At 69.6% G+C, this 57,169-nt stretch carries 49 protein-coding genes (1 of these 49 cut by a window edge); 28 read left to right on the top strand and 21 right to left on the bottom strand.

Features of this window, described 5'->3' with window-relative positions:
- On the bottom strand, positions 1-556 hold the 5' portion of the coding sequence (locus QHF83_RS38050; protein ID WP_282422963.1) for a PEGA domain-containing protein. The gene continues 437 nt to the left of window position 1, outside the view; only the first 556 of its 993 coding nucleotides appear in the window; it begins with the start codon at positions 554-556; the stop codon falls past the left edge of the window.
- A 70-nt stretch (positions 557-626) separates the two neighbouring features.
- Positions 627-1,523 (bottom strand): hypothetical protein, encoded by an 897-nt coding sequence (locus tag QHF83_RS38045; protein WP_282422962.1) that lies wholly within the window; start codon positions 1,521-1,523, stop codon positions 627-629.
- Positions 1,524-1,606: 83 nt separating this feature from the next.
- On the opposite strand from QHF83_RS38045, the gene QHF83_RS38040 reads away from it, so the two are divergent.
- The 5 genes from QHF83_RS38040 to QHF83_RS38020 all read left to right on the top strand — a co-directional run bounded on the left by QHF83_RS38040 (position 1,607) and on the right by QHF83_RS38020 (position 8,460).
- Positions 1,607-3,004, top strand: a complete 1,398-nt coding sequence (locus QHF83_RS38040; RefSeq protein WP_282422961.1) for an MATE family efflux transporter — start codon at positions 1,607-1,609, stop codon at positions 3,002-3,004.
- Positions 3,005-3,127: 123 nt separating this feature from the next.
- Positions 3,128-4,390 (top strand): STAS domain-containing protein, encoded by a 1,263-nt coding sequence (locus QHF83_RS38035; RefSeq protein WP_282422960.1) that lies wholly within the window; start codon positions 3,128-3,130, stop codon positions 4,388-4,390.
- Positions 4,378-4,965 (top strand): nucleoside triphosphate pyrophosphatase, encoded by a 588-nt coding sequence (locus QHF83_RS38030; RefSeq protein ID WP_282422959.1) that lies wholly within the window; start codon positions 4,378-4,380, stop codon positions 4,963-4,965. Before QHF83_RS38035 ends, QHF83_RS38030 begins: the two co-directional genes overlap by 13 nt.
- Before the next feature lie 13 nt (positions 4,966-4,978).
- Entirely contained in the window at positions 4,979-6,277 is a 1,299-nt protein-coding gene (locus QHF83_RS38025) for an aspartate aminotransferase family protein (RefSeq protein WP_282422958.1), read from the top strand.
- Between the two features lie 131 nt (positions 6,278-6,408).
- The gene (locus QHF83_RS38020; protein WP_282422957.1) at positions 6,409-8,460 is read left to right on the top strand and encodes a hypothetical protein; all 2,052 of its coding nucleotides are present in this window, start codon (positions 6,409-6,411) and stop codon (positions 8,458-8,460) included.
- Here the strand turns inward: QHF83_RS38020 and QHF83_RS38015 are convergent.
- The 6 genes from QHF83_RS38015 to QHF83_RS37990 all read right to left on the bottom strand — a co-directional run bounded on the left by QHF83_RS38015 (position 8,418) and on the right by QHF83_RS37990 (position 14,235).
- Positions 8,418-9,350, bottom strand: a complete 933-nt coding sequence (locus QHF83_RS38015; protein ID WP_282422956.1) for a GNAT family N-acetyltransferase — start codon at positions 9,348-9,350, stop codon at positions 8,418-8,420. The two genes, QHF83_RS38020 and QHF83_RS38015, sit on opposite strands and share 43 nt — an antisense overlap.
- A 14-nt stretch (positions 9,351-9,364) precedes the next feature.
- On the bottom strand, positions 9,365-10,156 hold the full coding sequence (locus QHF83_RS38010) for a hypothetical protein (RefSeq protein WP_282422955.1): 792 nt from the start codon (positions 10,154-10,156) through the stop codon (positions 9,365-9,367).
- A gap of 77 nt (positions 10,157-10,233) precedes the next feature.
- Positions 10,234-11,859, bottom strand: coding sequence for an ABC-F family ATP-binding cassette domain-containing protein (locus tag QHF83_RS38005; protein WP_282422954.1), 1,626 nt, complete (start codon positions 11,857-11,859; stop codon positions 10,234-10,236).
- A gap of 87 nt (positions 11,860-11,946) precedes the next feature.
- Positions 11,947-12,369: an STAS/SEC14 domain-containing protein gene (locus QHF83_RS38000; protein ID WP_282422953.1), complete on the bottom strand. Its 423-nt coding sequence runs from the start codon at positions 12,367-12,369 to the stop codon at positions 11,947-11,949.
- A gap of 15 nt (positions 12,370-12,384) precedes the next feature.
- Entirely contained in the window at positions 12,385-13,047 is a 663-nt protein-coding gene (locus QHF83_RS37995; RefSeq protein WP_282422952.1) for a hypothetical protein, read from the bottom strand.
- Positions 13,048-13,155: 108 nt separating this feature from the next.
- Positions 13,156-14,235: an alpha/beta fold hydrolase gene (locus QHF83_RS37990; RefSeq protein ID WP_282422951.1), complete on the bottom strand. Its 1,080-nt coding sequence runs from the start codon at positions 14,233-14,235 to the stop codon at positions 13,156-13,158.
- A 186-nt stretch (positions 14,236-14,421) separates the two neighbouring features.
- Between QHF83_RS37990 and QHF83_RS37985 the strand changes: the two genes are divergently transcribed.
- Both QHF83_RS37985 and QHF83_RS37980 read left to right on the top strand, forming a co-directional pair.
- Positions 14,422-15,558, top strand: coding sequence for an alpha/beta fold hydrolase (locus QHF83_RS37985; protein ID WP_282422950.1), 1,137 nt, complete (start codon positions 14,422-14,424; stop codon positions 15,556-15,558).
- Between the two features lie 13 nt (positions 15,559-15,571).
- Positions 15,572-15,985 carry a VOC family protein gene (locus QHF83_RS37980; RefSeq protein WP_282422949.1) on the top strand — a complete coding sequence of 138 codons (414 nt, stop codon included), beginning with the start codon at positions 15,572-15,574 and terminating at the stop codon, positions 15,983-15,985.
- Between the two features lie 10 nt (positions 15,986-15,995).
- Here QHF83_RS37980 and QHF83_RS37975 read toward each other — a convergent pair whose 3' ends face one another.
- From QHF83_RS37975 to QHF83_RS37960, 4 genes are all read right to left on the bottom strand, one after another.
- Positions 15,996-16,958 carry an alpha/beta fold hydrolase gene (locus tag QHF83_RS37975; RefSeq protein ID WP_282422948.1) on the bottom strand — a complete coding sequence of 321 codons (963 nt, stop codon included), beginning with the start codon at positions 16,956-16,958 and terminating at the stop codon, positions 15,996-15,998.
- 167 nt (positions 16,959-17,125) lie between these two features.
- Positions 17,126-18,097, bottom strand: coding sequence for a HEAT repeat domain-containing protein (locus QHF83_RS37970; RefSeq protein ID WP_282422947.1), 972 nt, complete (start codon positions 18,095-18,097; stop codon positions 17,126-17,128).
- Positions 18,097-18,813, bottom strand: coding sequence for a VTT domain-containing protein (locus QHF83_RS37965; RefSeq protein WP_282422946.1), 717 nt, complete (start codon positions 18,811-18,813; stop codon positions 18,097-18,099). Before QHF83_RS37965 ends, QHF83_RS37970 begins: the two co-directional genes overlap by 1 nt.
- Positions 18,814-18,851: 38 nt before the next feature.
- Positions 18,852-20,147, bottom strand: coding sequence for a styrene monooxygenase/indole monooxygenase family protein (locus QHF83_RS37960; RefSeq protein WP_282422945.1), 1,296 nt, complete (start codon positions 20,145-20,147; stop codon positions 18,852-18,854).
- Between the two features lie 175 nt (positions 20,148-20,322).
- Between QHF83_RS37960 and QHF83_RS37955 the strand changes: the two genes are divergently transcribed.
- From QHF83_RS37955 to QHF83_RS37925, 7 genes are all read left to right on the top strand, one after another.
- Positions 20,323-21,033, top strand: a complete 711-nt coding sequence (locus tag QHF83_RS37955) for a hypothetical protein (RefSeq protein ID WP_282422944.1) — start codon at positions 20,323-20,325, stop codon at positions 21,031-21,033.
- An 84-nt stretch (positions 21,034-21,117) separates the two neighbouring features.
- A complete protein-coding gene (locus tag QHF83_RS37950) occupies positions 21,118-25,125 on the top strand; it encodes a DNA topoisomerase 3 (protein ID WP_282422943.1) in 4,008 nt (1,335 codons plus the stop codon).
- Positions 25,126-25,173: 48 nt separating this feature from the next.
- Entirely contained in the window at positions 25,174-26,658 is a 1,485-nt protein-coding gene (locus tag QHF83_RS37945) for a serine/threonine-protein kinase (protein ID WP_282422942.1), read from the top strand.
- Entirely contained in the window at positions 26,655-27,485 is an 831-nt protein-coding gene (locus QHF83_RS37940; RefSeq protein ID WP_282422941.1) for a hypothetical protein, read from the top strand. The genes QHF83_RS37945 and QHF83_RS37940 overlap by 4 nt, the downstream gene beginning before the upstream one ends.
- Positions 27,485-28,831 (top strand): LamG domain-containing protein, encoded by a 1,347-nt coding sequence (locus tag QHF83_RS37935; protein WP_282422940.1) that lies wholly within the window; start codon positions 27,485-27,487, stop codon positions 28,829-28,831. Before QHF83_RS37940 ends, QHF83_RS37935 begins: the two co-directional genes overlap by 1 nt.
- A 134-nt stretch (positions 28,832-28,965) precedes the next feature.
- Entirely contained in the window at positions 28,966-30,069 is a 1,104-nt protein-coding gene (locus QHF83_RS37930) for a hypothetical protein (protein ID WP_282422939.1), read from the top strand.
- Between the two features lie 4 nt (positions 30,070-30,073).
- Positions 30,074-30,871 (top strand): matrixin family metalloprotease, encoded by a 798-nt coding sequence (locus tag QHF83_RS37925; protein WP_282422938.1) that lies wholly within the window; start codon positions 30,074-30,076, stop codon positions 30,869-30,871.
- Here the strand turns inward: QHF83_RS37925 and QHF83_RS37920 are convergent.
- Both QHF83_RS37920 and QHF83_RS37915 read right to left on the bottom strand, forming a co-directional pair.
- Positions 30,831-31,385: an RNA polymerase sigma factor gene (locus QHF83_RS37920; RefSeq protein WP_282422937.1), complete on the bottom strand. Its 555-nt coding sequence runs from the start codon at positions 31,383-31,385 to the stop codon at positions 30,831-30,833. The two genes, QHF83_RS37925 and QHF83_RS37920, sit on opposite strands and share 41 nt — an antisense overlap.
- A gap of 35 nt (positions 31,386-31,420) precedes the next feature.
- Entirely contained in the window at positions 31,421-32,209 is a 789-nt protein-coding gene (locus QHF83_RS37915; RefSeq protein ID WP_282422936.1) for a hypothetical protein, read from the bottom strand.
- A gap of 148 nt (positions 32,210-32,357) precedes the next feature.
- On the opposite strand from QHF83_RS37915, the gene QHF83_RS37910 reads away from it, so the two are divergent.
- From QHF83_RS37910 to QHF83_RS37900, 3 genes are read left to right on the top strand one after another with little or no spacing between them, the layout of a single operon-like run.
- On the top strand, positions 32,358-33,371 hold the full coding sequence (locus tag QHF83_RS37910; protein WP_282422935.1) for a hypothetical protein: 1,014 nt from the start codon (positions 32,358-32,360) through the stop codon (positions 33,369-33,371).
- The gene (locus QHF83_RS37905; RefSeq protein WP_282422934.1) at positions 33,371-34,711 is read left to right on the top strand and encodes a serine/threonine-protein kinase; all 1,341 of its coding nucleotides are present in this window, start codon (positions 33,371-33,373) and stop codon (positions 34,709-34,711) included. Before QHF83_RS37910 ends, QHF83_RS37905 begins: the two co-directional genes overlap by 1 nt.
- Positions 34,711-35,700: a hypothetical protein gene (locus QHF83_RS37900; protein WP_282422933.1), complete on the top strand. Its 990-nt coding sequence runs from the start codon at positions 34,711-34,713 to the stop codon at positions 35,698-35,700. Before QHF83_RS37905 ends, QHF83_RS37900 begins: the two co-directional genes overlap by 1 nt.
- On the opposite strand, the gene QHF83_RS37895 is transcribed toward QHF83_RS37900, so the two are convergent.
- The 4 genes from QHF83_RS37895 to QHF83_RS37880 form a co-directional block, all read right to left on the bottom strand.
- Positions 35,701-36,564, bottom strand: coding sequence for a DUF4476 domain-containing protein (locus tag QHF83_RS37895; RefSeq protein ID WP_282422932.1), 864 nt, complete (start codon positions 36,562-36,564; stop codon positions 35,701-35,703).
- Between the two features lie 167 nt (positions 36,565-36,731).
- On the bottom strand, positions 36,732-37,595 hold the full coding sequence (locus tag QHF83_RS37890; protein ID WP_282422931.1) for a hypothetical protein: 864 nt from the start codon (positions 37,593-37,595) through the stop codon (positions 36,732-36,734).
- A 16-nt stretch (positions 37,596-37,611) separates the two neighbouring features.
- Complete coding sequence (locus tag QHF83_RS37885) at positions 37,612-38,985, bottom strand: metallophosphoesterase (protein WP_282422930.1); 1,374 nt, start codon at positions 38,983-38,985, stop codon at positions 37,612-37,614.
- 78 nt (positions 38,986-39,063) lie between these two features.
- Positions 39,064-40,047 (bottom strand): MopE-related protein, encoded by a 984-nt coding sequence (locus QHF83_RS37880; RefSeq protein ID WP_282422929.1) that lies wholly within the window; start codon positions 40,045-40,047, stop codon positions 39,064-39,066.
- A gap of 105 nt (positions 40,048-40,152) precedes the next feature.
- Here QHF83_RS37880 and QHF83_RS37875 point away from each other — a divergent pair, with 105 nt between their 5' ends.
- Positions 40,153-40,788 (top strand): hypothetical protein, encoded by a 636-nt coding sequence (locus tag QHF83_RS37875; RefSeq protein WP_282422928.1) that lies wholly within the window; start codon positions 40,153-40,155, stop codon positions 40,786-40,788.
- An 88-nt stretch (positions 40,789-40,876) separates the two neighbouring features.
- Entirely contained in the window at positions 40,877-42,205 is a 1,329-nt protein-coding gene (locus QHF83_RS37870) for a hypothetical protein (RefSeq protein WP_282422927.1), read from the top strand.
- Here the strand turns inward: QHF83_RS37870 and adhP are convergent.
- Positions 42,189-43,247: an alcohol dehydrogenase AdhP gene (adhP, locus tag QHF83_RS37865; protein ID WP_348980511.1), complete on the bottom strand. Its 1,059-nt coding sequence runs from the start codon at positions 43,245-43,247 to the stop codon at positions 42,189-42,191. The genes QHF83_RS37870 and adhP overlap by 17 nt on opposite strands.
- A 160-nt stretch (positions 43,248-43,407) precedes the next feature.
- Positions 43,408-44,454: an NAD-dependent epimerase/dehydratase family protein gene (locus QHF83_RS37860; RefSeq protein WP_282422925.1), complete on the bottom strand. Its 1,047-nt coding sequence runs from the start codon at positions 44,452-44,454 to the stop codon at positions 43,408-43,410.
- A 197-nt stretch (positions 44,455-44,651) separates the two neighbouring features.
- Between QHF83_RS37860 and QHF83_RS37855 the strand changes: the two genes are divergently transcribed.
- From QHF83_RS37855 to QHF83_RS37815, 9 genes are all read left to right on the top strand, one after another.
- Complete coding sequence (locus tag QHF83_RS37855) at positions 44,652-45,347, top strand: hypothetical protein (RefSeq protein ID WP_282422924.1); 696 nt, start codon at positions 44,652-44,654, stop codon at positions 45,345-45,347.
- A complete protein-coding gene (locus tag QHF83_RS37850) occupies positions 45,344-46,111 on the top strand; it encodes a hypothetical protein (protein WP_282422923.1) in 768 nt (255 codons plus the stop codon). The genes QHF83_RS37855 and QHF83_RS37850 overlap by 4 nt, the downstream gene beginning before the upstream one ends.
- Entirely contained in the window at positions 46,108-46,791 is a 684-nt protein-coding gene (locus QHF83_RS37845) for a hypothetical protein (protein WP_282422922.1), read from the top strand. The genes QHF83_RS37850 and QHF83_RS37845 overlap by 4 nt, the downstream gene beginning before the upstream one ends.
- Positions 46,788-47,471 (top strand): response regulator transcription factor, encoded by a 684-nt coding sequence (locus tag QHF83_RS37840; RefSeq protein WP_282422921.1) that lies wholly within the window; start codon positions 46,788-46,790, stop codon positions 47,469-47,471. The genes QHF83_RS37845 and QHF83_RS37840 overlap by 4 nt, the downstream gene beginning before the upstream one ends.
- Positions 47,464-48,951, top strand: a complete 1,488-nt coding sequence (locus QHF83_RS37835; protein ID WP_282422920.1) for an ATP-binding protein — start codon at positions 47,464-47,466, stop codon at positions 48,949-48,951. The genes QHF83_RS37840 and QHF83_RS37835 overlap by 8 nt, the downstream gene beginning before the upstream one ends.
- Before the next feature lie 42 nt (positions 48,952-48,993).
- The gene (locus QHF83_RS37830; RefSeq protein ID WP_282422919.1) at positions 48,994-49,806 is read left to right on the top strand and encodes an alpha/beta fold hydrolase; all 813 of its coding nucleotides are present in this window, start codon (positions 48,994-48,996) and stop codon (positions 49,804-49,806) included.
- A gap of 146 nt (positions 49,807-49,952) precedes the next feature.
- Positions 49,953-53,156, top strand: coding sequence for a DVUA0089 family protein (locus tag QHF83_RS37825; RefSeq protein WP_282422918.1), 3,204 nt, complete (start codon positions 49,953-49,955; stop codon positions 53,154-53,156).
- Between the two features lie 95 nt (positions 53,157-53,251).
- The gene (locus tag QHF83_RS37820; protein ID WP_282422917.1) at positions 53,252-54,586 is read left to right on the top strand and encodes a hypothetical protein; all 1,335 of its coding nucleotides are present in this window, start codon (positions 53,252-53,254) and stop codon (positions 54,584-54,586) included.
- Positions 54,587-54,991: 405 nt separating this feature from the next.
- Complete coding sequence (locus QHF83_RS37815) at positions 54,992-55,765, top strand: hypothetical protein (protein ID WP_282422916.1); 774 nt, start codon at positions 54,992-54,994, stop codon at positions 55,763-55,765.
- A 9-nt stretch (positions 55,766-55,774) separates the two neighbouring features.
- Here the strand turns inward: QHF83_RS37815 and QHF83_RS37810 are convergent.
- Positions 55,775-57,169 (bottom strand): alkaline phosphatase family protein (locus QHF83_RS37810; RefSeq protein ID WP_282422915.1); only part of this gene is annotated, 1,395 nt, incomplete at its 5' end.

Genomic DNA, 57,169 nt, shown 5'->3' with positions numbered 1-57,169 from the left:
TGACCGTCTTCTTCGCGCCGAAATATCCTTCCGCGTCGACCTCGATCTCGGCGGGCCCCGCGACGAGCTTCAGCGGCGCGGCGAGCGGCGATTTGCCGACGACCACGTTGCGCACGACGATCCGCGCGCCCTCGACGTTCGTGACGATGTCGAGCGTGGCGACGCGCTGCCGCAGCTCGGCGATGAGCGTGGGCAGCCGCGGCACGCGCGCCTTGAGGTCGGGCGGCGCCGCGGCGTCGAAGGCCGTGAGCTTGTCGAGCGCCTCGGGAAAACGGTTCAGCGCTTCGAGCGCGCGGCCCATGTTGTAGAGCAGCGCCGGGTTCTTCGTGATCGCGTAGGCCTCGCCGTACGCGGCGAGCGCGTCCTCGTACCGGAGCAGCTCCATGGCCTGATCGCCGGCCTTCTTGCGCTCAGCGGCGCGCGCTTGCGGATCGTCCGCGGGCGCGGCGGGCGCGGCCTCTGGCTCGGCGCGCAGCATCGACGGCGAGGACGAGAAGGCAGCGGAGAGCGCGACGACGAGCGTGGTTCGCAGAGCTCTTTGGCGAGGTGAACGCACGGGAAGATCCTCCGCGCTTCTGGCGCTCTCGCAGGATACGCCCGTGGCGCGGGGTGGGAAGAGGCTCGCCTTACCGGGAAAGCGTTTCGAGCTGCGAGACGATCACATCGACGAACCGCGCCGCCGACCCCTCGCTCCAGCGGAAATACAGGCTCGGCTCGGTCAGCTCGAGCTCGATGAGCTGGAGCGCGCCGCCTTCGCCTCGCACGAGATCGACCCGGGCGTAGAGGAGCGGCTTGCCCACGGCCGCGAACGCGGCGCGGGCCACGTGAAGTGCCTCGGCTTCGATCGGCGCCGCCGAGATGTGGCTCTGAAACTCCGGCTGCGAACGGAAATCGCCCGCGCATGGCACCTTCCGCACCGCGTGGCTCGGCTCGCCGCCGAAGAACACGATCGAGAGCTCGCCCTCCGACTCGATCGAGCCGAGGTACGGCTGCACCATCACCTCGCCCGAGACCACGAGCGACGCGGCGTGCGCCTCCGCCTCGTCGGGGTTCGTCCGCGCGTCGATCCGCTTCGCGCCCACCGAGCCCGCCGAGACCGCCGGCTTGATCACGACCTCGGACCAACCACGCGCCTCGATGCGCCGCGCGAGCCCCTCGGCGCGCTCGCCCTGCGCGAGCCAGATCGTCGGGATCACCGGCACGCCGGCCGCTTCGAGCGAGCGCAGGTAGGACTTGTGTGTGTTCGCGCGGATGACGTCGGCGCCGTTCCAGAGCGGCACGCGCGCGGCCGTCCGCTCGGCCCACGCGACGAACGCATCTCTGCGGCCGGGCCCGTCCCAGTAGTCCCACGGATTGCGGAGGAGCGCGAGATCGGCCTCGTCCCAGGGCGCTTTCGGGTCGTCCCAGACGAGGCAACGATGGGCGATCCCTCGCGCGTCGAGGGCCTCGCGGAAGAGCGCGTCGTCGACGTCGAGCTCGGGCAGACGGGCGCACGTCGCGATGGCCAAGCGGGGTTTCTGCATGCCGCTTTCTTGCCTCAAACGGGCGCGCGAAGCGAGCAGCGCGAGCGCGCAGCCCTTTCCGATGTCAAACCTCCGCCCCCCTCATGCTGGACGCCGCGCACATCACGCACACCGCGCACGGTCCCTCGCTCGGGAGGCTCCTCAATCTCGCGTGGCCGATCATCATCTCGCGCTCGGCGCAGGTCGTGGTCAGCGTGTCCGACGCCGCCATGGTTTCGCACCTCGGCAAGGAGAGCCTCGCCGCCACGACCACGGGCGGGCTCAACTTGATGGCCTTCTTCATCCTGCCGATGGGGGTGGTCTTCATCGTGTCGAGCTTCGCCTCGCAGCTCTACGGCCGCGGCGATCACGCCGGGGCGCGCCGGTACGGGTTCTATGGCCTCGCCGTGGCTGCGATGGCGCAGGTCCTCTACTTCGCGGGCGCCCTCGTCATGCCGCGCGCCGTCCATGCGATCGGCTACGAGCCCGCCGTCGCGACGCTCATGCAGCAATGGCTCACCGTCCGCCTCTGCACGGGCGGCGCGGCGATCGGGCTCGAGGCGCTCGGCAACTATTACGGCGGGCTCGGCAACCCGCGCCTGCCCATGGCCACGCAGGTCCTGTGCATGGTGCTCAACGTCGCGCTGAACTGGGTGTTCATCTCGGGGCACCTCGGCGCGCCCGCGCTCGGCGTGGTCGGCTCGGCACTGGGGAGCGCGCTCGCCACGTTGACGGCCTTCCTCGTGCTCCTCGGGTGTTTCCTCGCCGGCTACGGCGAGCACCCGAGCGCTCGCCAAGGCAAGGCCCAGCTCCGCCTCGCCGAACTCTGGCGCATGTTGCGCTTCGGCATCCCCTCGGGGCTCAACTGGTTCGTCGAGTTCGGCGCGTTCTCGTTGTTCATCAACCTCGTGATCAACGGGCTCGGCACGACCACGCTCGCCGCGTTCATGGCCTCGATGGAGGTGAACCAGGTCGCGGCCATGCCCGCGTTCGGCCTGACGAGCGCGGGAGCGATCCTCGCGGGGCAAGCGATCGGCGCGAAGGATCTCGATCAAGTGCCGAAGACGGTGAAGCTCACGGCCCTCGTGGCGTGTGGCTGGATGGGCTTCGTGGGCCTCGTCTACCTCGTGTTCGCGCGGTACTGCATGCTCCCCTTCGCGCCACCTGGGCCCGAGCGCGAGGCCTTCCTCGACATCACGGCTCGGATCCTCACGCTCTCGATCACGTGGCAGATCTTCGACGCGACGGTGATGACGCTGGCCGAGGGACTGCGCGCCGCGGGAGACACGGCCTTCACCGCCTGGGTCCGCGGGATCGTGGCGTGGTGTGTCTTCGTGCCGGGCTCTTTCATCTCGGTGCGGGTGCTCGGCGGTGGCATCGGGTGGGTCGTCTTCTGGCTGACGGGCTACATCGCGCTCATGGCCGTCATCCTGCTCTTGCGCTTCCGGAGCGGCGTGTGGCGCAGGCTCGATCTCACCGGGTCGGAGCTGCCGCCCATCTGAAGGGTCGTGCACGTATGAAAGGGACGATGGGCGCGCGTCGCAGATCCGCAACGCGCACACCGCCCCGGGCCGCTGGATCTCGCGTCCTCCGCCCCGTGCACGATTTTCGCTTGTCCATTCCGCATGAGCTCCGAGGTTCGCTCCCCGCCGGACGAGCATCCCCTCGCCGCGTTTCGCGCGGCGCTGATCGGGCGTCGTGACGTCCTGGTCGCACGTGAGTTGGAGCGACTGCGGCGCATCCTGCCCTGGCTCGCGCAAGCCCCCGAGGAGTTCCTCATCGCGCCCGTCACCGAGGACGTGCTCGCGTATGCAAACGCGCTCGCGGCCCCCGATTTCTCCGACCTCGAGGCGCGCGCGAGAGGGTGGTGCGAGAGTCAGGTCACGCTCGGCGGAGGCGTGCACCTCGTGCTCCAGCTCGTCGAGGGGTGCCGACAGGACTACCTCGACGTCGCGATGGACGCGGTCGTCGCAGGCGTGCCCGAGGCCCGGGCCGGCGTGCGTCGGCTCATGGAAGCGTTCACCGCGGTGCTCACGGCGGTCGACGCGTTTTTCCACGGCCCGGACGCGCGCGAGGCCGCCGACGCCACGTTGTTCCGTCACTTCGTGGATGCCTCGCCCGACCCGGTCGTGCTCGCGGGCGGCGAGGGGACGATGCTCCTCTACGCGAACACGGCCTTCCAGGAAACCTTCGGCGGCGAAGGAATCCCGGGTCGCATGATGTCGACGCTCGTCCCGGACGAGCAACGAAGCGCGCTCGCAGCGCTCGCGAACACGGCCCTTCGCGAGGGCCGCGCGCGCGGCGAGCTCCATCTGTTTCGTGCGAACGGCGAGCTCTTCGAAGCGGACGTCCTCTCGTTCATCGCGCCGGGCCGCAGCGATCGGATGCCCGCGCGTTTCTGGCTCCTGCGCGACAAGGGCCCGCTCGTCGCAGCGGAGCAGGCGCGTGTGCAGCTCCAGGAGGAGATCATCGCCTCGCAAGCGGCAGCGATCCGTGCGCTCTCGACGCCGCTCCTGCCGATCGCCGAGGGCGTGATCCTGATGCCGCTCGTGGGCGCGCTGAACGAGCAGCGCACCGAGCAGATGCTCGAGACCTTGCTCCAGGGCATCTCGCGGCGGGGCGCGCGCGTGGCGATCCTCGACATCACGGGCGTGAGCGACGTCGACTCGCACGTGGCGCACGGCATCCTGCGCGCGGCCCGCGCGGCGTCGCTCCTCGGCGCGCGTATGTTTCTGACGGGCATCCGCGGGCCCGTCGCGCAGTCGCTCCTCGCGCTCGACGCGAACTTCGGCGGCCTCGTCTCGTGCAGCACGCTCCAGGACGGAGTCGCTCGCGCGCTTCGCGGCGCCGGTGGCCAAGGGTATGCTTCCCGGCGATGGACCGGCTGATCCTCGCATCCACGTCTCGCTTCCGCCGCGCGCTGCTCGACCGCCTCGGCCTCCCCTACGAAGCTTCCGCGCCTCGTTTCGACGAGATCCCGCCCGAGGGTCTTTCGCCCCGGGACGTCGCCCGCGCGTTCGCCGAGGGCAAGGCGAAGAGCCTCGAAGCCGGGCCGGGGACGTGGGTCATTGGCGCCGATCAGGTGCCCGAATACGACGGCCGCATCCTGCGAAAAACCGAGAGCCAGGACGATTGCCGGGCCCAGCTCGCCGAGCTCTCCGGGCGCACGCACATGCTGCACACGGCCGTCGTGCTCTGGTCGGCCTCGGAGGGCCGGATGCTCGGCGACACGGTCACGGTGGAGCTCACGATGCGGCCGCTTTCGCCGGCGCAGATCGATCGATACGTCACGCTCGACGATCCGGTGGGCAGCGCGGGCGGGTATCTCTTCGAGAAGCGCGGCATCGGCCTCTTCGAATCCGTGCGTGGCGGGGACGAGTCGGCCATCGTGGGCCTGCCGTTGCTCTCGCTTTGCCGCCTCCTCCGCGAAGCCGGGATCGAGCCGCTCGATCTCGCAAGGTAACGAAATGCCCCCCATGGATCACGCCGAGATCCTGCGCAAAGGCGTCGAGGATTTCCGTCAATTCGTCAATCCGCTCGTCGCCGCGCGGGTCGCCATGACGGGCGAGCCGTATCGTATTGCCGGAACGCGCGACGGAAAACTCGTCGACGAGGGCGGACGGCTCATCGAGGATCTGCACGGCACGCAATCGCTCGGGCACCGCGTCGCGGCCGTGGCCGATGCCGTGCGGGATTGGCTCGCGACCGACGCGCCGTCCTGGTATCCGTCGCGGGTCAATCCTTACGCGGGGCGGCTCGGGCGGGCGCTCTTCGAGCGGACGGGCTACGACAACGCGTTTTTCGGGATGTCCGGCAGCGACGCGGTCGAGGCGTCGATGAAGCTCGCGCGCGCCGCCACGGGGCGCCCGCGCGTGCTCTCGCTGCTCGGCGCGTACCACGGCACCACGATGGGGAGCTGCGCGCTCATGAATCCCGGCATGTTCCGCGACCCCTTCGCGCCTCACCTCCCCGGCGTCTCGCCCGTCCCGCGCGAAGACGTGGACGCGCTCGCGCGCGCGCTCGAACCCGAGGACGTGGCCGCGATCATCGTGGAGCCGATCCAGCTCGAGGGCGGCGTGTTTCCTTTGTCGGACCGATACATAACGTCCCTCTGCGAGCTCACCGAAAAGCACGGCACGCTGCTCGTGGCGGACGAGGTGCAGACCGGTCTCGGGCGGCTCGGTCGATTCCTCGGCACCACGACGTGGCCACGCCGCCCGGACGTGATCGTGCTGGCGAAGGCGCTCGGCGGCGGCCTCTTGCCGTGCTCGGCCATGCTCACGAGCAAAAACACCTTTCTACGCGCCTATGGCAAGGACATGGCCACGGCGGAGGCGCACAACGTGACGTTCGGCGGCAATGCGATGTCCTGCGTCGCGGCGCTCGCGATGCTCGCCCAGCTCTCGCCCGAGGTCTTCGCCGTGGCCAAGGCGCGCGGTGACCATTTCCAGGCGGGGCTCCGCCGCGCGCTCGCGGATTCGCCGCTCGTCGTGGAGGTACGCGGCGCGGGGCTCATCGCGGGCGTCGAGCTCCGGGCGACGGACCACCCGTGGCTCTCGTTCGAGCATTTCGGCATGGACGAGCTCGACGGGCATTCGCCGATCGGCCTGCTCGTCTGCCATCGCATGTACAAGCGAGGCTACTATTGCTTCGTGTGCGGGCACCGCTGGAATACGCTCCGGCTCCAGCCTCGGCTCGATATCGAGGAGAACGAGCTCGACGCGTTCGTGACGGCGCTGCGGGAGGAAATCGATACGATCGCGGAGCTCGTGTAACGGAAAAGGCAGTCGAAACGGAAACGGCGGCCCCGGCGCCCTCTTTGCATTCCTCCCCCGTGAGGAAGCCCATGCGCACGCCGCCCACGCCAAGCCTTCCGCGATCACACGTATTCCGCATTCTGACCAGCGTGCTCTTGGCGCTCGCCGCGTGCACGAACCGCGGCTATGCAGATCTCCGCACGGACGGCACGCCGCCACGGCTCGCCGCGCCCTCCCCTGCCCCCGAGCTTCTGCGCTTCGACATCATGGCTGGATCCATCACCAACCACTTCTATCGCCGCGGCCCGATCGCGGCGCACTTCCTCACGACCTCCGGCCCCGTCCCCCGCCTCCTCGTCGCTTTTCCCGCGGGAAACGCCGGCATCGTCCTCGGCTTCGCGCCCCTCGCGCAGCCTGCGGCCTTCGAGCTCGAGCCTCTCACCGTGCTCGACGGCGTCGAAGAGCCCGATGGCATGCGCGGCGTCACGGCGCACCTCGTCGCACGTACGCCCGCCTTGCGCGTCCACCACGCCATGCTGGCCGGCATTCGGTTCCTGCGTGATGATATGGCCGGAGGCCTCGGCCCCGGGGCGCCCGCGCTCGCGCACGATGTCGATCCCGGACCGCCCTTCGCCCTGCGCCGCACCATGCTGGACGGCCGACGTATCGAGCTCCGCATCGAGCCCCGAGAGGGTTCCATCGTCACGCTCGAAAACGACGATATCGTCCTTCATGCGGGCCCCGACGGCGAGGTCCACTTCCGCGTCACGGCCCTCCACGACGAGACGCCGCTCGCGCCGTTTCCGGTCGAGGATCTTCTCAATACGCATGCGGCAAGCGACGCGCAGGCGCGCCGGGCCTTCGCTTTCCTGTCGTACCAGGAGAAGCTCCTCGCCGGCTCGTGGCGCTTCTTGACCTATTTTGGGCGCGACACATTGCTCGCGCTGCACATGCTCCTGCCCGCCCTCGAGCCCCCCGCGATCGAAGCGGGGCTCGGCTCCGTACTCGATCGGCTCGCGCCGGAGGGCGACGTCGCGCACGAGGAGGCCATCGGCGAGTATGCGGTGTGGCTCAATGCCATGGCGACCCCGCGGCCCGCGGATCTACGCGCCTCCGTCCTCGATTACAAGATGATCGACGACGACTTCCTCCTCGCGCCCATGGCCGCGGCCTATCTGCTCGACATGCCCGCGGGGAGCGCGCGTGCCCGAGGATTTCTCGCTCGCAAGACGCCTTCGGGTGCGCTTTATCGCGACGCGCTCCGGCAAAACCTCGCGCTGGTCCTCTCGCGCGCGGCCCCCTTCGCGGAAAACCCAGGCCCCGAGACGCTGGTCGCGCTGAAACCGGGCCTTCCCGTGGGCAACTGGCGCGATTCGAATCAGGGTCTCGGCGGTGGGCACATTCCATTCGACGTCAACGTGGCCCTCGTCCCGGCCGCCCTGCGCGCCGCCGCGCGCCTCTTCGCGAGCGACCTCCTCGGCCCGGACCCGGCCGCGGCCCGCGAGGCGCAGTCCCTCTCCGATGCATGGAAGGGAGTCGAGCGCTTTTTCAGGGTGGAGATCCCCGCGGAGGCGGCGCGCGCGCGCGTCAGCGAATACGCGGACTCCGTCGGTCTCGATGGCGCGGCAGCAGTCGCATCCATTGACGCCCCGATCCGCTTCTTCGCCCTCGCGCTCGACGCCGCGGGCAAACCGATCCCGGTCATGCATTCGGACACGGCGTTCGTCCTGCTCTTCGACGAGCCCTCGCCCGAGCTTCTCATGCTCGTGGCCCACGACCTCCTGCGCCCGTTCCCGGCCGGGCTTCGCACGGACGTCGGCATGCTGGTCGCGAATCCTGCGTATACCGGGGCTCCTGCCCTCGCCGCGATGTTCACGCGCGCCGATTATCACGGGACCGTGGTCTGGTCGTGGCAGCAAGCCGCAATGGCCGCGGGTCTGTCCCGACAGCTCTCGCGCAAGGACCTACCGGACGCCACACGCGAGGCGCTCCTCCTGGCCGAACGCGCGTTATGGGCGGGCATCGAGGCCACCCACGCGCGGCGCGCCGAGGAGCTGTGGAGCTGGGAGCCTCTGGGCGGCAAGGCCGTGCTCATCCCGTTTGGCCAAGCGCGCGGCCACGTGGATGAATCGAATGCACTTCAGCTCTGGAGCACCGTCTACCTGGCGCTCCGGCCCCCGTCCAGAACCGGCCCGCAATAGAGAATCATGCTCATGAGGGGCTTGTACCCCATGACCTCGTTGAGGTGCCGGATCGGTTCATTCCCCACGGCGTTCTCCGTCACCAGACGCCGGAAGCCGGCTCGCTTCGCGCCCGCCACTTGCGCTCGTTTGAGCGCGCCCGCGATCCCCCGCCCGCGCCATGCCCGCCGCACGCCGGTGAGGCTGTGGAATGCGACGCCGCCTCGGCCACGCTGGAGCACCGCATACCCGACCACCTCGGCGCCTTCCATCGCGATGAACGTGAGGTCGTGCGTATGGATGGGCCTGTCCATGTCCGTCGCGAGCCACTCCTCGAACGATCCCACCTCGTCCGCCCCGTCCGCGGGAATGTCGGGAATGGCCTCCCTCGCGACCTGGTACATGCCGGGCAAAAGGTCGGGCCGCTCCGCCCGTGTCACGAGTGTGATGCCCGCCGGCGGCTTCACCTCCGGCATGGGCAAGGAATCGAGCTCCAGCACGAGTTCGACCTCTCGCCCGATTTCCTCGTAGCCGCGCCGTTCGAGATAGACGCGGGCGTCGCGCTGACTCTCGTGGGCCTCGATCTGGAGCTCACGCAAACCGAGCCGTCGCGCGTGCTCCGAGAGCGCGTGATGCATGGCCGATCCCAGGCCCTGGCGGCGAAACTCGGGCCGCACCCACAGGCCCGCGACCCCGCACGGGTCTGCGTTTTCGCCTCCGGCAGGTCGAACGAAGGCCGCGCCCACGGGGCGCCCGTGAGCCCGTAGCACCCCATCCACGCGGCCCGGGTGAAGGCCGCGCAGATGGCGCGCATCCTCGAACGACGGGATACCCCAGACATCCGCGGCGTCGACGACCTCGACCCAGTCCCGAAGGGCCTCGTCGTCTTCAACGATTTCGAGCATCGGCATGGCAGGCTCAGTCCTCAGGGAATGGCCAGGGTCTGGTAGTCCACCTGGTCTTTGACGTTCGACTCGAGGACCCCCTGATTCACGCCCCCATCGTGGTAGGTGAACATGTTCGCATACCCAGCCAACACGAGGCGATTTTGATAACCGCTCAGTCGTGGCTGGCATTGTGTGCATGGGTCCTTCGTGCCGGCGATGTAAAACACCGATTCCGTCGTCAGCCTGGAGGCGATCCAGGCCAGCAAGTTCTGCTCGGCGTGGGATTTACCCAGAATGACGGTCGCGCTCGGAAACGTCAGATCGGACCTCGAGCCGACATGCGGCTTCGCCTCCCCCATGGCTCCCCGCGGATACTTTTTTGTTTCCTGATGGGCCTTGGTGCGGCCCTTGCCAATCGAGAGCGCCGCGTTCTTGTCCCCGACCGTGTTGTTGGCGGACACGGCGAGCGAAAGCGAGTCCCCGGTCGCATGCTTGTACCACATGGCCTGGACCTCCTGGATGGTGGAGTCGTCGACCTTCGCGAACAAGCGGAAGACCTCGCTCATCGTCTGCAGCTCCGTGATGGGGTTCGTTCCAGTAAAGGCCACGACCTGCGCTCGCGCTCGTTGCGCGACCCCGAGGCCCCGCGCGTCGAACGGCCGCGCCACCTGCGCCGGGTGAGGCGCGACCGCCTTCGTGACGGCGACCGGCACCACGCGCCGCTGCAAGACCTTCGCCGGATGAGGTGGCAGCGCGCCGGATCGCTCGTGTCGCTGGATTGTCGCCGCGTGGGGGAAACGCGCGCCGATCTTGCCGTCCCTGTCGCTCATCCTGCTCGCGAGGAGAGCACGAGCTCGAAGCGCGGGACAACGTTTTGGCTGACCACCCCACGAATGGGGAACGCCTGCTACCGCCGGAGCCCCGGCGCCTCGTGCCCGCTCGTGGCCACGTATTCGAGGTAACCGCCTCCGTACTTGTGCACGCCTTCCGGGGTCAATTCGAGCACGCGGTTCGAGAGCGCCGCGAGGAAATGGCGATCGTGGGACACGAACAGCATCGTCCCCTCGAAGTTGGAGAGCGCCTCCACCAGCATTTCCTTCGTGGCGATGTCGAGGTGGTTCGTCGGCTCGTCGAGGATGAGGAAATTCGGCGGATCGTAGAGCATCCGCGCGAGCACGAGCCGCGCCTTCTCCCCGCCGGAGAGCACGCGGACGGGTTTGTCCACGTCGTCGCCCGAAAACCCGAAGCAGCCCGCCAGCGTGCGCAGCGTGCCGAGCGACGCCTCGGGGAAGGAATGGAGGAGCGTCCCGACCACCGTGAGCTCCGGGTCGAGCACGTCCATCGCGTGCTGCGCGAAATACCCGAGCTTCACGCTCGCCCCGAGCGAAGCTCCGCCCGCGTCCGGCCCGAGCTCGCCAGCGATGATCTTGAGCAGCGTGGATTTGCCCGCGCCGTTCACGCCCATCACGCACCACCGCTCGCGCCGCCGCACCAGGAAATCGAGCCCGTCGTAAACCGTGCGGCTGCCATAACGCTTGACCACGCCGTCGAGCTTCGCGACGTCTTCGCCGGACCGCGGGGGCGCCCGGAAATCGAACATCTGCGGCCGCTTGCTCTTTTTCGGCGGCTCGAGCTTGTCGATCTTGTCGAGCTTCTTCACCCGGCTCTGCACCTGCGCAGCTTTCGCCGCGTGGGTCTTGAACCGCTCGATGAAGCGCATCTCCTTCGCGAGCATCGCCTGCTGCCGCTCGTATTGCGCCTCGGCCTGCTCGGCGGCGATCGCGCGTTGCCGCTCGTAAAAATCGTAATTGCCCGTGTACGTGGTGAGCTCGCCGCCGTCGATCTCCAGGATCTTCGTGCAGAGCCGGTTCATGAAGGCCCGATCGTGGGCCGTGATGACGAGCGCGCCCTCGTAGGACTTCAAGAAACCTTCGAGCCAGATGATCGACTCGATGTCGAGGTGGTTCGTCGGCTCGTCGAGCAAGAGCACGTCGGGCCGGAGCAGGAGGATCCGGGCCAGCGCCACGCGCATCTTCCAGCCGCCGGAGAGCGTGCCGACGTCACGATCCATGAGCTCGTTCGAGAAGCCGAGGCCCGCGAGGATTTCCCGCGCCCGCGCGTCGAGCGCATACCCGTCGAGCTCGCTCCATTTCGCCTGGGCCTGCCCGTATCGTTCGAGCAGCTCCTCCATCTCGTCGGCGCGATCGGGATCCGCGAGCGCCGCTTCGAGCTCGGCGAGCTCGGCCGCGATCTCGGAGACGGGGCCGACGCCGTCCATCGTCTCGGCGACGATGCTCTTGCCTTTCATCTCGCCGACGTCTTGCCGGAAATACCCCACCGTCACGCCACGATCGATGGCGATCTGCCCCTCGTCCGGCGCTTCCTCGCGGGTGATCATGCGGAAGAGCGTGGTCTTGCCCGAACCGTTCGGGCCGACGAGGCCGATCTTCTCGCCGCGGTTGACAGCGGCAGAGGCCTCGACGAAGAGGATCTGCTTGCCGTGGCGCTTGCCAATGGAGTCGAGCCGGATCATGCGGGGCGCCTATTTAGCGGACGGAAGGCGCTAGCGCATCCGAAAAAAACACGCCGTCCTCCGGAGGATGGAGGATCGGCAGAAAGCTCACGCGGGGGGCGGCACGCTCGGCGTCCAGGAACGCTGGCATTCTTCGAGGTAGGCCCGCGCCTCCGCGATTGTCTCGAAGAACCGCAGCGTCGTCGCGCCGCCCGTGAGCAGCTTGGTGGCACGCGCGATGAGCTCGATCAGAACCCGGATGGAATAAGGCGCGCCGACGACGGCCACGACGTGCGGCGGCAAGGGCTTCGGTCGGCCGAGCCCTTCGCCTTTCGCCATCCGCGACATGGCCGTGGCCTGCCGGACGTCGGCGAGCACGAAGATCCGGCCGAGCGCGAGGAGCCGCTCGTCGTGGACCCGAAAAATCGCGGACATCTCGCCGTCCTCCACATCGCCGCGGAACACCATCACGAGCAGGTCCTCCTGCTCGAAGCGGAGCACGTGGTTGCCGATGTGGATCTCCTCGTCCATCGATTCAATCGGAGATCAGGGCATCGGGCAGCGCGGATCGCCGTTCTGCACCATCTGGATCTGGTCGTCCGTGAGGGACAGCGGGTCGCAGCCGTGGCCCTTCTCGCAGACGAAATCAAACTCGGGCAGGGCCTTCGCATGGCAATCGAGGCAGTTGCCGCCGAACTGGTTCACGACGTCCTTGGAGCCGCGCTGCACGATCTTCGTGCCCATCTCCGAGACTTCCAGGAAGAAAAACTCCCAGTCGTTCGACTCCGCGGCGAACCCCGGCGCGCGCTTGACCATCGCCTCGAAGGGGACGAGCTGGATCACGGTGCCCACGGGGTAATCCGTCGTGCCGGGGGCATTGGCCGCGGCGAGCGTGGCGTCGAGATTGCCGAGCTTGTTCGTGACGCGGAAGGACCGGACCTTCTCCCAGCCGAGGATGCAATCGAAATCGGCCTCGGTCATGACGAGGTCGTTGCCGCCCGCGCCGCCCGTGCCGCCGTTGCCGCCGTTGCCGCCGCTACCGCCCGTGCCGCCCGTGCCGCCCGTGCCGCCGCTGCCGCCGCTGCCGCCCTCGCCCGCATTGCCCCCCGCGCCTCCACTGCCGCTGTTTTCGTCGCCGCACGCGGTAAAGGCCGCGCACGCAAGGACCAATCCGAGGATCGAAGCAAAACCGAGGCGGGAATGGATCATGTAGAAGCTCCTCCGTGAGGCCTACGCGTGCACCGCGTCGCCCGGATTCGCCTTCTCTACAGGCTTTCCCGCCCCTTCACAACGACAATCCTCGCGCGGCGAGGCCGCTCACGGAGTCTTCGCCGCGCGGCGCTTGTCGCGGAGCCAGGCGAGGCCCGCGTCGAAGACGACGTCGTGCCCGCCCTCGAAAAGTACGAGCGTGGCGTTCCCCGAGGTGCGCGTGAGGTACGACGGTGCGCCGGCGCGCTCGTAAATATCGTCGGAGGATGCCTTCGCGACGCGGCGGGTCGCCGTGGGGGTGAGGAGCTTCGCGAGCACGTCGTCGCCCACACGATCGGCCGGATCGGCGAGGTCGTTGAAGGCCGAGATCGAATGCCGCGGAGGCACGATGTCGTCGCGAATGCCCGTGGCCACGTAGACCGGCACGCCGGCCTGCTTCGCCCGCGAAAGGAGCGCGCTCGGGCTGCGACGCGCGCACTCGCGAAACGCCGGCGTGCCGGGGCGCGGCGCGCCGCTGCACACGCCCTCGATGAAACGCGCATAATGCCGCCTGGGAAAACCCTTCCGGTTGTACGTGTACCAATCGGGAATGTCGTACACCGGCGCCCACGCGACGACGCCCGCCCAGAGGTCCGGGTGTCGCCCGGCCATTGCCAGCGCGGTCATGCCGCCGCCGGAAAAACCTGCGAGATAGATACGCGTCTCGTCGACGTGGCCGCGCTGCTTCGCGTACGCGATGGCGTCGAGGATGTCCTGCGCGGCGAGGTCCGAGGCCGCGGCCTCGGGGCGGAGGTACGGGCCCCGGAAATCGGGGTGCACGAAGACCCAGTCGTTCTTCGCGGCGAACATGGCATACGGGATGCCGATGTTCTGCCGCCAGTCGGTGCTCCAGCTATGCAAGACCACGAGGAGCGGTCGCTTTCCGGCCGCGCCCGAGTCGAAGAACATGGCGCGCTGATCGGCGCCGTCGGCCGACGATTTGATCGTCACGGCCTCGACGCCGGGCACGCGCTCCTTCCATGCGCCGAGGCCCGAGGCGCCCTCGCCGCCTGGAAATCGGGAGGCGAGCGTGAACACGGGCTCCACGCGCTTCGCGCCGTCGGCACGCGCGGACCCCTCCGCGATCGAAAAAAGCGCCACGAGCGCCACGAGGGAAAGGAACCGAACACGATTCTGGTTGCAATTCATGCGGTCGTCTCTCGGAGCGCGGGTATAGCGGCTCCACCCAGCCGAGGCCATGCATCCGAAACGAATTGCGAGCGCCGTGCCTGTCCGCCCGTGCACGATCGATGACGAAATGAGGCACGGCGATTGCGTTCCCACGGGTGCAGGACGAACGTATCCAGGCGCGGAGGGCCGCGCAGGGAAGGTGCAATGCCGAGCCCCATCGTTTCCATGCTGGTGCTCCTCGCGGGGATCCTCCTGTCCGGGTGTCGGGAGACGCCCACGGCTCATGCAGAGACCCGCGCACCTCTGCCCACGTCTGCGCCTCCGCAAACGCTCGCGCCGGGCGAGCGCGCGCGAGAGCCGCTTTCGCTGATTCCGGAGTTTCCACGCGCGGCCGGCGGCCCGTTCCCGTTCGGCGCGCAGGATTTCTCGGTATGGCGCGCGCGGGTCCCGCGGATCGAGGAGGTCGAGATTTCTTCGTCCCTCGACGGGAACAAGCAACGGGCGCTATTTTACGATCCGGGCCGACCCGAGCCGCGGCCGCTGCTCGTGGCGCTCCATAGCTGGAGCGAGAATTACCTGCAGAACATCGGCATTCCGTACGGGATCTTCGCGGAGCGGAACGGCTGGGTGCTCATCCACCCCGATCACCGCGGCCCCTACCGGTCGCCCACGTCGGTAGCCTCCGAGCTCGCGCAAAGGGACGTGCTCGACGCCGTCGAATACGCGAAGCGGCGCGCCCGCATCGATCCGGCACGGATCTACCTCGTCGGGTATTCTGGCAGCGCGATGACCTCGCTCGTCCTCGCGGGTCGGCACCCGGAGGTCTGGGCGGGCGTCGTGTCCTGGGTGCCCATTTACGACCTCGTGGACTGGTACGGCTGGCTGCGCGCGAACGTGCCCGATCGCCATTACGCGCACGAGGTCGCCGCGGCCTGCGGCGGCGCGCCCCGGCCGGGCACGCCTGCCGAGGAGGAATGCCGGCGGCGGAGCCCGCGCTCCCACCTCAAAGGCGCGCGCGGGCGTGTGAACGTCTATCTCGGCGTGGGAATCTGGGACCAGCTCGTCCCCCCGGATCACGCACTCCGCGCCTTCAATGACCTCGCGGCGCCCGCGGATCGGGTCCGCGACGAGGACATCGGGCGGATCGCCAGCACGCGCAGCATCCCGGAGACCCTCGGCGCCCCGAAGGCGCGCCCGCTCTACGAGGCCGCGAAGGCGAAGGTGGTCTTCGAACGCACGAGCGAGCGCGCGACGGTCGTGGTGTTTCTGGGCGGACACGACGTGATTTACAACGCGGGGCTCTCGTGGCTTGGAAACCAGCGGAAAACCGTGCTTCCATGACCCCGACGAACCCATGACCACCTTGCTCGTCAACATCGACGTCGACGACCTCGACCGCGCGATACACTTCTACATGGGCGCCTTCGACCTCCACATCGGCCGCCGCTTCGGCGGCGCCGGCGTGGAGCTCGTGGGCGCGAATGCCGCGATTTATCTGCTCGTGAAGCAGGCGGGGGGCCTTCCCTTCCCCGGATCGACCTCGCCGCGGTCCTATGGCCGCCATTGGACGCCGGTCCACCTCGATTTCGTGGTGGAGGACCTCGACGGCGCGCTCGCGCGGGCCGAGGCCGCGGGGGCTGTCCGGGAAAGCGACATCGCCGCGCACGCCTGGGGCCGGATCGTCATGCTCGCCGATCCGTTCGGGCACGGGCTCTGTCTGCTTCAATTTTCCGAGAAGGGCTACGACGCGATCGCCACGAATCCCTGAGGCAGAGACCTCACTCGACCTCGGCGAGCCGCGCCCCCGCGAGCCTGCGCCAGAGCGAGGGGCGCGCCTCCTCGGGCGCGCGCGGCGGACGAGCGCCCGGGCGCACCCGCGGCGTGCGCTGGGGTTCGTCGAGGAACCGGAAAAGCTCGGACAGGATCTCCGGCACGGCCTCGCGGTGCGGGTAATGGCCCACGTTCTGGAAACGCCGCACGATCGCGCCGTCGAGGTAATGGTGCACCTGCTCGGCGTGCTTGACCGGGATCACCGGATCCTTATCGCCCCAGTACACCGCGAGCGGCGGCAGCTCGCGCAGCCGGTACGCGTGATCGAGCAGGTGCTCGCGTTGCCCCCGCAGATCGACCGCATTCCGCAGCGTCCGGAACAGGGCGCGCGCCGTGCCTGGGCGTGCATTCATCTCGATGAGGTGCTTGCGCTCCGTTTCGTCGAAATTGCCCCCGAGCACGCGCACGCCCGCGTTCGTGCCGATGCCCATGAGCATCGGCGCCGCGAGATCGAGCAATCCCATCGACGAGGCGAGGCGCAGCGGCGCGGCGACCTCGAGGCCGAGCCCGCCGGCGGCGACGAGCGCCAGGCGATGCACGCGCCCCGGCTGTTCGAGCAGCACGTGCATCGCGATGCCGCCGCCGAGGGAATGGCCGATGAGGTCGAAGTCCGAGAGCCCGAGCGATCGAATCCATTCGACGACGAGGCTCGCGTACCACGAGACGTCATACGAGGCGTCGTATCGGCTCGACTGCCCGTGCCCCGGCAGATCGAGGGCATAAAGCCGCCGATCTCGCGCGAGGGCCGGGGCGATCTTGTTCCAGGTCCGGCAGGTATCCGTGAGGCCGTGCACGAGGACGACAGGCCTCTGACGCTCGTGGGCGAGCCCTCCGTGCGGAGCCCACTCCTCCCAGAACACGTTGCCCCCCCGAAAGAGACGGCGATGGCTGTGGCAAGCGACGGACGTCATGGGCGAAGTGACAAGATAAAGCCTCGCGCCCCCTGCTGTCCACGATTTCGTCACTTTTTCGACGTCAAATCGTTGCGATGCAAACCGTCATTTGCACCCCGATGGCATGGAGCGAAACGAGATACGCAGCCCCGTGATCCAGCGTGCGGATCACGAGCACGCTCTCGTCAACCTTCGCTCGGGCCAAACCGCTCCGCGAACGCGCGCGCGAGCTTTCGTGATTTGCGGGCGGAGACGATCTCGCCGACCTTCGACGTGAGCCGCGTATCGTGCCGGTGGAGCGAGAGCGCCTGGATCGCGTGGATCGCACGGCTCTCCGGCGCCTCGGCGACGAGCTCCAGCAAATACGACAGAGCCTCGTCGGTGCGGAGCAGGGCCACGCCGAGCAGCACGGTCTTCTCGAGCTCCGGATCCGCGCGCGAGACGGCCTCCTGCAGCACCGAGAGCGCCTCCGGCAAGCGGGACTCGCCGAGCGCGAGCGCCGCCGTCTCGACCCCGGCTTCGAGCGCGGCCGCGACGACGGGCAAATACTGGCGCGGCTCGAGCGCGAGCATTCCGCGATAACACGCGCCGAGCACGTCGGGCTCGGGGTCGCCCACGATCACCCGCGCATGCAGCACGGCCGCGCAGACGACCTCGCACGTGTCGCGCAGCGCTTCGGCCGCGGCGACGCGGGCCTCGGGCGTTTCGTCGAACAAGAGCGGGGTCACTTCGAGCGCGGCCCGCGGAAAGTTCGTCCGGACGAGCGCATGCGCGGAGATGCCGCGGACGAGCCCGGCCGTATCCACGGGCGGGCCCACGGTGACTTCTATCTGCACGTATCGGAGGCCTTTTCGGTACGTGTCCCACGCGTCCGCTTCGAGCGTGACGAGGGCCTCGAGGACCTTCTGCTTCGCGTGGCAGCCCCGATCCGCCATCGCGGGCATGCCGAGGAGCCGCTCGAAGGCCGCGACGAGGTCGGGCACGAGCGCGCGGAGCTCGAGATCGGCCACGACCTTCGCCACCTCCCCCACGAGGAACGGGTTCGGATCGGCGAGGAATCCGCCGAGATCGGGCGCGGCGGCCGCTTTCGGCTCGGCGCGGGCGAGCGCGCGAATGCGCGCGAGTTTGTCGTCGAAGGTGTTTTTCCGGGCCGCCATCAGGGCTCCACCGCCTGCGAGGGCGCCGCGAGCGCCTTGTCCAGGGAGCGACGCGCGATGCGCGAGGTGACGACGAGCGCGCCGAGTGTCACGACGAACCCGAGCACGAGCGTGATCCAGCCGAGCGATCCCGGCGCCTTGGCCTCGCCCGAGAGCAGCGCGGCCGCGCTCTCCACGCTCGCGCCGACGTAGACGTGGAAGAGGGTGGCCGGCAAGAGGCCGAGGAACGAGCCCCCCGCGAAAGCACGGAGCGAGAGGGGCGTCGCCGAGAGCATGTACGTGCCGATGTTCTGCGGGAAGGCGAAGGTGACGCGCAGGAGGAAGGTGATCTTGAAGCCGTCGGCGCGGACGGCGCGCTCGACGGCGCGCCAGAAATGGGCCTCGCCCGCGCGCGCCGAGAGGAGCTTGCCGATGGAGGCGCGGCCGAAGAGGAAGCAGAGGCAGACGCCGAGCGTCACGGCCGGCCACGCGATCAAGATTCCCTTGCCGAAGCCGTACGCGTAGCCCGCGAGGCCCGACATGACCCAGAGGGGCGTGGTGATCGCGAGGGCAAAGACCTCGACGCCGAAGAACAGAAGCGCGCCGGCCGCGCCCGCCTCGCGCATGAAGCCGACGAGCGAGACGAGCGCGTTGCGCACGGCCGGCAGGCGCAAAAGCACGAGCGGAAGGGCGAGCAGCCCGAGGAGCAGGAGGACTCGTTCGAGGCGGCGCCGCATCGGGGGGCGCAGCCTACCACACCCCCGAGGTGTTCCGGCTAGGCCGACGCAGGCGCCGACGCAGGCGCGACCGTGGCGCCGAGTACGCGCCGGGTACGCGCGCCTCGGAACCCTTCGAGGAACGCAGAGGCGCCCTCGGGGCCGCGGAAGATCCGCCATTGCAAGGCGGGATCGTCGAAGTTCGAGGCGAACGCGTCCGCGATGCTCTGATCCCGCGAAGCCGCCGAGAAGATCGCCATCGTGTGCGGCGGAGGCGGCGAAAGGAAGGCGTTCGTCCAGTGCATCGAGGGGCCGACGAGGGACCACAGCCGCTCGTCCACGCCCTCGCAGAACCGTCGATCGAGGGGACGACCGAGCACGAGCGCCTGGACGATCGCCTCGCCGAGCGCCCACGCCCCGCGCGAGGCGGCGTTCGCGCCCTGCCAGAGCACGGGATCGTGCGTCGCGAAGGCATCCCCGACCGCGACGGCAAAGCGCCCCTCGCCGAGATCGACGTAGGCGCGGCGCGCCGTCGGGACGATCGCGGCCTGCATGCAATCGCCCGGGCTCGTGAGGTGAAAGGTCTGCCGATCGACGCGGTCATGGACGCTCGGCGCGTTCTCCTGCAACAAATCGAGCACGAGGCTCTCGACCACGTGCGGATCGTCGTCGCAAGGGACGCGCGTGACGGCGTCGAGGGCGCCGCCGGGGATGGCCTCGAACAGGAGGCAAGTGACCGGCCCCTCCGCCGTGAGGAGCTGGCTCTCGAAAATCTCGCCGTGCCCCGGGACGATCTGGAAGAGCAGGCCGAGCTCCTCGGGGAAATCGATGCCCCGAAAGAGGCCCGCGAAGAGCCGGCGCTGCGGCTCGAGCCAGGGAGAACGGTCGAAATCCCGCGGGAACATGGTACCGAGCTCGCCCCGGCCGCTCGCCACGACCACGAGGTCGTGCTTTCTGCCGAGGCGCTCGACGTCCGATCGAGCGAGCGCTCCGGTGCGGATGACGCGGCCGCCGCGCGCCTCGAAATCCTCGAGGAGCCGGGGCAGGTAGAGACGCATGTCGATGAGGAGCGCGGGCGGCACGATCCGGCCCCGCGAGGAGAGCTCCGGTAATCCTTTGACGCGGACGTCGACGTGAAAACATCCGAACGCGTCGTCATCCCAATGATTGGTGCCGAGCTCGCGATCCCGCCGGCGCGTCGACCCGAGGAGCGCCGCGGTGCTCGGCAGGCGCGAGGATCGGATCTCGTCGCCCGATCGATCTGTATAAAGGGTGCAGGAGACGCCGTGCCTGCGGAGGAACAATCCGAGTTGCAACCCCGCGATGCCGGCTCCCACGATGCCAATGCTGCTCATCGAAGCCCCTTTCCAAGCTGGATGGCTGCGCTCGAACGAGCCGAGCAGCGCCCCCAAAGCGTAACCCGTCGAGAACGGACGATATACCTATCGGCGTCGGCGGTCCATCGCCCAAACGTCGGGGTATTGCTGACTTCTGGCCAAGGACACACCGCACGACGTGTACGAACATGGCATGGTGCGCACGAATTCCACGGTGCTCCGAATCGCATGTGTCCTCGCATGCCTGCTCGTCGGATGCGCGCCGGTCCGAACCACGACGCCTCCGCCGGAAGGCCCGCCGCTCGGCACCGCCGCGGAATGGATCACCTCTCTGGATCAGAGAAACGCAAAGACCACACCGCCCGAAATCGATCATTTCTTGCAAGCTGCCAGGGCTGTATGTCCAGATCCCCCGGGGACAGGAGGTGCGCGGGCGCTGTCACACGGGGCACAGGTGCTCGGTGAGAAGCCGCAGCGAGGTTGCAGGGGGCTGCCGCTCGCGCAGGAGCTCGCCCTCATGGAGCGGCTGCTCCGCGCGACGCCGAAGGAGCACGAGGACTGGATCCGCATCGTGGATCGGATGGCCCTGACGGCATTTTTGATGGAGTACGAGGCGTTCCGGGTCTGCGCCGAGTTCGAGCGTTCGCCGCCCGAGGATCAAAACCGGCTCGCGTATGGGGAGCGCACGCTGCGCGTGGTCGCGGACGCGCTCGCGCACGCCCGGCGCACGACGAGGTTCGCCTGCGATATGCTGGCGCGGCACCCGAGCCACCGAGCGAACGCGCCCTGCGACGGGGCGCTGCCGCCGCCGCCCCTCACGAACCCCGCATCCGTGTGCGTGGAGACGAACGCGTCGTTCCCGGCCGAACCGAAGGCGCCGGGCTGCGAAGCGGTCGCGCCCTGAAGCGCACGGGCCGGCGCGGCATGGATTGCCCATCCCCGCCCCCTTTGTCATGATGCGCGCCCCCGAAGTCGGGGGCCCTTGCCCATGACCATCGCCGTCGTCGCCGAAAAGCCGTCCGTGGCCCGGGACATCGCCCACGTGCTCGGCGCGACGAAGGCGAGCGAGGGCGCGCTCGAAGGCGCCGGATACGTGGTGACCTGGGCGATCGGTCACCTCGTGGCCCTCGCCCAGCCGCACCAGATGGACCCGGCCTGGAAGCGCTGGGACCTGCGCACGCTGCCCATGCTGCCGCCGACCTGGCCGCTCTCGGTGCTGGAGGAGACGCGCAAGCAGTTCGGAGTGGTGAAGAAGATCCTGAACCGCGCGGACGTGGAGGGGGTGGTCTGCGCGACGGACGCCGGGCGCGAAGGCGAGCTGATCTTCCGCTACATCTACGACGCCGCGGCCTGCAAGAAGCCGGTGCGGCGACTCTGGATTTCGTCGCTGACGCCGGACGCGATCCGCATGGGCTTCCGGAAGCTCCGGGACGCGCGGGACTACGACGCGCTGGCGGACGCGGCGCGGGGGCGGAGCCGGGCGGACTGGCTCGTCGGGATGAATCTCTCGCGGGCCTACTCGCTGTCGCTCGGGCAGGACTTTTCGGTCGGGCGGGTGCAGACGCCGACACTTTCGATGGTGGTCGAGCGCGAGCAAGCGATCCGGGCGTTCGTGCCGGAAGATTACCTGGAAGTGCGGGCGACGTTCGCGCCGGAAGGAGCGCCGGACGGGCCGGACGGGCGTTACGAGGGGATCCTGCTGGATGTCCCGGAAAAACCCGGTGGTCCGGAAAAACCGCGGCGATTGCCGCCGGACGGGGAAGAGGCGGGGCGGATCACGCGGCGGGTGCTCGGGGGCAGAGCGGTGATCACGAAGGTGTCGGCGGAGACGCGCCGGATCCCGCCGCCACTGCTGTACGATCTGACGGAGCTGCAGCGGCACGCAAACCGGCTGTTCGGGTGGAGCGCGCAGCGGACGCTCGACGTGGCGCAGGCGCTTTACGAGCGGCACAAGCTGATCAGTTATCCACGCACGGACAGCCGGCATCTGTCGACGGACGTGGCGCAGACGCTTCCTTCGGTGGTGAAGGCGATCGAGGGGAATTACCAGGGGCTTCTGGCGCCGGGGACGGGGCAAAGGCCGCTCGGGCGGCGGTTCGTGGACGATACGAAGGTGACGGACCACCACGCGATCGTGCCGACGACGACGGCCGCGCGCGGATCGTTGTCGGCGGAGGAGCAGAAGCTCTACGACCTGGTTTGCCGGAGGCTGCTCGCGGCGTGGCACGACGATTTGATCGAGCGGACGACGACGGTGATCACGGAGGTGACGTCGTCCGAGGCAGTGGATCGATTCCGGTCGGCGGGGACGGTGGTCGAGCAAGTGGGCTGGAAGGTGCTGGACCTCGGGGGGGCCGGTACGAAAGAAGGGCCGAAAAAACGAAAGAAGGGCGCGGCGGAGGGGGCCGACGCGGAGGAGGAGGCGGAGGCGCAGAAGCTGCCGCGGGGGCTCGCGGAAGGAAAAACGGCGCGGGTGCTGGGGGCCAAAGCGGAGAAGAAGACGACGAAGCCGCCGAGCCGGTTCACGGAGGCGACGCTGCTCACCGCGATGGAGACGGCCGGGAAGACGGTGGAGGAGAAAGAGCTGTCGGACGCGATGAAGGACACGGGGCTCGGGACGCCGGCGACGCGGGCGGCGATCATCGAGACGCTGATCAAGCGTGAATACGTGACCCGTATGGGGAAGAGTCTGGCGGCGACGGACAAGGGGATCTTGCTGGTGGGGGAGGTTCATCCGCATGTGAAGAGCGCCGCGATGACCGGGGAATGGGAGGCGCGATTGGCGCGGCTATCGCGGGGTGAGGGGGATTTGAAGACGTTCATGCGGGGGATCGAGGCGTATGTGAAGTATGTGGTGGGCGCGGTGCAGGATGGGGACGATCGGCCCGCGGGCGTCGTGGCTTTGGAGGGCCGGGGCGGTTTTCCCGAACTCGGGCCCGCAAAGCGGGCCCTCGAGCAACAGGACCCACCACCCCGGCCCTCCAAAGCCACGACGCCCGCAGGCCTCGAATCACGGACTTCTCGCGCCAAGAGCACGCGGAAGGAGAAGGAGGGGGGGAAGATGGGAAAGGTCGAGCCGAAGGCGGCGGCGGCGTTCGCTTCGGCAAGGGTGGTGAATGGTATGGCAGGACAAGCACGTGTGTCGACAGGGCAGGTGGAGCTGCCGCGGGCGGAGCGGCGGGAGGTGCGGGCGGGGGCGACGCTCGGAGAGATTTTGCGGGAGCGATTTGGATTTTCTGGATTTCGACCTTATCAAGAGGCAGTTTGTCGGGCCGTGACCGAGGGGCAGGATGTGCTGCTCGTGATGCCGACGGGGGCCGGGAAGTCACTTTGTTATCAATTGCCGGGTATTGCGCGAAGGGGGACGACGCTCGTGGTGAGTCCCCTCATTGCTTTGATGGAAGATCAGGTGGGGAAGCTCCGGGCGCAAGGGTTTGCCGCGGAGCGGATTCATTCGGGGCGGGATCGGCAGAGCTCGCGGGCCGCTTGCGCGGAGTATCTGGCGGGGCGGCTCGATTTCTTGTTCATCGCGCCGGAGCGGCTCAGGGTGCCGGGGTTTCCCGAGATGCTGGCGAAGCGGAAGCCGACGCTGGTCGCCGTGGACGAGGCGCATTGTATTTCGCACTGGGGGCACGATTTCAGGCCGGAGTACCGGATGCTGGGGCAGCGGTTGCCTTCGCTCCGGCCGGCGCCGGTGGTGGCGCTGACGGCGACGGCGACGCCGATGGTGCAGGACGACATCGCGCGGGAGCTCGGGCTCTCGGAGGCGGCGCGGTTCATTCACGGGTTCCGGCGGACCAATATCGGAATCGAGGTGGTGGAGCTCTCGCCCGCGTCGAGGGTGGAGGCAGTGCGCAAGCTGCTCGGACCGAAGGAGCGGCGGCCGGCAATCGTGTATGCGCCGACGCGGAAGCACGCGGAGGAGACGGCAAAGGAGCTGTCGGAGCTCGGAGCGGCGGCGTATCACGCGGGGATGGAGACGGGGACGCGGGATCGGATCCAGTCGGCGTTCCTGTCCGGAGAGCTCGAGGTGGTGGTGGCGACGATCGCGTTCGGAATGGGAGTGGACAAACCGAACGTGCGGACCGTCGTGCACATGGCGCTGCCCGGGAGCGTGGAGGCGTATTACCAGGAGATCGGGCGCGCCGGGCGGGATGGTTTGCCGTCGCGGGCGATCATGATGCATTCGTTCACGGATCGGCGGACGCACGAGTTTTTCTTCGAGCGTGATTACCCCGATCCGGCGCTGCTCTCGGCGCTGTTCGGGGCGCTCGGGTCGCGGCCGCAGACGAAGGAGGCGCTCGCGCCGCGGGTGGAGTCCGATCCGGAGAAGTTCGAGAAGGTGCTGGAGAAGCTCTGGATCAGCGGCGGCGCGCTCCTCGACGCGGACGGGGGGATCCGGCGGGGGAGCGAGGATTTCCTCGGCGAGTACGTGGCGCAGCGCAAGCACAAGCAGGAGGACCTGGCCAAGATGGCCCGGTACGCCGAAGGGCACGGGTGCAGGATGCTGCACCTGGTGCGGCATTTCGGCGACCAGGAGGACGACGGGAGGCCCTGCGGGGTGTGCGACGTGTGCGCGCCCGATGAGTGCGTCGGCAGGAAGTTCCGCGAGCCGAGCCGCGCCGAGACGGCGGCGATCCAGAAGATCCTCGACGCGCTCGCCGAGGAGGACGGGCAGCCGATGGGGCGGCTGCATCGCGAGACGTTCGGCGACGCGCTCGATCGGCGATCATTCGAGCATCTCGTGAACGGGCTCGTGCGCGCGGGGCTCTGCGAGGTGCGGTCGGACTCGTTCCAGAAGGGCGGGGAGTGGATCGAGTTTCAGCGGGTGTCGCTGACCGAGGAGGGACAAACGCACGGCGGCGAGGCGCCCACGAGGTTCGTGACGCTCGACGAGGCGCCGAAGAAGAAGGCGCGCGGGAAGGCGAAGGGGAAGAGCCGCGGGAGCTCGAAGGCGTTCTGGGCCTGGAAGGCGCGGCAGAAAAAGGGTGGGTAAGAGATGTGGCCGCCAAAGGGCGCGGTCTGTTAGAGTGACACCGGCCTCATGACAGGAGGGCACGCGGGCGTGCGCAAGGTCGGTCGGTACGCCCTCTACGGCGAGATCGCGTCGGGAGGCATGGCCACGGTCCATTTCGGGCGCCTGCTCGGGCCGTCGGGGTTCGCCCGGACCGTCGCGATCAAGCGGCTGCACCCGCAGTTCGCCAAGGACCCCGAGTTCTCGACGATGTTCCTCGACGAGGCGCGCCTCGCCGCGCGGATCAAGCACCCGAACGTGGTGCCGATCCTCGACGTGATCTTCGAAGGCGGCGAGCTGCTCCTCGTGATGGACTACGTGCACGGCGAGAGCCTCGCGCGCGTGCTCAAGAACTTGGAGCGCGAACGATCGCGGCCGCCGCTCCGGATCATCTCGGGCGTGATGGCGAGCACGCTGCATGGGCTCCACGCCGCGCACGAGGCCGTCGACGAGCGAGGCGCGCCGCTCGGGATCGTGCACCGCGACGTGTCGCCGCAGAACGTGCTCATCGGCGCCGACGGGACGACACGCGTGCTCGACTTCGGCGTGGCGAAGGCGATGGGCCGCGCCCAGGTGACGCGCGAGGGCGAGCTCAAAGGGAAATACGCGTACATGGCGCCAGAGCAGATCCGCTCCGGGAGCACCGTGGATCGGCGCGTCGACGTGTTCGCCGCGGCCATCGTGCTCTGGGAGATGCTCGCCGTGCGCAGGCTGTTCAACGGCGACAGCGAGCTCGCGATCATCGCGCAGGTGACGATGAACGAGATCCCGCCGCTCCAGCAGATCGGCGTGGAGGTGCCGCCGGAGCTCGAAGCGGTGGTGATGCGAGGGCTGTCGCGTGATCCGGCCCATCGCTTCCAGACCGCGCGGGAGATGGCGATGGCGCTCGAAGCCGCGGTGCCGCCGGCGCCCGCGTGGGAGGTCGGCGAGTGGCTCGCGCAGGTGGCGCCCGACGGGATCACGCGGCGCGCGCGCGAGGTGCAAGCGATCGAAAACGCGTCGCTCTCGGAAACGGACGCGCCGCCGCTGTCGTCGCTCGACGGGAGCGTGGAAGCCGGGAGCGTGGCGGCGATGCGATCCTCGCAGGTCTCCGGGATCGCCGTGCCCCATCGGCCGCAAGCGGTGGCGCTGCCCCGATCGGTCGTGGTGATCGCGTCGGCCGTGCTCGTCGCCGCGCTCGGCGTCGCGGCCGTGCTCTGGCTCGATCGAGGCCGCGAGGAGCGAGCGACAGGGATCCAGCCAGTCACGCCGACGGTCACGGCGACGACGACGAACGCGCCTGCAAAGCCGCCCGAGCCCACGGTCGCGCCCGCGCCGCCGGAGACGAGCGCGGCGACCACGAGCACGCCCGTCGCGACGACGACGGCGACGACGGCCGCGCCGCGCCCGACGGCGAAGGGCGCGGCGACTGCGACGACGACGAGCGGTAAAACGGCCCCCCGCGCGGACGGCTGCAGCCCTCCGTACACCATCGACGCGAAGGGGATCCGCCGCATCAAGCCGGAGTGTTTGTGAAGACCCGAGCCCTTGTTTTCCTGGCCGCGGCGACGATCCCGCTCGCGGCCCCCGCCTCCGCCACGACGAAAAAAGAGTGCGTGGCCTCGTACGAGCAAACGCAATCGCTGCGCAAGGAAGGCAAGCTGGCGGCGGCGCAGGAGGCGGCGCTCGTCTGCTCGAAAAACGACTGCCCGCGCGTGGTGAAAAAAGACTGCGCCGAGTGGCTCGCCGAGATCGAGAAGAGCCTGCCGACCGTGGTGCTCGTGGCGCGCGACGAGAAGGGCGACGAGACGGCCGACGCGCGTGTGTTCGAGGGCGACAAACTCGTGCGCGACCGGCTCGATGGCAAGGCCATGCCGATGGATCCCGGCGAGCACGTGCTCCGGTTCGAGCGGGACGGCGCGGAGCCCGTGACCCGCAAGGTGATCGTGCACGAAGGCGACAAGCTCGTGCGGATCGAGGCGTCGTTCAAGAAGGAGCCGAAGGCCCCGGAGGAGAAGCCCGCCGAGAAGGGGAGCGGCGTGCCGATCGCGCCGATCGTGATCGGCGGCGTGGGGATCCTCGGGCTCGGCGCGGCCGGCGTGATCGGGCTCCTCGGGCTCTCGGCGAAATCGGACCTCGAGGAATCGTGCGCGCCGCGCTGTGCGCCGGCCGATGTCGATCCCGTTCGAACGAAATTCCTGGCGGCGGACATCACGGCGGCCGCGTCGGTCGTCCTCCTGGGGACGGCGGCGGTCGTGTATTTTACCTCGGGGTCGCGCGATGAGCAGAAGAGCGCAATGCCCCGCATCGAGTTTGCCCCGACGATCGGCGGCGGATTCTTGAGCCTTCGAGGAGCCTTCTGATGAAGACGCACCTTTTCGCGGCGTTCTTCCCCCTCGCCTCCCTCACGCTGGGCTGCTCGGCGCTCGTCGATCTCGACGCGCTCTCGTCGGGCGGCGGGAGCGGGAGCGGGCCGATCGAGCTGCCGGACGGGGCGTTCGAATTCGTGGACGACGCGTTCGAGGGCGAATTCGAGCTCGGGTCGTTCACGGATATGGAGTGGGGCGGAGCGCGATTGCGGCTCAAGGGGGACGCGTATGACGGCGTGTTCCGCTCGCGGGTCTTCGACGCGGGCGAGGACGTCGACTGGACCACGTTCGCGTGGACCCCGGCCGGGCCGTACATCAAGGCATTGCCGGATTCCCGGGGCAAGGAGACGGGGTACGCGGAGGGGTCGAGCGACATGTCCGCGAATGTCCTCTTGCTCCACCTCGACGGCATGGGCGCGCTGACCTCGGGGGCCGCGGCGATGGATACGTCCGGCGGGAAAAGCAACGCCGTCGTGAGCGCGCCCGCGGGTACGACGCTCTCGTTCGAGGAGGGTCCGATCGGGCAGGGTCTCGCGGACAAACTCAGTACGCACCTCGCGATCGACACGATCATGGGTGATTACGACTTCGATTTCGACGAGGGCGATTTCACCTGGGCGCTCTGGGTCAAGACCTCCACCACCTGCGTGGTCAACAAGGTCTTCCTCGGCGTCGACACCGGGTTCGGCGGCCCGCACCTCTGGCTCGGCTGCGCGGACGGGGACGCATTCAGCGCCTGTGGCTCGGGCTCGCCCGAGGGCCGCGCGGCGGGCACGTTCAAGTCGATCAGCGACGACCCGTCCGACGGCGTGCCATTCTGCGGCACGACCCAGATCAACGACGGGAACTGGCACCACCTCGCGGCCGTCAAGAAGGGTCACGCGCAGAGCCAGGTCGTGCTCTACGTCGACGGGATCGCCGAGGCGACGCTCGGGACCACATTCAACACCCCCATCTTCCTGACCGGCAGCAACTTCGCGCTCGGCGCTCTGCTCAACGGTGGCTACCAGGCCGAGGGGACGTACGACGAGGTCGCCATCTGGAAACGCGCGCTCGGGCCGGACGAGGTCATGGCCATGTATCGGCGCGGCGGGGCGCGGCTCGCGCTGCGGGTGCGCACGTGCAGCGACCCGGCCTGCGCGGACGGCGATCCCTCGTTCGTGGGCCCGGACGGGAACGACGGTTGGTTCGTCGATCCGACGGGCACGCTGGGTCCGCCCACGGACATGCAGCTCGTCGTGCCGAGGGCCCGTTACTTCCAGTACGAGGCGAACTTCGAGGGCCTCCGCGAGGGCGACGGCCCGGGCCTCTTCGCCGTGAAGGTCCGCGCGCAGCGCTGATTTTCCCTTTCGCCCGCCGGGGTGTCTACAAGCGCGACCGAGGTGAGAGAACGCGCCGGAGGGGCGCGCGTCCCGCCGTCGGTCGCATGACGATCCTCCGCCACGCGTGGAGGATCGAAGGGAGAGATCTCGGCATGAAATGGCTTCGTTACACGCTTTCGAGCCTCGTCCTTTCTTCGGCCCTCGCGCTCGCCGGCTGCGGCGGCGGCGGCAATCCCGAGCCCGAGCCCTCGGCCGATCCGATCGCCGACGAGGAGATCGTCGACCTCGGCGATCTCATCCAGCAGGACCCGGACGCGGCCGCGGCCGCGGAGGTAATCGGCGACCCCGCGACGCTGCTCGCCGAGGGCAAGAAGCAGGGCGACAAGGCGCGCAGCGACGTCGCCGCGGTGATGAGCTTCATCAAGGAGGCGGCGCAGGGCGAGCCGGCGCGCAAGGGCGTGACGGCGGACGGCCGGGCGTACGCGCAATGGGTGAAGACGATCCAGAGCGTGGAGATCACGTTCTCCGCGGTACGCATGACGCAGGATCGGCTGCGGTACCTCTTGCAGGGCAAGGCCACGGACGGCTCGAAGAAGCCGCTGCTCACGGGCATTTTCGTGAAGAAGGGCCCGAAGACCGGCGGCGGTCGGTTCCACGTGAACCTGACGAACGTGAGTGATCTCTACAATGCTCCGGGCGCGGACGGGTCGGTCCATTTCTGGTTCGCGAATCACAAGGGCGACAAACGCGGCCGGCGTATCGCCTACGTGAACGTGGTTCGTCGGGACGACCCGCAGATGCAGAAGGTCAATTACGGCGCGGATCTCGTGCGGCTCGTGGGCATGGGCGGCCGGTTCCGGGCCGTGGGCGTGGGCGACGTGATCCCGGATCTGCCGGGCCCGGAGGCGATCGGCCTCAGGATCCTGTGGAAGGCCGGCGAAGGCGGGCGCGCCGCGGCGGCCGTGGCCTCGCTCGGGCCGGCTCCGAAGCTGCTCGGCACGGCGCACGAATGCTGGGACAAGGACGGCCTGCGCACGGCGTACAAGGATGACAACCCGAACAACGACGCGATGAACCCCGACGAGGGCGACCTCGCGATGTGCGCCGGCTTCGCGGAGGAAGCGCCGCCGGATCAGGGTGACGTGAGCGCGGACGGGCAGGATGCCGATCCGGAGCTCGATGCGCTGCTCGAGGAATCGGGCGCGATGGACATCGACGCGGCCGAGGCGGACGCGGCCGACGCGATCGGCCAGTGAACGCATGATCTGGGCGCGCGCCGCATTCGTGTTCGTCCGGGTATCCCTCGGGATGCTCGTGGCCCTTTCGTTCTCGCCTCCCGCCTGGGGCTACGAGCACGGGCGATCCGAGTACGGCGCGCGCCTTCATTTGACTTCGCTTCCGGCGCAGGTGCGTCTTGCCACACCCATGCCGGGTTTTTCCGACGGGGGCCGGGGGGCCATGCTCCGGGCGATGGCGACGTGGTCGCGCGTGTCTTGCGGGGCGATCGGGTTCTCGTTTGTCGAAGCGAACGCGGGGGAGGATGCGCCGATCGAGGTGCGGGCCGTGCTTTCCGGGTGGCGTCACGGCCGGGTGATTGCGGCGCACACGGATGTCGAGAGTGACAAGTTCACCGGGGAAATCAGGCGTGTGGTGATCGAGCTCGACGCGACGCGACGGTGGAGCGACGCGGAGAACGTGCCGGCGGATGCGATCGATCTGGAGACAGTGTTGCTCCACGAGCTCGGGCACGCGGCGGGGCTCGCGCACAGCGTGCAACCGTCGGCCGTGATGCGCGCGGGGCTCGTGCCGGGGCACGCGCCGAGGCGCGCGCTCGATCCGGATGACGTGGCGGGGATGTGCGCGTCGTATGCCGCTCCAGTATTGGAAAAGAAAGACAAACGGTCGGTCCCGACAGACGCGGGTCGTTCGTTCGTATCGGCGCCGCGAGCCCTCGCCCTCTTGGCAGCGCTCGGCGCGGGGATCGCCTCCTGGAGACGGCGGCGAAAGGCTCGCGTGATCAGCCGTTCGGATCCGGGATCAGCCCGCGCAGACGCTTGATGCCGTGGTGAAAGTTCACCTTCGCGCTGTCCTCGCTGCAATCGGCGAGGACCGCGATCTCGCGGAAGCTGAGCTCGTGGAAGAGGCGTAGCTCCACGGCGAGGCGCTGCTTCGGCGGGAGCTCTTCGAGCCGCTGCGCGACGCGCCCCCACACCTCGGCGGCGACGAGCCGGCTCGTTTCGAGGGAGTTCGTGAATGCGGGCAGATCGTCCATGTCGGCGAGCGGGCCTTCCCGCGAGGATCCGCGGACGTGGTTCAGCGCGACGTGGACCGCGATCCGATAGAGCCAGGTGCGGAAGCTCGATTCGCGACGAAAATCAGCGAGTTTTTCGAACGCATTGAGGAATGCACGCTGCGCGACGTCCTCGGCGTCCTCGGGGCGCCGGACATAGCGGCGGACGAGGCGCAGGATCCCGGGTTGGTGCGCCTTCACGAGCGCGTCCGCCGCGCTCCGATCCCCCGCGAGGACCCGCTCGACGAGCGAAACGTCGCCCTCCTCTGCCACCTCGCTCATCGATGTCCTCCTCGGCGCCGAGATGATCGGCGCGTTCATGCTCCCGCGCCGCAGAATAGCGGAATCGTGCCGCTCTGGCCACGCGAGCTCGACCATGTCGCGCGGGCGCTGCCGTCGAACGTGACGCGGATGCGGATGTCGAGAGCCTTCCGCTCGTGGACGATCTCGCCGCCGGCCGCGGGGCATTCGCCGGCGCAGCGTGCCAGGCCGCTCACCGTGGTATGGAAAGCCCGCGCGCCCACGATGGTCTCCCAATCACCGTCGAACGTGACGCATTTCTCCGTGGCATTCCAGGTGACCGTGTAAGAGCCTGCGCGCTCGATTCGATGCCCGCGCGGGCCCTGGCCCTCGCCGCTCGCCTCGACCACGAGCCGCCGTGTCTCGCCGTCCGCGTCGAGCGAGTAAAACCCCTCGGAGTCGACGTCGAGGATCGCCCGCGAGGCGTGCAAATCCCGCACGGACGCGAGCGCGTGCAGGCCATTCGCGCTGACCGAGTACACGACGTCGAGCGTCCCGTCGAGGTTCGTCGTCTTGAATGGGCCGATGCAACCGGAGAGCAGGTACTTCACCGTGTTATCCTTCCGGGTGGCCGTGACGCAGTCCGCTGGGCGGAAGACGAGGCCCGCCGTCGCCGCCGCTTTCGCCGCGGCGAGGTCGGGATGGACGCTCTTCGGGTCCACACGCGCGATCGCGCCGACGACGAGCGCCGCTTCGTTCTGCGATACGTCGAGCGCGTCGAGGGCCTGCTCGACGTCGACGCTCTCGTCCTCGCTCTCGGCAGGGCCGCACGCGGCCGCCACGAGGAGGAGGGAGGCGATGGACACACGAGTCGCTCGAGAGGGAAGGACAAAATGTGTCATACCCCTGCTCCCTGCGCCGGGGCGAGCCTCGGCGCGCTCGGAAGGCGTGGTATCTTATCGCGGAATGCGCGTTCTCGCCCGCTTCGTTTCTCGAAAAAGAGCTGGCCTCCTCGTGTCCACGCTCGCGCTCCTCGTCGCCCAGGGACAGGCGGGGATCGCGGCGGCGCAGGCCGAGGAGCGCGCAGTCACGGCGGTGGATCGCGAGGCCGCGACGCGCGCATTCGAGGAGGGCGAACGCGCGTATCGAGCCGGTGATTTTTCAAGAGCAGCCGAACGTTTCGAGGAGGCGTACCGAAACGCCCCGCACCCGGCGCCGCTCTGGAACGCGGCGAGGTCGTGGGACAAGGCCGGCGAGATCGCGCGCGCGGCGAACGGGTACGCGCGGTATCTGCGCGAAGCGCCTCGAGGCGCGGCGGATCGCGACGCGGCAGGCAAGGCGCTCGCCGAGCTCGCGACGAAGCTCGGGCGGATCGAGGTGTTCGCGCCCGAGGCCGAGGATGTGCGGGTCGATGATCTGCCGCTCGAAGGGACGAGCGTGTACGTGCATCCGGGAACGCACGTGATCAAAGGGCGCGTGCGTGGGGTCTCGGTGCAGCGGACGGAGGAGCTCGGAGCGGGGAGCGTGCGCAGCGTGGCGCTCGTCGCGGAGAATGTCGTTTCGACGCCGAAGGAATCGCCGAAAGAGCCAGCACGGCCGATCGTGAAAGCGCCGCGCCCGACGCCCACGAGCACGACGGCGCCGCGCGAAGGCAAACCGTGGCTCGTGCCGGCGCTCGTCGCGAGCGGGGCGGCGACGCTCGTGGGCGCAGGGCTCATGATGTGGTCGGGGGTCGATACGCTGAGCGCGCGCTCGGATTTCGACGCGGCGCCGTCCTGGGACAAACTCTACGAGGGTCGGGACAAACAGTTCCGCACGAACGTGCTGATCGGCGTGTCGCTCGGCCTCGGCGCGATCACGGGCGTGCTCGGATCGATCTGGCTCGTGGGTGACCGCGGCAAGGACGTGAAGGTGGGGTTTGGGGCGAAGGGCGCCGTCAGGCGATCCGAAGCCCCAAGCGTCGAACTGAAGATCACGCCGCCCGTGCTCGGAGGTCCGGCGTTCGTCGCGGCCGCGGGGAGCTTCTAATGGCGCGAGCGATCGAGCGGATCGGTCCGTACGAGGGGATCGCCGAGCTCGCCTCCGGCGGCATGGCGACGACGTTCCTCGCGCGAAAGACGGGCGAGGTCGGCTTCGAGCGGCTCGTCGTGCTGAAGCGCGTGCATCCGCATCTGCTGAAGGAGCCGAACCTCAGGGACATGCTCGCCGACGAGGCGCGCGTCGCGGCTTCGATGCGGCATCCGAACGTGGTGCCGGTGGAAGACGTGGTAAACGCGTCCGGCGAGCTTTGCCTGGTGATGCCGTACGTCGAGTCGCTCTCGCTCGGCGCGCTGCTCGACGCGGCCCGGCGCGGAGGCGAGCGGCTGCCGCCCGCGGTGGCGAGCCGGATCCTGCTCGACGTGCTCGCCGGGCTCGACGCGGCGCACGAGGCGAAGGATCTGCGCGGCGAGCCGCTCGAGATCGTGCACCGCGACGTGAGCCCGCGGAACGTGCTCGTCGGCACGGACGGGCAAGCGCGGCTCATCGATTTCGGCGTGGCGAAGGCGGCGCGGCGCATCACGCAGACGAAGAGCGGGATCATGAAGGGGACGATCGCGTACATGGCGCCCGAGCAGCTCCGGCGTCGCGAGCTCGATCGGCGCGCGGACGTGTTCGCCGCAGGCGTGGTGCTCTACGAGGCGATCACGGGCGAGCGGCTCTTCGATGGGCGAGACGAGGCGGACGTCTTGATCGGCGTGCTCGCGGACGAGATCCCGCGGCTGTCGGAGGCCGCGCTCGGCCTTTCGCCCGCGGTCGACGAGGTGCTCGAAGCGGCGCTCTGCCGGGATCCCGAAGAGCGCTTCGCGTCGGCCGCCGCGTTCGCGGAGGCGCTCGAACGCGCGCTCCCGCCGGCGCCCGCGCGCGAGGTCGCGGCGATGCTCGCGCGGCTCGGGGCGGCGGAGATCGAGCGGCGGCGAGAGGCGGTGCGTGTTTTTCTGGACCAACCGAGGTCCGAGGCGGCCACCGAGAACGCGCCGCGCAAGCGATGGTCGTCGCGGGCGATCGTGGTGCTCGCTTCGGCGGCGGCGCTCGCGGGCGGCGGTTTCCTCGCGGCGTCCGCGATGCGACGGGCGGCGCCGAGCCCGGCGCGGGCGAACGCGGGCCTGGAGGCACACATGGCATGGACGCGGGAGGCCGTGGTTGTCTCGACGAACACGACGCTCACGGAAGCGCCGGGCGGGAGCGGGGTGGCTGCCGCGCCATCGGTCGAGGCGAGGCCTGTGGCGGGCGCTTCGACCGGTTCGACGCGGCCGAAGGCGCCCGCGTCGCGATGGGATCTGCACGCGAATCCGTATCGGACGGGGGAGATCGGCGACAATCGCCGGTGATGCGTGGAAAACTTCTCGCTTGGCTCTTCCTCGGGCTCCTCGGATGTACCGTGTTCGATGGGCTCACGGTGCCCCCGGAGGCGAGCGCGCTGCCCGGTTATCTCTCGATCGAGGAGGGCGCGCGGGCGTGTAGCCTGGTCTTTCGCTGTCCGCTGCTCTCCGAGGCCATCGCGCGTTCGATCGGCGTGCCGGCGAGCGCGACGCGGTTCTCGACGTGCCTCGGGTGGCTCGCGGGCCCGCTTCCGCCCAGCCGATTCGGGCTCGCGGCGCAGGCGAGCCTGCTCGGCTGCGTGAGCGAGGCCGGGGGCTGCGAGGAGGCGCTCGCGTGCGCCTTCGTCGAGCCGCTCGGCGAGGACGACACGCGGTGCGCGGGCGTGGCGGGCGACGCGTGCGCGTCCGCGGGGATGCTCGTCGATTGCACGAGCCGGTACGCCGAGCGCTGCGTGACGCCGCACTGGGGCGCCGGGAGCGAGTGCAGGCTCGGGCTCGGGAGCGAGGGGCGATGCGCGCTCAGCGGGTGCTTGCCCGATACCGCGGCGGCGCCGCGCTGCACGTCGGGGGTCTACGTGCGTTGTGATCCGGCGACGAACCTGAAGGTCGCGAAGAATTGCAATACGGTGGGGCTCACGTGCCCGGAGGGCGCCGAGGGCGCGGACGCGCAATGCGCGACCGAGGACGGGATGTTTCCGTGCGACGAGCCGGGCGCGACGTCGTGCGCGCCGAAGGAGGCGCGGGTGCGCGTCTGCGACGGCTCGCTCGCCTCGGAGTTCGATTGCGCGGCGATGGGCGCCGCGTGCGTCGCGGAGGACGGGGGCGCGCGGTGCGCGCGGTCCGGGGAGGCATGCTCGCCGCTCGATCCCGGGATCGACGAATGCAATGGGTCGTCGATCTCGGTCTGCGTGGCCGGCTCGAGGGTCACGCTCGATTGCGCGACCCTCGGGCTCTCGTGCGTGCCGCCGGACGGGACGTCGAGCGGCCATTGTGGATAGTCAAGGAATGCGGAGAATGGCGGCGGCGCGGGCGCGGGCTTCGTAGGTGACGAATGGGTCGAGCAGGCGCGAGGCGTCGCCGCGACCGACGAGGCCCGGGGCGAGGATCTCGAGCGCGCGGAGGCGCGACTCTTCGAATGCGAAGCGCGTGATCAGATCGTGCGCTTGCCCGACCGTGACGGCGCGATTCCCGAAGACCTCGGCGAGGAACGCGAGGCGGCTGCGGTCGTCTTGCAAGGCCTCCATGTCGGCGATCGAGGTGCGGAACTGGATGGCCGAGAGGGGCCGTTCGAGCTCGAACGCGGGCGGCGGATACGCGCCGTGCGAGGGCGGCGGCGGGACGCGCTCGACGATCGGCGAGCCGTGGCGGTCGAGGGAGAGGGCCACGACGCCGGGCGTGGCCTGGACATGGCCCTGCCAAACCCTCCGGCCGCCGCGGGTCATGACGACGCCATAAGCGCGCCCCTCGGGGACGAACATGACACCGGGGCGCCCCTCGATCGAGCCGACGACGGTGTCGCCGTCATAGATCCAGGCGATCCCGCCGTAGGCCGGCGCGATGCGGAGTTCGGTGTAGCCGGGGTAGACGTTCGTGTAACGCCGCGGCGTGGGGGCGGGGCCGTATTGTGGGCGCGGGATCGATCGATGGCCGTAGGGCCGCTCCGCCGGGGGTGCCGTCTGGACCTGCGGCGGCATCTGGACGGGCGTCTGCCATTGCGCTCGCATCTGCGCGGGCGTCCTCATCTGGACTTTTCCGAGGAACGACGCATCGAGCGACGCGTCGATCCCGACGTCCGCTCGCGCCTCCATCACAGGCCCGAGCAGAGGGGCGCAAAAAGCCAGGATCGTCGCGTACTTCTTCATTTCGAACCTCCACGCAGCCATCACGTCGGCAGCGAATCTTCGACGCGACGCAGCGCGGACGATTCACGCTCATCAGGACGATTTCGACGTGGACACGTCGATCGTCTGGCGGGAAAAACGGACAAGAATCGAAGATGTGGAGAGGGTGGAGAACGTCCGGTCGGGCTCTACCGGGGAGGCCTGGGGGGTTGGTCCACCATGTCCACGGGGGGTTTGGGGATCGACGGGCTCAGGCGCTCGAAGTTTTTCATGACCTCTTGCGGGCTGGCAGGCTGGACGATCTGTTTGTCTTGTCGTTTCTGAGGCCATCCGTCGGCGCGGCACCAGTCGTAATCGAGCTCCATGCGAGAGCCGTCGTTGAGCTCGATCTTGGCAATGACGGTCGATTTGCAGGCGTTGACCGTGGCCGCGGCCTCGAACGAGGGCGCGCTCCCCCCGATGAGCTCGCTCTTCGAGATGTAGAAGACCGGATTCAGCTCGTACACCACGCGCTTGATCGAGTCCTTCTGCGCCTCGGGGACGTCGAGCGAGAGGAGGACGTCGAAGAGCGCGCCGCCTTGCGCGCCCGGGCGCTGCACCACCTTCGCCCGCGGCGTCGGGCGCAATCCTTCGGGGACCTTGCCCTCCTCGGCCAGCACGACGCTCTCGGGGCCCTCGGCGACGGGGCCCGCCCCCGCTGCCACCCCGGCGGTGGCGGGGGGCGCTGGTGCCCGCTGGCTGCGCAGGTAGGCTTCGAGATCCTTTTTTCGATCCTCGAGGCGGCGCGTCTCCTCTTCGAGCTTCTTGCGCGATTTCTCGACCTCGTCGAGCTTGGCCTGCCCCTCGCTGAGCCTATGATCGAGCTCGTCCTTGGCCCTGCGCGTGTCGTAGATCTCCACGTTTTTCCGGGCGATGTCGATCGCGAAGTAAACGACGACGAGCGCCGTCAGGAGGACGGGGACGAGCGTCACGACCATGCTCCTCTGACGCTGCGAGCGCGCCCGCTCCTCGAGCGCCGAGAGCTCTGCTTCCAACCTTTCTTTTTCATCCATGGTCATGGCTCGCCCTTCAAATGAGCCGGTGGAATCGCTCGTCGAGCACCTGCACGAGCTCGTCGTCGCGGTGCGACGCGCAACGCTGGTAGCCGTCTTTCAAAAAATGCAGCCTGTCGATCGCCTCGCGATACGACGCGAGCCGCATCGGGAGGCCGATCGAGCCCGCGAAGAGGAGCGCAAAGCCGCCCGATACCGAGAGGACCGGGGGCAGCGTGCGGTAGAGGTACGCCGCGAGCGCCATGCCGAGGACGACGGCGGCGCCGACGCTCACGAGCTGCACGCGGAGCGTCGTGCGGTGCGAGTCGATCGCGCGTTCGAGGTGCTGGATCTTGACGGCGATGCGGCCCTTGCGGGTGAGGCTCGGCGGCGAGGGCTCGTCGGGCGGAGGTGTCTTCGGCAAGGGCTCGGGCCGAGAGCCCGAGGAGACGGCCGCGTCCGCAGGGCCGAACCGGAGGGCCTGGGTGTCCTCGCCGCGGCCCGCGTCGGCCCATTCCATGGTTTGCGGGTCGTATTCGCGGCGAATGCGGCGCCCGCGGGTCGGGCCCTCGACGACGAGGATCTGGTAGGCAATGGGGAGCGCCCATTCCTTGCGGCCATACTCGGCGACGCCCGCGCTCGCGCAGGCGGCGATGGCGAGGAACCAGCCGTCGAGCTCGCGTACGTCGTGCCAATCGACGTGCTGGTGGCCGTGGAGCGCGAGCTGGAATCGCTCACGCGCGAGCCAGCGCCGCATGCCGCCTGCGTCGGTCATGACGCTGTAATCGGTGCGTCCCACGCCCGCGGGGCTCTCCAGGTGGTGGTGGACGACCGCGATCCGAAAGTGGCCGTTGCTCCGCGTGCGCCGGAGGAGCCCGTCCGCATGGTCGCGCTGGCCAATGCCCACGGACCCGTGCTCCTTCTGCGCGCTCGCTTCGAGCTCCTCGCAGGAGTTGAACGCGACGACCTCGACGTCGAGGTCCTCGAAGACGTGGTGATCGACGCGCTTGTGCGGCGGCGTATCGGGCGCGAAGGCCGGGCGTGTGTCGCCGTAGAGCGCGCCGCGGATGCGGTCGTACAGGACGTACCGGGCCGCGGGATCACCTCCGCGCAGGACGTCGTGGTTTCCCGGGGCGATCACGATTCGCGTGGCCGGCAGGCCGAGGCCCTCGGCGAGGGCCTTCAAGAACGCGACGACGGGCTCGACGCCGGTCTCGTTGCCGCGGTCGAGGAGGTCGCCGGAGACGACGACGAGCTCGGGCGCGAGGCCTTCGTTGCGCAGGTCGTAGAGCAGGCTGCCGAGGAGCCCGCGGCGGTTGTGGGGCGCGACGGCGAGCTCGGTGGCCTCGGTGTTCCAGTAGTGGCCGCGCGCCTCGGGCGCGCAGAAATGCAGGTCCGAGATGTGGAGCACGCAGAGCCTCGGCCCACCCGATGGCATGATGCCCATGAAACGCGGGACGCGGTCCGCCGTCAAGGCCCCCCGCTCCGCTCAATCCGCGCAGCAGAGGACGCCGCCGCCCTCGGGGCCGAGCTTCGTGACGATGTGTGCCTCGGCGCAAAGATCCCCGCCCCCGCATTGCCACGGCGCGAAGAGCGCGCCACAGGCGTTGGCGGAGGTGACGTCCAAGACACCGCAGTTGCCGTCGTTGGAATTGCCGAGCGTGCCGCAACCGAAGAGGTCGTTCGCCGTGAGCTCGGTCGTCGCGCAGTCCCCGCCGCAGCTACAGCCATTGCAGATGTCGGGATCCGTGTTGGTGCCGAGCGTACAGATGCCGCAGCCGGTCGAGCCCTGCCCCGTGGCGAAGAAGACGTTCGGGGTGAAACCCACGCCGAAGCAACCGTCGGGCGCGTGCGAGGCGACGTCGTCCGCGCCCTTGCAGACGTGGAACCCGGGCGAGCAGAGGTCCGCCGCGCTGCAGCCGTTTCCGTTGGGATTCGGGCTCGTGTTGCCGGTGACGTGATTGCATTGCGGGACGGGGGCCGTGTGGATGCCTGGGACGCTCCATCCGCCCGAGCAGGCGGCGATGAGCGGGAATTGTTGCTCGTCGACGAACCCCTCGCGCGTGCCGTCGCTGCAACCGTTCGGCTTGACGCAGGCGTCGTCGATGATGCCATTACAATCCTCGTCGATGCCGTTGCCACAGATCTCCGGCTTCGGGGACACGTCCGAGGCGCATGCGAGGGCGCCTCCGGCGCAGACGACGGTGCCGTCCTTGCAAATGCCGGGCAGGTCCGCGATGCAATCGGCGCCCGCATTCTGGCTGTCCTCGTCGACCTGGCCGTCGCAATCGTCGTCGACGCCGTTGCAGAGCTCGACGGTGCAGACGGGAGGCCCGCCGCCCGTGCCGCCCGTGCCGCCCACGCCGGCGCTGCCGCCGCTCCCCAGATCGAATTCCGCGGGATCGCTGCGAGCGCCGCAGGCGATGAGCAGGGCGGGCACGGCGATGGCTGTGGCGAAGAAGGACACGCGCATGAGCAGATCGGCAGGATGCCTGGATCGCGAGGGGGCCGCAAGAATGCGGGAACCCGGGACGCGCGGCGGGTGTCCGCGATCGAGCCGCTCGCCCGAGGCTCACGCATGGACACCCCGCCGCCCCTCCCTCCCGTGAAGCCGTTCGTCCCCGTGCTCTGCCACGGTTTTTCCCTGGCCGCCCACGTGCTGCTGCTCGGCGGGGCAGCGCTCCTCGGGCGGCTGGGTTCGTACGACGCGACGTCGATCCAGGAGCACGCCCTGCGGGCGCAGATGCTGATCGTGACCGCGGAGCTGGGGGAGGCGGTAACCGAGGAGCGAGGCGGCGCGCGCAAGGTGAGCGGGCCTTGCGACGAGGGCACGATGGGGCCGGTGCGCAAGGATGCGGACCACGCGGTTGCTCCCGGGGAACGGGCCGAGGCGCGCAAAGTGGAGGATCCCGCAGCGAACGACGTGCCGCCGGGAACGTACGATCTGTCGCTCCAGCCGGGCACGATGATGTCGTATAGCTGGCAACACGAAATGGGCATCGGCTGGGGAGGAACCCAGGACGCGGTCATCAATCGGGGCGTTCGTACCGATGCGGAGTCGCCGACCCAGCGTCGCGAGCACGGGGAGGCGGACAACGCGATCCCCGGAGGCGGGCCGCCGAAAACACGCGTTTGCCCGCCGTCCCAGGGCGACCAGATCGTCTTCTGCCGCGCCACCTCCCGGATGTCGAAGCCGCTCGCGAAGACACACTGAGCCTCGACGCGTCACGTTATCCCGAAACGGCGCGAATCCCTCTCGCAGTCCCGCGCGGATTGCCGTACCCTCGCACCTGGAGGGACACGTGCATACGTTCGCGCGAGCCTTGCTCTTGGGTGCGTGCCTGGGCCTCGTTTCTTGCGCCGAAGGGAGCTCGACGCCCGACGCGGCGAGTGGTTCGTCGGGGGACGGCGGGCAAGGCGGCATCGCCGGCGCCGGGGGACAAGGAGGCAACGGCGGAACGGGCGGCGCCGCGGGCATGGGTGGCATGGGCGGCGCGGGAGGCACAGGCGGGGCCGGCGGCATGGGCGGCGCAGGCGGGGCCGGCGGCATGGGCGGCGCGGGAGGCATGGGCGGAGCAGCGCCGGTTTGTGGCAATGGCGTGGTCGAGCCGGGAGAGGCGTGCGACGGCGCGAGCGTGCCTTGCGCGGCCCTCGGGTACCAGAGCGGCGAGGCGGCATGCACGGCGGCATGCACGCTCGACGTCGCGCAATGCGAGGACTGCGGCAACGGGGTCATCCAGCCGGAGATCGGCGAGAAGTGCGATTTCGACGCGCAGGGCGATCCGCTCGTGGCGGCGACGTGCCAGAGCCTCGGTTTTCCGAACAGCGGGGCGAATCCCGGTTGCAACGACGATTGTCGGTACGACATCCGGGTCTGCCTCTGCGGCAACGGCGCGCTCGACGACGAGGAGATCTGCGACGGCTCGGACCTCGGCGGAAAAACCTGCGTGACCGAGGGCTTCGGCAGCGGGACGCTCGCCTGCACGCCCGATTGCACGCTCGACACCTCGAGCTGCAGCCTCTGCGGCAATGGAATGCTCGATCTCGGCGAGGCGTGCGACGGCCCGGACCTCGACAAGAAGACGTGCGTGACCCAGGGGTTCGGCAGCGGGACGCTGACGTGCACGAGCATGTGCACGTTCGATACGTCGGGCTGCAATCCTTGCGGCAATGGCACGATCGACCCCGGCGAGGGCTGCGACGACGGCAACCAGACCCCCGGCGACGGCTGCTCCGCGAATTGCCAGATCGAGGCGGCCGTGTGTGATCCCGACGGGACGTACACGATCGTCGGCAATCCGATCAGCTACACGTGCTGCAATGGGCTCGTGAGCGTGAACATCTCGAAGTTCGTGTTCGCCGGGGACGGGGCCATCATCGGCTCGTCGCCGTCGAACCCCGTGACGATGGCCGGCCAGGCGACGACCTGCCCGTCGGGGAATTTCAGCAATTCGGCGTCGATCGCCGGCGGATGCACGGAGACGTTCAGCCTGGTCGGGAGCTTCGACGGGCCGAACTCGTGGACGGGCCTCTACCAGATGACGTTCACGGGCCAGGACTGTAGCTGCTTCGGCGGGCTCTTCGGCGCGCCCTGCGTCAATCAGCTCTTTTCGATCAGCGCGGCGCGCTGACCCGACCCTTTTCCTCCTCGCGAAGGGCGAGCACCACGCGGCCGTGGATCGTCCCTTCCGCCATGCGCGCGAATACGCTGTTGATCGCCTCGAGCGGCTGCACCTCGGTGGTCGGCCGGATCTTGTCGTGCGCGGCGATCTCCAGTGCTTCCTTCAGGTCCATGCGGGTGCCCACGATCGATCCGCGGAGCGTGAGGCGCTTGAGCACGACGTCGAAGATCGGCGTGGGGAAATCGCCGGGCGGGAGGCCGACGAGCACGCACGTCCCGCCGGAACGAAGGGTCCCGAGGGCCTGACGGAAGGCGCCCGGCGAGACCGCGGTGACGAGCGCCCCGTGCGCGCCGCCGATCTGCTTCTGGACCTCGGCCGCCGGGTCGACGTGCAGCGCGTCGACGGCGATCTCCGCGCCGAGCTCGCGGGCGAGATCGAGTTTGTCTTCGCCCACGTCCACGGCCACGACGCGCAGGCCCATCGCCTTCGCGTAAGGAATCGCGAGGTGCCCGAGGCCGCCGATGCCCGAGACGACGACCCATTGCCCCGGACGCGCCTCCGTCTCCTTGAGGCCCTTGTAGCTGGTCACGCCGGCGCAGAGGATGGGCGCGGCGTCGACGAAGCCGAGCACGTCCGGAATGCGCCCCACGTAAGCCGCCGGCGCGACGACGTACTCGGCATGGCCGCCGTTGACCGAATACCCCGTGTTTTGCTGCGACGGGCAGAGCGTCTCCCAGCCGGTGATGCAAGGGTCGCAGGCGCCGCACGCGCTATGCAGCCAGGGGACGCCGACGCGGTCGCCTTCTTTGAGCGTTTTGACGCCGGCGCCGAGCGCGGCGACGTAGCCGACGCCCTCGTGGCCGGGGATGAAGGGCAAGGCGGGTTTGACCGGCCAATCGCCGTTCGCCGCGTGGAGATCGGTATGGCAAACCCCGCTCGCCACGACGCGGACGAGGACTTCGCCCGCGCTCGGCACGGGGACGGGGACCTCTTCGAGGGAAAGGGGTTGTCCAAACGCCCGAACGACCGCGGCCCTCATCGTACGTTGCATCATCGCTCTCCAGGTGCAGGTGGCTTTCGAGCGAGACCTTCCGCAAGGGCCATGCCATCCCTGCGATTGCCTGGTTTTGCGGCGTGATGGCCGAGCCTGCGGCTCGGGACGTGCGCCGCTTGCGTGGCGGCGCAGATGCTGCGTCTCCGGTGGAGGCGGGCTACTCGAAGCTCATCGAGGGACCGGGCCGCATGGTCGCCCGCTCCTCGAGCCAGCGTTCCGCGAGCGCGATCTCCCTCGCGCGCTGGTCGTAGCCGTCCGGCGGCGTCGCATACCCGTAGGCGAGGAAGCTCGCGACGATCTTGCCGAGGGAGGTGGTGAGCGGCTCGTGGCGGAAGCCGAGCTCGGCCTCGGCTTTCGAAGGATCCAGCATCGACATCCATTTGCTGCTGAACGGCGAGACGTCGCGGAGCTCGAGCCCCGCGGCGAGGACGTCCGCGGACGCGACGGGCGCGAGCCTCGCCCGGGATCCGAGCATTCCTCGCAGGAGCCCGAGCAGCTCCACGAGGGACGGCGTCTCCCGCTGGCAGACGTTGTACGCTTCGCCGAACGTCTGCTTTTGGCCAAGGATTTCCACGAGGAACCGCGCGACCTCGCCCGCGTAAACGTGACGAACCGGCTGCGTCCCGCCGTCCGGAACGATGACCGGACCGCCGTCGACGAGGCGGACGAGATAACGGTCGAGCCGGCGATAATGGTCGCGCTCGCCGTTCACGATGGGGATACGAACGCGCGTGGCGGGGAAGCGTGATTTCTGGAAGGCCTCGACGAGCGCGTCCTCGCAGTCGCGTTTGCCCGTGCCGTATTCCCAGTTCCCGAGCTCGTCCGCGTCCGTGGGGCGGGGCATGACGGGGCCGGCATAATCGACCTCCCGCGAAGGCCGCGGCGCGCCCTCGCGCACGAGGTAGACCTGGCCCGTGCTGATGAAGACGTAGTGCCCCACGCGGCCGCCGAGCGCGTCCACCGCGCCCCGCGTGTCCTCCCAGCGATACGCGGCGAAGTCGACGGCCGCGTCGAAGTGGCGGTTTTGCATGAGCCGGGACAGATCGGCCGTCGTCCGATCGCCCCGGAGCCGCTCGATCCGCGCGCCGAAGGCATCCGGCAGGGTCCCGCGATTGAACAAGGTGACCTGGTGCCCCGCCGCGAGGAGCCGGTGCACGAGGAGCGGCCCGACGAACCGCGTCCCGCCGATGACGAGAACGTGCATGGCACCCCTTCTAGCAGCGAAACCGAAGAGGAGACAACGGAACGGCGGCCGAGGGGTGGATCGCCCGTGATCCACCCTGCCACAATTTCGTCGAATTCATTCCACGACTCCTCCGCGGCGACGGCAGAGGCGCGCCAAACCGGCGGGATACGAAAAGGAGGTCTCGGGCGGCCCGTGGCCGCCACACCGGAGGAAAGATGCAAGCCCACGCCCCGTACGTCGATGCCCTCGCGGGCGACGCCCCGCCCGAACCCCAAGGGACCACGCCCCCGCCGCCCCCGCCCGGCGCCGCCGCGGAAGCGCCCGCCGACGAGAGCGCGCCGTCGTTCGCGAAGTCGCTGCTCGGCGACGGGCCGGAAGGCGCCGCGGGCGCGCTGCGCGACGACGCGCGGAGGTTCGCCACGGCGCTCGCGCTGTCGGCGCTGTATGGCCTTTCGATCGGGACGCGGGACGGCGGGCTCTCGATCCTGAAGCACGCGGCCGCGGTGCCGCTCGCGCCGCTCGCCGTCGCGGGGCTCGGCGTGCCCGCGCTGTTCATCGTGCTCACGCTGTTCGACGCGCCGATCGATCCGCCGGCCGCGGTGAAAGCCGCGGCGCGCGGGGCGGCGACGACGGGCCTCGTGCTCGGCGGGCTCGCGCCCGCGATGGCGCTCTTCGTGACGACGTCGAGCTCGCGCGTCGGCGCCGCGTTCTCGGCGGGGCTCGGGCTGATGCTCGCGGGGATCTTCGGGCTGCGCGCGTTTCTCGGCGCGATCGGGGTGCCGCTCGGGCGCGCCTCCGCGGGCGTGCGGACGATGAGCGGCTTCGCGCTCGCCGGCTTCGCGATCTTCGCGACGGCGCTGTCGGCGCGGGTCTGGTGGAGCACGCTGCCGATCTTCGGAGGTGCCCAGTGAGCGCCACCGTCCTCGCCCGCTTGCTCCGCGCGCCCGGAGAGATCGCCCGCGCTTGTCGCGACGACGATCCGGAGGTGCGCGCCATCGCCGCGACCTCGCTCGCCTCGATCGCGCTCGGCGCGGCCGCGTTCGGCGGTGTGCTCGGGAGCTTCCGCGGCGGCATGCAGATCCTCTACGGCGCCGCGAAGGTGCCGCTCGCCGTGCTCGCGACGCTCGCGCTCGCGGCGCCCGCGTTCCACGCGCTCGCCGCGGTGCTCGGCAGGCCCTGGCCGATGCGCTCGATCGTGGCGCTCGCGCTCGCGTCGGCGGGTCGATCGTCGCTCGTCTTGCTCGCGTTCGCGCCCGCGCTCTGGCTGATGCTCGATCTCGGCATGGGGTATCACACGGCGGCGATCGTCGCGTCGGGCGCGTACGCGGTGGCCGGCTTCGCGGCGCTGTCCTTGCTCGTGCGAGGGCTCGGCGAAGGGAAAGGGCGGGTCACCACGGCGATCGCGTTCATCAGCGTGTTCTTCGCGGTCGGCGGACAAACCGCGTGGATCCTGCGTCCGTACCTGGTGCGGCCGCGCGCGGTGAACGTGCCGTTCCTGCGCGACCGCGAGGGCAGCTTCGCCGAAGCCGTGCTGACGAGCCTGACGTCGGCCGCGATTTACAGCGACCGGCCGTATCGGATCGACGCGCCCGCGGAGTCCGACGGGTGGGAGCGCGGCAGGAGCACGCGGTCGCGCGAGGTCGAGGAAGACTTCGAGGAGGAGGGCGGGCAATGAGCCTGCGGGATCTGTCGGTGCTCTACCTCGTCGCGGGAATCTGCTGCGCGGTGGCGATCTACCGCTCGTCCCCCGCGGGGGGCTCGCGCGCGGTGATGTCGGCCGCGCTGGCCGTGCCGCTCTGGCCGCTCTGGGCGCCGATCGCGCTGACCGCGAAGCGCGCGGCGGAGGTGCCGAAGGGCGCGGCGGGCAGTGCGCTCGCCCGGGTGAAAGCCGCGCTCGCGGAGGCCGTCGCGGCGTCGCGGGGCACGCCGCTCGCGAGCGTGCTGCCGGCGGAGGCCGCGGCGCGGATCGAGGCGGAGGTCGAGCGGCGCGTCGCGCGGCACGCGGAGCTCGAAGCGCTCCTCCGCAAGGAGGCGTTCGACCTCGGGCGGGCCGAGGCGCGCGTGCGCGAGCTCGAACGCGCCTCGGGATCGAGCCGCGCGCTCGCGACGGCGCGGCTCGACCTCGACAACGTCCGCCGCCTGTCGTCGCTGCGCGACCGGGACGCGCGCGCGCTGGAGGAGCTCTGCGCGCTCGCCGAGGCGCTGCGCACGCAGGTCACGGTGGCGCGCTTCAGCGGATCCTCCGCGGCGGACATCGGTGGTATCGTCTCGGAGGTGCAGGCGCGGGTCGAGGGCCTCGGCGCTGCCCTCGAAGCCGAAGAGAGCCTCCGCGCCGAGGAGCCGATCGAGACGTGAGCAAGCACATCCTGGTCGTCGACGACGAGGCGCGCATCCGCGAGGTCCTGCAGTACGCGCTTCGCAAAGAGGGCTACGAGGTCTCCGTGGTGACCGACGGACGCGAGGCGATCGAGGCCGTCGCGAAGGGAGGCGTGGACCTCGTGATCCTCGACGTGATGCTGCCCGAGGTCGACGGCCTCTCCGCGTGCCGCCACATCCGCACCGAGAGTCGCGTGCCGATCCTCTTCCTGTCCGCGCGCAGCGACGAGATCGATCGCGTGCTCGGCCTCGACCTCGGCGGCGACGACTACCTCACGAAGCCCTTCTCCGTGCGCGAGCTCGTGGCGCGCGTAAAAGCCCTCTTCCGCAGGCTCGAAGCCCCAGGCGAGGCCACACGGAAAGTGCTCACGCACGGGCGGATCGAGGTCGACGTGGAGCGACACGAGGCGCGGCTCGACGGCGCGCCCGTGACGCTCACCGCCACGGAGCTCGGCTTGCTCGGCGCGCTGCTCGAACGGCCTGGCATCGTGCTCTCGCGCAGCCAGCTCATGACGCGCGCGTACCGCTACGACAACCTCATCACCGAGCGCACGATCGACACGCACGTCCGCAGGATCCGCGCGAAGTTCCGCGCAGCGGGCGGCGAGGACCCGATCGCGACGGTGCACGGCGTCGGGTACAAGGTCGCCGGTGCGTAGGCTGCTCGTCCTGCTCGGCCGCATCCGCGTCCGGCTGCTCGTCGTGAACCTGCTCGTGCTGTTCGTGCCCGCGATCGGGCTCGAATTCGCGCGGATCCACGAGCGAGAGCTGCTCGACGCGCTCGAGCGCGACATGTCGAACCAGGCGATCCTCGTGCGCTCGCTCGTCGAGCAAAACCTCGGCGCGGGCCGCGCGCTCGGGGATCCGGAGCACGAGAAGATCCTCGCGACGGCGGCCAAGCGGACGCGGACGCGGATCCGGCTCGTGGACAAGGCCGGCGAGGTGGTGGCCGACTCGCACGCGGACGGGCCGCCCGAGGGGCCGGAGCCGCCGCCGCCGCTCCGGCTGCCGCGCGCGCGGGACGTGCGGTGGGCGCTCGACATGCGCTCGGCGGAGAAGTGGCCCTTGGTCGCGGAGCGCTTCGAGGTGCGCTCGGCGCTCGCGGGCACGAAGGCGACGCGCACGCGCGTGCGCGACCGCGACCCGGGCGTGATCCTCTTCCTCGCGGAGCCCATCCGCGCGGGCGGCGTGGTGACGGGCGTGGTGTACGTGGCGCGATCGACGCAGCCCGTCCTCTTCGAGCTCTACCGCATCCGCTCGGGCCTCGGGCGTGTGCTCGCGGTCGCGCTCCTCGGCACGGGCCTCGTGACGCTCGTGCTCGCGTGGAGCATCTCGCGGCCCCTCGGTCGGCTCTCGCGCGCGGCCAAGCGCATCGCGGCGGGCGAACGCGACGTGGTCGTGCCCATCGGCGGCGGCGGCGAGATCCGCGAGCTCGGCGAGTCGTTCGCGTCGATGAAGGAGCGGCTCGACGCGCGCATGCGGTACATCTCGGAGTTCGCCGCGGACGTCGCGCACGAGTTCAAGTCGCCGCTCACCTCGATTCGCGGCGCGGCGGAGCTGCTCGGCGAAGGCGCGCACGACGATCCGGAGGCGCGCGTTCGTTTCTTGCGGAACATCGAGCTCGACGTCGAGCGGCTCGATCGACTCGTCTCGCGCCTGCTCCAGCTCTCGCGCATCGAGGCCTCGGCCGAGCCGATGCGCGTGTGTGACCTCGAGGCGCTCGCGCTCGCGGCGAAGGAGCGCGCGTCGGGGCCCGATCAGCCGGTGATCCTCGAATTCTTGGCCAGCAAGAAAGACGTGTTCTGTCGGCCCGTGGACGTCGATACGGCGCTCGGCAACTTGCTCGACAACGCCGTTCGATTCTCGCCGCCGGGAGAGCCCGTGCGGCTCCGCGTCGAGGGCGGCCCGCCCGAGGCCGTGATTCGTTTTGCCGTGGAGGATCGTGGCCCGGGCGTGCCGCCCGCGATCTTGCCGCGCATCTTCGACAGGTTCTTCACGACCGACGCGGATCGCGACGGCACGGGGCTCGGGCTCGCGATCGTGAAGAGCGTGGCGGAGGCGCACGGCGGGCGGGTGATCGTGGACAATCGACCCGGCCACGGGGTCACGTTCACGCTGGAGATTCCCTGCCGGCGGTGAAGAGACTCCTCTCCGCCGCGTGGAGCTTCTACCTTGCATGGGATGACGTTGGTGGATGAGGAGCCGCGCGTCCTCGAGCGAGAGGGCTGTCCGCTTCACTACTGGCTCGTCGGCGACGCGGGGCGTCCGCTCGTCGTGCTCACCCACGGCGCGGGGCTCGATCACCGGATGTGGCGCGACAACGTCGCAGCGCTCGCCGAGCACCATCGTGTGCTCCTCTGGGACGTGCGCGGGCACGGGCTCTCGCGACCGATGGGGACACGTTTCACGGTCGAGACGGTGATCGACGACATGGTGGCGCTGCTCGACGCGGTCTCCGCGCCACCGGCGGTGCACGTGGGGCAGAGCATGGGGGGGAACCTGGCGCAGGAGCTCGTCCGGAGGCACCCCGATCGCGTGCGCGCGCTCGTGCTCGTGGACTGCGCGTGCAACACGGCGGACCTCTCCTGGATGGAGCGCCTCGGCGTGTGGCTCACGCCTGCAATGCTCCGGCTCTATCCGTACGGCGCCTTGATCCGGCACAGCGCGCAATCGATCTCGGCCTTGGAGAGCGTGCGTGTGTACTGCCAGGAGGCGATGTCGCGCCTCGAAAAGCACGAGACGCTCGAGGTGATGATGGCGGTCCTCGGCTGCATGCGTGACGAGCCGGACGGCCGCATCCCGAAGCCGTTCGTGCTCGTGCGCGGGGCGCTGAGCCGCGCCGGATCGATCGCGAAACAAGGGCCCGCATGGGCCCGGCGGGATCCGTCGTGTCGCGGGGACGTGGTCATCGCGGACGCGAACCACTGCGTGAACATGGATGCGCCTCGGGCCTTCAACGACGCCCTGGGCTCGTTCCTCGCAACGCTCGCGTGACGGGAAGACGGACCAATGAAGGCTTGACGCCGGCCCGTTGATTCATTGAGGTGTCCGGGCTCTTCGCTTGCAGAGGCCCTCGGGTACGCGTCTCGGCGCAGGCGTCGGGCGAGACATCGCTAACCATTGGGAGCGAAGAATCGCGCATGACGAGGCTAACGAGGCACGTTGGTATGGCGCTCGTGATCGGCCTGGGATCGTTCGGATCCATGGGCTGCGAGCTGATCGCAGCGGTCGATCGGAGTGATATTCCGCAAGGACAAGGCGGGGCCGGGGGCACCGGAGGCCAGGGAGGCCAGGGCGGCGTAGGCGGCCAGGGCGGCCAGGGCGGCCAGGGAGGCCAGGGCGGCCAGGGCGGCCAAGGCGGCCAAGGCGGCCAAGGCGGCCAGGGAGGCCAGGGCGGCCAAGGCGGCCAAGGCGGCCAAGGCGGCCAGGGCGGCGCGGGCGGCTCGATGATGGACGAGTGCGGCGACGGCGCGATCACCGGCGCCGAGGCCTGCGACGACGGCAATACGACGGCCGGCGACGGCTGCGACGCCGCGTGCGCGCAGGAAGCGGGCTTCATGTGCTCCGGCGAGCCCAGCGTGTGCACGACGACCTGCGGCGACGGCATCCCCGCGGGCGAGGAGACCTGCGACGATGGCAACACCACGGCCGGCGACGGCTGCGACGCTTGCGCCCCGGAGCTCGGCTACACGTGCACGGGCGCGCCGAGCGTCTGCACGACGACCTGCGGCGACGGCATCAAGGCCGGCACGGAGCAGTGCGACGACGGCAACACGAAGGACCTCGACGGCTGCAGCTCGACCTGCGTCGTCGACACGTTCTCGGAGACCGAGCCGAACAACGGCTCCGCCACGGCGAACGGCCCGTACAAGGCGCCCGTCCTCGTGAGCGGCTCGATCAACCCCGGCAGCGACGCCGATTGGTACGAGCTCGTCGTGCCCAGGACGGTCGACCTGCACATCGAGACGTACGACGCCTCCGGCCCGTCGAGCTGCTTGAACATCGACACGCTCGTCACGCTCTACGCGCCCGACGGCACCACGGTGATCGGCTCCGACGACGACGGCGGCACGAACGCGTGCTCGCGCCTCGACGGCACGACGAACGCGGCGCTCAAGCACCTCGCGGCGGGCATCTACTACGTGAAGGTCGAGGAGGCCGGAAACGACAAGGTGATCCCGGGCTACAAGCTCGTCGTGACGTACGACGCGGTCTGCGGCAACGGCACGGTCGAGGGCGCCGAGGAGTGCGACGGCGGCGCGAACTGCGAGGTGACCTGCGATCGCATCCCGGTCTGCGGCGACGGCTTCGTCGACGCGCCCGAGACCTGCGACGACGGCAACACCATGGACGGCGACACGTGCAGCGCGACCTGCGAGACGTCCGTCCTCATGGAGACGGAGCCGAACGAGACGAGCGCGCAGGCCTCGGGCGGCTTCGCCCCGCCGGTGCTCTACCAGGGCGCGATCAGCCCGGCCACGGACGTCGATTATTACGCGATCAAGCTCGACCAGACGAGCGACCTCACGGTCGAGTCGTTCGACGCGAACGGCCCCGGCTCGTGCAACGGCGTCGACACGTTGCTCCGCCTCTACGGCACCGACGGCACCACGCTCCTGCTCGAGCGTGACCTCGGCGGCCTCGGCGCTTGCGGCAAGATCGACGCGAAGAAGCCCGGCGACGGCGCGGCCCGGCACCTGCCGGCGGGCACGTATTACGTCTCCGTCGAGGACTACCTCAACAACACGGAAATCCCCGGCTATCGCCTGCAAATCACGCTCGACGCGACCTGCGGCAACGGCAAGGTCGAGGGCGCCGAGGAGTGCGACGGCGGCGCGGGCTGCTCGATGACCTGCGATCGCGTCGCGGTCTGCGGCGACGGTAAGATCGATGCGCCCGAGACCTGCGACGACGGCAACACGACGCCGGGCGACGGCTGCGACGCTACGTGCACCAAGGAATCGACGCCGGAGACGGAGCCGAACGACACGAGCGCGACCGCGAGTGGTCCCTTCACGCCGTACACCATCGTGAGCGGCGCGATCACCCCGGGCAGCGACGTCGACTTCTACAGCTTCACGCTGAGCGCGGTCTCGGACGTCCGCCTCCAGACGCACGACGCGAACGGCCCCGGGAGCTGCGCGTTGCCGCTCGACACGGTGATCACGCTCTACGGCCCGGACGGCACGACCGAGCTCGCGGAGGCGGACGACGGCGGCATCAACATCTGCTCGCGCATCTCGGGCAAGACGCACGCGGGCGCGCGGCACCTCGCCCCGGGCACGTACTTCGTCAAGGTCGAGGACTTCGAGAACAACACCGTCATCCCCGGCTATCTGCTCGAGATCGCCGTCGAAGCCGTCTGCGGCAACGGCGTGGTCGAGGGCGGCGAGGAGTGCGACGGCGGCGCCGGCTGCGAGCCGACCTGCGATCGCACCCCGGTCTGCGGCGACGGCTACCTCGACGGCGCGGAGACCTGCGACGACGGCAACACGACGGCGGGCGACGGCTGCAGCGACGCGTGCGCGCTGGAGACGGGGGCCGAGATCGAGCCGAACAACTCGACGCCCGAGGCGGACGCCGGCATGATTCTCACGGGAAGCGCCAACGTGACGGGCTCGATCGCCGCGGCGGGCGACGTCGACCTCTTCCGCATCGACCTCGCGTCGGACGCAGCGCTCGTGCTCGAGACGCTGAACGACACGGGCATCGGCTGCGGCTTCACGTCCACGCTGCGCCTGCTCGATGCGACCGGGCAGCTCCTCGAGACGGACAACGTGAGCGGCGAGGGCTCCTGCTCGGCGCTGACGATGAACCTCGCCGCGGGCACGTATTACGTCGGCGTCGAGGAGGCGAACAACGACGGGACCATCGCCTCGTACATGCTGCGGGCGAAGGTGCTCACGGAGAGCGGCCCCGAGAACGAGCCGAACAACCAGCAGAGCGAGGCCCACCCGGCGACGGGCTGGGACACGGTCGTCACGGGCTTGCACATGTCCCACGACGACGACGATTACTTCGCGATCACGGTCCCGGCGGGCAAGTCGCTGCGGGCCGAGATCATCGAGGGGACGGCCGCGGAGTCGTGCGCGAACGGGGCGGATCCCATCGATAGCTACCTGACGCTGTACGATGCGGCGGGCGCGGAGCTCGGCGCGGACGACGACGGCGGGCGCGGCTATTGCTCGGCGATCGACGGCCTCGGCGCGACGGCGCCGCACGCGTTCGCGAAGAACCTCGCGGGCGGCACGTACTATCTGGTCGTGCAGGCCTCGCCGTTCTCCGCGATGCCGGGCAATCCCATCGCCGTGTTCGATTACAAGCTCGCGATCACCATCCGGTGAGCCGCCGGGATGGGGGCGGCAATCCGCCCCCATCCGTCCCGCCTCTGCCCATCCTCCAAGCTTGACGCCATCACGAAGTACGCGACAACTGGGGAATGTTTCCCCGGTTCGTCGCGCTCTCCGCGTTCGTCCCGTTTTTCGGCTGCGCGCAAGGTACCGAGCCGCCCGATTTCACGTCCGGGGCAGGCGCCTCGCTCGCCGCGAGTAGCTCGTCGTCATCGTCGTCCGCGAGCAGCAGCTCCGGGATGGGCGGCGCGGGCGGAAGCGGCGGCGTCGGCGGTATGGGCGGAAGCGGGGGCGCGGGCGGAAGCGGCGGCGTCGGCGGCAGCGGGGGCGCCGGCGGTATGGGCGACGGGGGCGGCTCCGGTGGAATGGGCGGCTCCGGTGGAATGGGCGGCTCCGGCGGGGGCAATCCCACGGGCACGCTGCTCGTGCTCGCGGGCCCTGGGGCGGGGGCAGCCCATTACGATCCGGCCGCGGGCTGGGCCACGGGCTCGATCAACCTCCAGTTTTCCGCGGCCGGGCTCGCGCCGAAGCCGGAGGGCGTGGTGGCGGTCCTGCGGCGCCAGAGCGCGGATGCGGCCGAGAACAACGAGCTCTTCTGGGCGACGTGGACGAAGGCCGGGGGCTTCGGGGCCGTGCAGAAGGTCGGCGACTTCGGATTCGCGAAGGACGGCCCGGCCGCGTCGCCGCTCGGCGTGGCCACGCTGATGACGTTCCTCGGCACGGACCACAAGCATTATTTCGCGCAATACGAGGCCGGCGCGTTCGGCCCGTTCAACCCGATGCCCGCCGGCATGGTGCAGATCCCGGCGTTTGGCCCGAGCGCGACCGCTCTCGCGAGCGACGGCGCGGCGGGGGCGTATGCGGTGTACGCGGGCGACGACGCGCATATCTATTACCTCGCGAAGAGCGGGCCCGGGGGCGCGTGGACGCTTTCGGCGCAGGCGCCGACCTCGCCCGTGGCGAACTGGCTGCGGCCGTTCGCGCTCGTCGACGCGGATCAGGATTTGCGCGTTTTCTACGTGCGGCAAGCCGACAATCGGATCTGCACGGTCAAGCTGACGACGCCGCAGAATTCGTGGACCGCGGAGGAGAGCGTGGGCACGGCGACGACGGGGCTTTCGCCCTCGGTGGCCGCGACGGCGGCGGGAGATTTCGTGGTCGCGTTTCGAGGCGTGCTGAACGAGGGGATGTATTTCGTGCGTGGAAAGGACGGGGCGTGGGGCGCGGCCACGACGATCGAGGTCCCGCAAACGACGTCGTCGACGCCGGTCGCGCTTTCAGGGTTGTCAGGGGCCGATGCGGAGATCGTGTATGCGACGGGGGGGACGCTGAAGCATGCGCGGGTGAATGGGGCGCAGGCGACGGTGGCGGCTGTGCCCGGGGTGGCGAATGTGACGAATGTGGCGGCGATGATCGTGCCTTGATCAGCTTCCCGTTCGCCTCGCCTCCCCCGACCTCTACATCGACGCCCCCGACCTCCTTCGAGACGCCCCCTCGGCCGTACATCGGCGCCCTGAACCTCCTTCGAGACGCCTCCCAGCCGTACATCGACGCCCCGCACCTCCTTCGAGACGCCTCCCAGCCGTACATCGACGCCCCGAACCTCCTTCGAGACGCCTCCCAGCCGTACATCGACGCCCCGAACCTCCTTCGAGACGCCGCCTCGGCCGTACATCGGCGCCCCGCACCTCCTTCGCGACGCCTCCCACCCGCTTCGCGACGCTCCCCAGCGTTCCAGAGCACGAATCCGCCCTTTCCGAGACGCCCCGATGCGTTACCGTCCACGCGCAACATTCCACCTCTCCTTCCGTTCACGGAAAGGAACCATCATGCCCCTCGATACAGCCACCATCGCGCCCAAGGCCCGGCAGGAGTACCTCCGCATCGGCAAGCAGTTCGGCTCCACCGATACCCTGAACCAGGCCAACAAGACCCTCGAAGCCCTCCTGAAATACGCCCCCGCCCTCAAGAATCACGGCTTCAATGCGGCCGACGTCGCGCGGCTCTCCGACGGGCGCGACGCGCTCATCGCCGCCGGCATCGGGCGCGCCGGGGTCGCAGGTCAGCGCAAGCTCACCAACAGGGGATTCATCGCCGCATTGAAGGAAGGAAAAGGCGCACGCGAGACCGCCCACAGCATCCTTTACGCCGGGCGAAGTGACCTCGAAGAGAAGGGCGACGAGGTCACCGCGAATGCGATCGCCGTCGCCCTGGACCAAACACGCGCCACGCAGGACGACGCCGAAAAGCTCGCCGTGCAGCTCGATACCCTGCGAGATGTCCTGAAGGGCCAGGCCGTGGCCGCCGTCGTCGAGGACCGCGGTGGCCCGGATGCCGTCACGCGCCTCGGAAAAGCCGCCGACGCCTTGCGCGCCGCCGCCAAGGAGCGCGAGGGGCAGAGCACCGTGGCCGCGACCGAGCAGCTCGACCTGATCGACGGAATCATCGTCACGCTCGCCCGCTCCGCGCGCAAAGCGGCGCGCGCGGCGGCCCGCGAGACACAGCACCCCGCGCTCGCCGCCGCATTCGAGCTCACGCACCTGTACGGCACGCGCGGCGAGCGCGCCCAGGCGGCTGAAGAGCCCCCGAGCGCGCCCGGCTGACGCGTCGGATCAATCCCGGATCCGCACCGCCCCGAGCCGCGCCCCCGCCTCGATCACCCTCTTCGCAATCGCCATCCCCTCCCCGCGCCGATCGAGCTCCTTCGGTACGAGCCCTCGCTCGAGCGCCTCCCGGAGCTCCGGGTGTGTCTCCGCGTGCTCCCTTCGCGCCATGAGCTCGGCCATCGAGACATCCACCGGCGGCAGCTCCACCGGCGGCCGGGGGTCCGACAGGTACGCCGGCTGAATGCACGACGAAAGGTCGTTCGCCGCGGCGATTCGCTTGTTCCACGCCGGCAACCCGAACCGCCGGCAGAGCGTGCGGATCACCGAGACGTGCTCGAGCCGCGTGCCCACGGCGCACCCCTTCCGCGTGAACGGCCCCGCCACGATCGACGGTACGCGGAAGCCGAGCTGCTCGAATTCGGCTTCGTCGTCGTCCGTGGTCGGCGGCGCCACGTGGTCGAAGAATCCGCCGTGCTCGTCGTAGGTCAGGACGAACATCGAGCGGCCCCATTGCGGGCTCTTGGCGAGCGCCGTGTACACGCTCGCGATGAGCGCCTGCCCGAGCCGGATGTCGTGATCCGGATGGTCGTCGTTCGCGCCCGCGCCGAAGAACTGCGGATCGATGAAGACCACGTTCGGCAGCGTGCCCGCCTCCGCGTCCGCGAAGAATTGCTCGATGCCCGCGAGGCCGTTCGTCTTGAGATATCCGCCCGAGCACCACGCGATGTCGTGGTAATAGACCTTGTGGCTGACCTTGGCCTCGTTCAGGTAATCGAAGATGCTGTCGAAGCCGAGGACGGGCAAATTGCCCTTTTGCCCCTTGCTCGTCCCGCCGTGCAGGTAAAACCGGTTCGGCCACGTCGGCCCCATGACCGAGGCAAACCATCGATCACAAACCGCGTGCGCGTCGGCGAGCGCATACAGGACCGGGATCTGGTCGCGGACGTGGTACCCCATCACGTCCGCCTGGGCCGATCCCGCATGCGCCAGGACGAACCCGTCGTTCTTGCCGCCGTTCCACTGCGCGTGCGCGGCGTCCCAGTTGTGCGGCGGATCCTCGGGCGTGTAATCGTCGAGCTTCGAGACGGTGATCCATGTTCCGTCCGGCGCCGGGTTCTTTTCCGTGCCGTCGAGGCCAATCACGTCGCGGCCCTCGAGCAGGCGCAAGCTGCCGAGGTAATGGTCGAACGAGCGATTCTCCATCATCAGGATCACGAACGTGTCGATCGGCGCGAGCAGCTCCTCGGGCGAGAGGCCGCCCGAATCCGTGCAGCTCTCGCCCGGATCACCGCCGCCCGCGCCGCCTTCGCCGCCCATTCCGCCCGCGCCGCCCGCGCCCCCGGCGCCGCCCGCGCCGCCTACGCCTGCGCCGCCCGCGACGTCCGTCGCCGAACCCGCGCC

This window comes from Polyangium sp. 15x6 (assembly GCF_029960785.1).
In the GTDB taxonomy this organism is placed as follows: domain Bacteria; phylum Myxococcota_A; class Polyangia; order Polyangiales; family Polyangiaceae; genus Polyangium.
Note: the sequence above shows the minus strand (reverse complement) of the source record. Positions and strands in the feature narration are given on the sequence as shown.

Excerpts from the sequence above, each read along its gene's own strand:
- QHF83_RS38045 (WP_282422962.1), bottom strand. The coding sequence starts at position 1,523 with ATGCAGAAACCCCGCTTGGCCATCGCGACGTGCGCCCGTCTGCCCGAG.
- QHF83_RS38040 (WP_282422961.1), top strand. The coding sequence starts at position 1,607 with ATGCTGGACGCCGCGCACATCACGCACACCGCGCACGGTCCCTCGCTC.
- QHF83_RS38035 (WP_282422960.1), top strand. The coding sequence starts at position 3,128 with ATGAGCTCCGAGGTTCGCTCCCCGCCGGACGAGCATCCCCTCGCCGCG.
- QHF83_RS38030 (WP_282422959.1), top strand. The coding sequence starts at position 4,378 with ATGGACCGGCTGATCCTCGCATCCACGTCTCGCTTCCGCCGCGCGCTG.
- QHF83_RS38025 (WP_282422958.1), top strand. The coding sequence starts at position 4,979 with ATGGATCACGCCGAGATCCTGCGCAAAGGCGTCGAGGATTTCCGTCAA.
- QHF83_RS38015 (WP_282422956.1), bottom strand. The coding sequence starts at position 9,350 with ATGCCGATGCTCGAAATCGTTGAAGACGACGAGGCCCTTCGGGACTGG.
- QHF83_RS38010 (WP_282422955.1), bottom strand. The coding sequence starts at position 10,156 with ATGAGCGACAGGGACGGCAAGATCGGCGCGCGTTTCCCCCACGCGGCG.
- QHF83_RS38005 (WP_282422954.1), bottom strand. The coding sequence starts at position 11,859 with ATGATCCGGCTCGACTCCATTGGCAAGCGCCACGGCAAGCAGATCCTC.
- QHF83_RS38000 (WP_282422953.1), bottom strand. The coding sequence starts at position 12,369 with ATGGACGAGGAGATCCACATCGGCAACCACGTGCTCCGCTTCGAGCAG.
- QHF83_RS37995 (WP_282422952.1), bottom strand. The coding sequence starts at position 13,047 with ATGATCCATTCCCGCCTCGGTTTTGCTTCGATCCTCGGATTGGTCCTT.
- QHF83_RS37990 (WP_282422951.1), bottom strand. The coding sequence starts at position 14,235 with ATGAATTGCAACCAGAATCGTGTTCGGTTCCTTTCCCTCGTGGCGCTC.
- QHF83_RS37985 (WP_282422950.1), top strand. The coding sequence starts at position 14,422 with ATGCCGAGCCCCATCGTTTCCATGCTGGTGCTCCTCGCGGGGATCCTC.
- QHF83_RS37980 (WP_282422949.1), top strand. The coding sequence starts at position 15,572 with ATGACCACCTTGCTCGTCAACATCGACGTCGACGACCTCGACCGCGCG.
- QHF83_RS37975 (WP_282422948.1), bottom strand. The coding sequence starts at position 16,958 with ATGACGTCCGTCGCTTGCCACAGCCATCGCCGTCTCTTTCGGGGGGGC.
- QHF83_RS37970 (WP_282422947.1), bottom strand. The coding sequence starts at position 18,097 with ATGGCGGCCCGGAAAAACACCTTCGACGACAAACTCGCGCGCATTCGC.
- QHF83_RS37965 (WP_282422946.1), bottom strand. The coding sequence starts at position 18,813 with ATGCGGCGCCGCCTCGAACGAGTCCTCCTGCTCCTCGGGCTGCTCGCC.
- QHF83_RS37960 (WP_282422945.1), bottom strand. The coding sequence starts at position 20,147 with ATGAGCAGCATTGGCATCGTGGGAGCCGGCATCGCGGGGTTGCAACTC.
- QHF83_RS37955 (WP_282422944.1), top strand. The coding sequence starts at position 20,323 with ATGGTGCGCACGAATTCCACGGTGCTCCGAATCGCATGTGTCCTCGCA.
- QHF83_RS37950 (WP_282422943.1), top strand. The coding sequence starts at position 21,118 with ATGACCATCGCCGTCGTCGCCGAAAAGCCGTCCGTGGCCCGGGACATC.
- QHF83_RS37945 (WP_282422942.1), top strand. The coding sequence starts at position 25,174 with ATGACAGGAGGGCACGCGGGCGTGCGCAAGGTCGGTCGGTACGCCCTC.
- QHF83_RS37935 (WP_282422940.1), top strand. The coding sequence starts at position 27,485 with ATGAAGACGCACCTTTTCGCGGCGTTCTTCCCCCTCGCCTCCCTCACG.
- QHF83_RS37930 (WP_282422939.1), top strand. The coding sequence starts at position 28,966 with ATGAAATGGCTTCGTTACACGCTTTCGAGCCTCGTCCTTTCTTCGGCC.
- QHF83_RS37925 (WP_282422938.1), top strand. The coding sequence starts at position 30,074 with ATGATCTGGGCGCGCGCCGCATTCGTGTTCGTCCGGGTATCCCTCGGG.
- QHF83_RS37920 (WP_282422937.1), bottom strand. The coding sequence starts at position 31,385 with ATGAGCGAGGTGGCAGAGGAGGGCGACGTTTCGCTCGTCGAGCGGGTC.
- QHF83_RS37905 (WP_282422934.1), top strand. The coding sequence starts at position 33,371 with ATGGCGCGAGCGATCGAGCGGATCGGTCCGTACGAGGGGATCGCCGAG.
- QHF83_RS37900 (WP_282422933.1), top strand. The coding sequence starts at position 34,711 with ATGCGTGGAAAACTTCTCGCTTGGCTCTTCCTCGGGCTCCTCGGATGT.
- QHF83_RS37895 (WP_282422932.1), bottom strand. The coding sequence starts at position 36,564 with ATGAAGAAGTACGCGACGATCCTGGCTTTTTGCGCCCCTCTGCTCGGG.
- QHF83_RS37890 (WP_282422931.1), bottom strand. The coding sequence starts at position 37,595 with ATGGATGAAAAAGAAAGGTTGGAAGCAGAGCTCTCGGCGCTCGAGGAG.
- QHF83_RS37880 (WP_282422929.1), bottom strand. The coding sequence starts at position 40,047 with ATGCGCGTGTCCTTCTTCGCCACAGCCATCGCCGTGCCCGCCCTGCTC.
- QHF83_RS37875 (WP_282422928.1), top strand. The coding sequence starts at position 40,153 with ATGGACACCCCGCCGCCCCTCCCTCCCGTGAAGCCGTTCGTCCCCGTG.
- adhP (WP_348980511.1), bottom strand. The coding sequence starts at position 43,247 with ATGCAACGTACGATGAGGGCCGCGGTCGTTCGGGCGTTTGGACAACCC.
- QHF83_RS37860 (WP_282422925.1), bottom strand. The coding sequence starts at position 44,454 with ATGCACGTTCTCGTCATCGGCGGGACGCGGTTCGTCGGGCCGCTCCTC.
- QHF83_RS37855 (WP_282422924.1), top strand. The coding sequence starts at position 44,652 with ATGCAAGCCCACGCCCCGTACGTCGATGCCCTCGCGGGCGACGCCCCG.
- QHF83_RS37845 (WP_282422922.1), top strand. The coding sequence starts at position 46,108 with ATGAGCCTGCGGGATCTGTCGGTGCTCTACCTCGTCGCGGGAATCTGC.
- QHF83_RS37830 (WP_282422919.1), top strand. The coding sequence starts at position 48,994 with ATGACGTTGGTGGATGAGGAGCCGCGCGTCCTCGAGCGAGAGGGCTGT.
- QHF83_RS37825 (WP_282422918.1), top strand. The coding sequence starts at position 49,953 with ATGACGAGGCTAACGAGGCACGTTGGTATGGCGCTCGTGATCGGCCTG.
- QHF83_RS37820 (WP_282422917.1), top strand. The coding sequence starts at position 53,252 with ATGTTTCCCCGGTTCGTCGCGCTCTCCGCGTTCGTCCCGTTTTTCGGC.
- QHF83_RS37815 (WP_282422916.1), top strand. The coding sequence starts at position 54,992 with ATGCCCCTCGATACAGCCACCATCGCGCCCAAGGCCCGGCAGGAGTAC.